Here is a 57,671-nt window from a genome sequence, read left to right as displayed (position 1 = left end):
ATGTGGGTTGTTAATCAAAAGTCATCATCATCCTTGATGCTTGACCGCTAAATAATCGATAAAATACCGACTACTTTAAATTTTACCTTCTGCAAACGCCAACACACTAGCAACTACGTCCTCAATCGACATAGATGTCGAATCGATAACAAGTGCATCATCTGCAGGCTTTAATGGTGCGACCAAGCGGTTGCGATCTTGATGATCACGTTTCTCGATCTCTCCCAGAAGGGTTGACATGCTAACATCGAAGCCTTTGTCTTGCAACTGATTAAAGCGACGAATGGCTCTTTCTTCAGTCGATGCATCTAAAAATATTTTTACGTTGGCATCAGTAAATACAACCGTACCCATATCACGGCCGTCTGCAATTAAACCCGGTGCAACACGGAAATCTCGTTGACGTTGTAACAATGCCTCTCGTACCGCAGGATAAACGGCTGTTCGAGAAGCTGCAAAGCCCGCTTCTTCTGTCCGAATTTCACGTGATACGTTCTCGCCTTCAAGGATCACTTGTAAGCCATTATCAGTGACCTCAAAACGTACATCCAAGTTTGCAGCAAGTATAGTTAAAGCCAGTTCGTTATCTAACTCGACATTATGGTGCAGCGCAGCTAATGCTAATACACGATAAATGGCGCCACTATCAAGTATATGCCAACCTAGCTTAGCCGCAAGTAATTGGCATAATGTGCCTTTACCTGAACCACTAGGTCCGTCAACCGTAATAATCGGTGCTATTGCTGTCATAAATTCTCCAAACTCAATATCTAACATACAACTTTAAATGGTGCTGTATGGATCTGGTCGCGATTATAACGGATCTTCATAAAGATAGTATGGAATAATAACCGTAAACAAAAAAACGAGGTTTCACCTCATCAGTAATACCTCGCTATTCAAGATTGATACTGTCGTCACTACATCAAATATAATGTATTTCGACTTATGCTTGAACTAAACCGATAAAGCGTTCGAAATAATCGGGGAAGGTTTTTGAGGTACAACCCGGATCATTAATCGTTACCGGTGTATCACTTAATGCAACTAATGAGAAACACATTGCCATACGGTGATCGTTATAAGTATCAATGGTAGCGTGAACTAACTGTGCAGGAGGGGTGATTTTAATGTAATCATGACCCTCTTCTACTTCAGCGCCGACTTTACGTAATTCAGTCGCCATCGCCGTTAAACGGTCAGTTTCTTTCACGCGCCAGTTATAAACATTACGAATAACCGTTGTACCTTTTGCAAACAATGCAGTTGTCGCGATTGTCATCGCCGCATCCGGAATATGGTTCATATCCATATCAACGGCAGTTAATTCACCCACTTCAGCTTCGATATAACTATCGCCCCAAGTGATTTTACCGCCCATTGCTTCAATTACATCTGCAAACTGGATATCACCTTGGATTGATTTTTTACCAATACCCGTTACCCGGATCTTACCCCCTTTAATGGCCGCTGCAGCAAGGAAATAGGACGCAGAAGAAGCATCACCTTCAACTAAAAAGTCACCGGCAGCTTGATAGGTTTGCTTACCTTTAATGGTAAAGGTCTGATAATTATCATGCGTTACCGTCACACCAAACTGCTGCATAATGTGAAGCGTGATCTCAATATACGGTTTAGATACAAGCTCACCAACAATCTCAATCGTCGTATCATTGTCAGCCAGTGGTGCAGCCATTAAGAATGCCGTCAAGAACTGGCTAGATACACTGCCGTCAATTTTAATATTACCGCCTTTCAAGCCCGTACCTTTAATTAGTACAGGTGGGTAATCTTCATTCTTCAAATAAGTAACATCAGCACCAGCTTGGCGTAGGCTATCAACCAAGCTACCAATTGGACGCTCTTCCATGCGCGGTTCGCCGGTCAGTTCAAACTCACCTTCGCTTAGGCATAATGCCGCGCATAAAGGACGCATTGCCGTACCAGCATTACCTAAAAATAATTCCAGTTTTTCATTTACCGAAAATGCACGACCTAAACCAGTGACGGTACAAATGGTTTTACATGCAGACAGATCATACTGTACACCTAATTTTGTCAGTGCGTTTAACATATGACGAATATCATCACTGTCTAATAAATTCGTTAAACGTGTCGTGCCTTTAGCAAGTGCAGCAAGTAATAATGCACGATTTGAAACACTTTTAGAGCCTGGTAAGTTAATAGTGCCTGATACTTTACCAATTGGTTGTAAGGTTAATTTTTCCATAAATTTATTCACTTAATTTTTAATATGTGATTCTCTATACTCTGCCGTAACAAATATAAAACAATGTCAGAACTATATTGCAGTCTATATTACTGTGCGGCTAACTCAGCCAACACGGTAAGTAAGGCCTGCATAAACGTTGAATTTTCCAGCTCAGTTCCGATGCTCACACGTAGGTGTTTGGTTAAACCATAACCAGCAACAGGACGTACAATCACGCCCTTATGCAATAAAGCTTGATACACAACGGCCGGATCTTGAGCTAGTTCCATGGTAATGAAATTACCTTTAGATGGAATATAACCTATACCTTGGTCACTGAAAAATGTTTCTAATACTGTGCGCTGCTGATTATTTAACGCCACACTAGCGGTTAAGAAATCATGGTCAGACAATGCGGCTTGAGCCGCTACTAACGCAAAGCTGTTACAGTTAAACGGCTGACGAACACGGTTTAATATATCGGCGATATCTGGACCTGATATGCTATAGCCAACACGTAAACCAGCTAGGCCATAGGCTTTAGAGAACGTCCGGGTAATAATTAAGTTTGAAAACTCAGTTAACCACGTAATCGACGGCGCTTGTAACTCTTTATCTACATATTCAAAATACGCTTCATCTAATACCACGATCACGTTTTCTGGCACTTTAGTTAAAAATTCATATAACGCTTCTGCGGTTAAAAACGTACCGGTCGGATTATTTGGATTGGCAATAAAGATAAGACGCGTACGTTCTGTAATTGCGGCCAGCATTGCAGCTAAATCATGTCCCCAGTCTTTGGCTGGAACCGCGATACCTGTCGCGCCAATCGCTTGTGTCACTAATGGATAAACCACAAACGCGTGCTCAGCAAAAATAACGTCATGTTCTGGCGTCACAAAACTGCGAGCGATGAGTTCCAGTACGTCATTTGAACCATTACCTAAGGTAAATTGTGCTGGTGCAAGATCGTATTTATCTGCTAGCGCTTGCTTTAGGTAGAAGCCATTCGCATCTGGATAACGGGTGATACTCGATAGTTCTTTTTCTAGTGCTGCTTTAACTAATTCACCAACACCCAATGGATTTTCATTCGATGCTAATTTAACAATATTTGTTAATCCTAGTTCACGCTCTAATTCATCAGTCGGTTTTCCCGCTTGATAAGGGTGTAAACCTTGTACCCCTGTATTTGCTAAAGCAAAAAAATCACAACTCATATTAAATCCTTATAGTCCGCGCTGTTGACGTTCAAATTTTTCCATAAAACCAATCAGTGCTTTAACACCTTCGATTGGCATCGCATTATAAATACTTGCACGCATACCACCAACAATACGGTGACCTTTTAATGCCATTAAATTCGCATCTTGAGCTTGCTGTAAGAACGCCGCATCCAGATCACTGGATGCTAATGTAAACGGTACATTCATTTTTGAACGATTAACCGTCGCGACATTATTGCCATAGAAATCACTGCTATCAATATAACCATAAAGTAGCTTGGCTTTTTCTGCGTTAATTTCTTCGATAGCAGATAGGCCACCTTGTGCTTTTAACCACTTGAACACAAGCCCTGCTAAATACCAAGAATAGGTCGGCGGAGTATTAAACATTGAGCCATTTTCAGCCATCAACTTATAGTTAAAGATTGATGGGGTTTCTTGTTTAGCTTTATCGAGCAGATCATCTCGTACAATCACCACAGCCAAACCTGATGGGCCGATGTTCTTTTGCGCCCCGGCATAAATGATACCGAATTTACTAATATCTAATGGTTTAGAAAGGATGTTTGATGACATATCAGCCACAAGCGGGATATCACCGGTATCAGGGATATCATTAATCTCAATGCCTTCGATAGTTTCATTCGGGCAGTAGTGTACGTAAGCCGTGTTTTTGCTTGATATTTGCCATTGTGATGCAGGTTTAACGGCAACAATACCATCGGTACTTGGCATTAGAATGTTTGATTCATTAACCTGACAGTATTTCTTACCTTCAACTACCGCTAATTTTGACCATTGACCTGTTAATAGGTAATCGGCTTGGGTTTTATCACCCAGAATATTCAGTGGTACTGCAGCAAACTGACCACGACCGCCGCCTTGAGAAAAAATAACTTTGTAATTATCTGGAATCGCTAATAGATCACGTAAGTCTTGTTCTGCAGCAGTTGCAACCGCTATGTAGTCTTTACTACGATGGCTTAGTTCCATCACCGAAACACCGGTATTATTCCAATTAATAAATTCTTTTTGGGCTTGTTCCATCACTGCATGTGGCAACATTGCGGGACCAGCGCAAAAATTATAAGTCTGACTCATATCCATAATCCTTGTTAACAAAGCAGCTTAAACGCTTTAAACCCTTTTTGAGTGACTATCTAATGTAAGCGATTAATGTTGTTTTTTAAAGTTTTTATTTTAATGCAAATAAATCGCTGTTGATGCAAGGCTTGCTTGGTATGCAAGCCAAGCAGATTGACTAAGTAGCTAGTGTCTAGGGGGGGTGTTGAGTTACGTCAATACTTAACGAAACTCAATATTTTAGGAAGCGTTAGTAGATATAATATGATGTGGTTACTTTACCGTCTTCTTAGGTAACGCTGAATTTTCGAAAAAAAGGATGATAGTGCCAATGGCCATTGATAACATCGCCAATCCAAACTTAGCGTCATTTCCCATACCGGTGATGAGTAAAAACACACCGATGACAATAAGTGATGAACCAGTGAACATTGCAGCTCGCGGATGGGTACTGACAAAACCAATCTGTTTAGCCGATTTTTTTGAACCTTGATGTTTATGTGTATGCTTTACGGCTTTACGATTTTTCTTTCTTACTGACATGACCTGCTCCAAACGCTGATAAATTTCGATGCTATCCATTACTTAAATTAATGATTAGTTAAGATAGCGATTATTTAAAATAGTAATGGTCTTTACAGTACTTTGACCCCCTCGATAACATCCATCGGTGTTAAAGAGTAATTGTTTTTTGGATAGTTTGTTGCTGACATACAGTGCGCTAAACTTGCTGTAATCGTCGCATTAACAGCACTGTACCCTTGTGCTAACAGTGCTGCAATCAATCCCGTTAACACATCTCCAGTTCCACCTTTACTTAAAGCATTGCTTCCCAAGGGATTGATGTAGATAATATTATTATAGGTGATAAGTGAGTTCGCGCCTTTTAACAACAGCACAGTTTGGGGATAATTTACGGCAAAGAGTCTTACATACTTGAATCTATTATTTTGCAGTTCTACTACGGTTATTTCTGCTAGTTTGGTGCGTTTCAACAGAGAACAAAACTCTTTAGGGTGTGGCGTTAACACCACATTCTCACTATTTAGGACAGTAAGAATAACATCGTTATGAAACAAATCTGCATCAACAACTTTTGCTATATCCCTGTTTAAGATCTGTTTAACTTGCGCTTTTCTATCATGACCAAGCCCCATACCGATGGCGACCGCAGTACAGTTTTCTGGCAGGATAGACGTTTGCATAATATGATACGGTACATTGACCTCTTGCTCCGTAATCACAGTGACCAAACCAGCACCAAAGGCAAAGGCGGCCTCCGCGGCAATGATACCCGCTCCTGTTTTATTACCGACAATAACGCTTAAATGACCAAATGACCCTTTGTGCGAGTTTTGTTTTATTCGTAATGGTAGTTTTATATCAGCGGAGTCTAAAAGAAAGGTATTGGTTGCCGTTTCATAAATACTGCGATGCACGCCTAAGTCACTGACGATAATATTTCCCGTATAATCTTTCGCGACATCACTGTAAAGTTGCGTTTTTAACGCGCCCATAGTGATGGTTATGTCAGCACAAAAACCGACGGTCGTTACTTGGCCCTGCTTGTTTATTCCCGACGGAATATCACAAGCAATTTTATGTCCACACCGAGAATTTAGTCGAGTGAGCAGACGTTGTGACTCGTCATCCAGATCTCTGTTTAATCCAGAGCCAAAAAGGCAATCAACAATGACATCGGGCCCGTGTTCAAGTGATAACACAGATAAGGTATCGATAATATTGACGCCTAGAAGGTTAGCTCTTTTATATTGCAGTTTGGCCATCGCCGATTTCACGTGATACGGCACAAGTATGCTGACATCGTATTGTGAATATAAAAGTCTGGCAAGCGCGATGCCATCGGCGCCATTATTACCTGCGCCACAGACGATTAGTATCTTTTCATTATTGGAAAACTTACCACGTATATATTGCATCATCGACGCAGCGGCATGCTCCATCAGCAACTCTTCACTTAACCCAAACTTATCAACACATCGCTTATCTAAAGCATGCACGTCATCAAATACCTTTTGCATTCTGTTACTCCTTAATAGCTCCATCTATTTTAAGCGACCAGTTGATGTGTCGTCATAATATGACGGTATCCCGATTATCTAGTTAATACACATTGACCGAAAGTATCTGGGTTATGGAAGTTAGGTTTTGCCGTTTTCGGATCGACCCAAGTCATCCAACCCATATCAATGTTACCAGCTTCAAGTGGTGTAAACTCTGCACGCATCAAGGCACACAATAATTGAGATTGATCTTTGTCTTGCCATAGGCCTAACTCAGCGATTTTGGCACGCGGCAGTTTCACTTCTACAGTATAACCTTGCTGATCATAGCTTGCTGCATATTCTAAACTTCCCCATGAAAAACTATCATCTAATGAGGTCCGTTTTTTAAGTGCCATATCATAAGTAGCTTCGGCACTGTATATCTGTGCTGCTGGATCAATCTCCATCGTATAATAAGTCGATAATTGCGCATCTTTAGCTAAGAATACTTCAACACGATCAGAATCTAATGCTCCGCGCACAGGATCAGAGCCAATAGCTAATGCAGAATCGGCAACCTGATATCGGAAATAAACAGCTTCAGCATCCCACAAGGCTTTGAATTCCGTTTTTGGTGTAGGATCAGCTCGCCAAGGGAAAGTGAAATTGGTTAAAGCATGTGCCGATTCCCAGACTACATCACTGCCATTCCCATCAATGACAGGTGCCGTATCTGTATGTTTGATGTTATAAACATGCTCTGTTGCATTGACCTGCGTTACCGTTAAACAAGTAAAGATAAACGGTACTAATTTTAGTATTTTTTTCATACGTTGCTCATTCCATTAATGTTGATTCAATTTCTTCCAAATCATACTTCTTCATAACCTTTCGAATTATTACGATTACAGCTGTAATATCAATATGCTCTGTAAATATACCAAACTACTTACTTGGATCTTAATGGCCTAAAATTAAGGCTACCAAATACATTAATTAACGCACCAAAAATAATTAAACTACCGCCTATCCAGGTCCACAGTGATGGCACTTCGTTAAACAATAACCAACCGAATATAATTGAGAACACCACTTGCACATAAGAATAAGCAGTCGCTTTACTCGCCACTTCCGTTTGCATCGCTTTGGTTAATCCCACCTGCCCTATTTGAGTGAAAATACCAATAAAGATCAACAATACAAACGCTTCTACATTAGGCACAACAAAATCATCGCCGAGTAAGATTAATGATAGCGGTAATGCCACAAGTGGAAAATAAAATATAATCACAGAACTATCTTCGGTACCACTAAGACGCTTAACAATCACATAAGCAATCGCACTCCCCAACGCGCCCAACAGTGCAACTACAACACTAAATAAAGGTAACTCTGTCGACCCAGAAAATGTCAAGCTTGGGCTAACAATAAATAATAGTCCAATGATGCAAAACAGAATGCAGATAATCGTCGAGCGTTGAATACGTTCTTTAAGAAAAATTAAGGCCAGTATTGCCGTAAATACCGGATGTAAATATTGTAAAATAGTGGCTTCGGCTAAAGGCAGAGTCGTCACCGCAAAATACACACAGATGAGAGCTAATGAACCAACAGCACCGCGCGCCATCAGTAATTTTCTATTATTTCCCCAAACGGATATACGTTTACGACGCACGTCAACGTAGCTAATAATTAATGACACCATCGCTCTTGCAGCGACAATTTCAAACACTGGAATACCATAAGTACTGACTAATTTAACCAAGCTCGTCATGATCGCAAAAGCCAATGCTGACATCAGCATAAACCTTACACTGACAGGGATATTATTTATAAATTGAATAGGCATAGAGAGTGATTAACTTCAGATGATTAGAGCCGTAATTCTATAAAAATAATCATCTAAATGAAAGTAGTTTTAAATATTCACTACTACAGTTTAGCGTTATGTTTGCGTATACTGCAGCAATTAAATTAATACCAACACTAATACAAAGATGGTGCAACACAATGATTATTTTTACCACGAACTTAGGTGACATCGAAATTGAACTGAATATGGAGAAAGCGCCTGTCACGTCAAAGAACTTTCTACGCTATTGCAAAGACGGTTTTTATGAAGGTACTATTTTTCATCGTGTGATTAAAGACTTCATGATCCAAGGTGGTGGTTTTACTGAAAATATGCAAGAAAAGAATACTCGCCCAGCCATTGCTAATGAAGCTAACCGAGGCCTTAAAAATGTGATTGGCTCAATCGCGATGGCACGTACAGATTCGCCACACTCTGCAACAGCGCAATTCTTTATTAACTTAGATGACAATGAGTTTCTTGATCATACAGCGACGACAAACGCTGGCTGGGGCTACACGGCCTTTGGTACTGTTACCGCGGGCATAGATGTAGTTAACATGATTGCATGTTCTAGAACCGCCACAGTAAAAGGCCATGAAGATGTACCAAGTGAAACCATTATAATTAAAAAAGTAGTCATCAAATAATGTATGCGGATGCCATAACTTAGCTATGACATCCTTTCGTTATTACTTAGAGCGACTACAGCCCTTTTGTTTTAATACGCGCGTTGTCGATGCTGGATTAGTTTTTAACGCCTCTGCCGGACGTATCGGTCGTTGCACTAAGTTCCCACTGCAATTCGGACATACATAATTCAATGTGTTTTCAGCACACAGTAAACAAAACGTACACTCAAATGTACAAATAAACGCATCTTGTGCAGACGCAGGTAAATCTTTATCACAGCATTCGCAATTCGGTCTCAGAGCTAACATATCAACATCCCTATCTAAATTAAATATTAATCAAACTCTTGCACTTTATTATACAAACAATTTCCTTTGTTGATCATCATTCTTCCTTAACTCATAAATCACACAATTCACTGAGATGCTGGATTTGTTGATAATCTCCACTCACCTCTGCCAGTGAGGCATCGGGGGTATACCAAATCGCATTCAATCCGGCCTCAACAGCAGGCTCTATATCGCGATATAATATATCACCGACCATGGTAACTTCGCTTGCGTCAACACCAAGCGCTTCGACCACCGCTTGATAATAAGCTGCAGTTCCCTTGCCAATGCCTAAGTTTGATTGGCAAAAGAATTCCAATATGTACCCTGCAAGTCCAACTCGTTCAAATGCAGCTTTAATATCGTCTTCACTTGAGTCTGCAGCGCCAGTCGCCACATAAAGTTTACAACCCTGTTGTACCAATAAAGCCAAGGTATCATGCGCCCCGTTTATCACTTCAACATGTTTCCAATCACACATTTTACCTTTCATGTCTGGTGGATTAACCATTAAGGTTCCACCCCAATCAAACAGATAAATCTTAGCCATTAGGCACTCCTTGACACGACAATTAACGATACGGCCGTTAAACTAAGATTAGCCACATTTGCGGCTGTTCAGGCAGTAATAAAAACATTATTTTTTAGATATCTAGCGGCTATTTTTGGGTAAGCACAAGCGTGCTGAAATATATCATCGCAGTACCTGATAATCTTTGAACCCAATTACCCATTTTGGTGTTTTTAGCCGATGATTTGATTTTATCTATTGCCAAGGTTACGCCGACAAACCACATAAATATGATGCTGGCATGAATTGATACTAACGAAAATGCATTGAAATACGAGAAGTTGTCAGGCGATATGAATTGAGGAAAAGCCGCTAAATAGAACATCGACACTTTAGGATTTAGGATTTGCGTGATGAACCCTTCATTAAAATAGCCAATTCCGTTCTTTTTCGCGTTAATTTTTTTATTCGTGTCAGTATCACTACTGGTTGTTTTATAAGAGCTAATAATTGCTTTTACACCAATATAAAACAAGTACCCTGCACCGAGTATTTTAATGATGAAAAACAACTCTGCAGATTGCATCAATAATGCAGAAAAACCAAAAATGGAAAGCGCACCATGAAAAAAAGTGGCAGTGGTTAATCCAAAAATATTCAACACAGAAGCACGCGTCCCCTGCGATGAGGCTGTTTTGAGAATTAACACACCATTAGGTCCAGGTGATATCACTAAAAGTAACGCAATTAAGCTAAATGCTAATATGTCATTCACTATCATTCACTCCTTTTTAATTCAGATAAAACACACTTTAAAGTTCGGAGTCAATTCACGTGATGATATTAAATCGCGCCATGTGATAAACATTCACATATTGGCCATTTCTAAACGCAAACGCTTTCGACTCACCTTCAATGACAAAACCAAATTTTTCATACAGCGCAATTGCAGAGTGATTATCGATATAAACGGTTAGTTCAATACGCATAATATTAAGCCAGTTATCAGCCAATTCGATAATATTCGTGAGTAAGGCACTGCCAACGCCGTTGCCTTGGTAGTGATCTTTAACGCCCATACCGAATGAACCAACGTGACGCCTGCGCATATTACTGCAGACTTCAAACCCTAGATTACCGACAATCTCGCCATTAATTTCGGCGACAAATGAATAGACGTTAGCAGGTACGTTAGCCATGCGTTCTACCCATCCATGAGCAGATGGGCTTGGTAACTGTAGCGTGCCGCTATACGCATTTTTACAGGCATAAATGTCTCGAATAGCCAAGGCATCCTCTGGCTCTGAGTGTCTTACTTTAATGTCTCCCATATCACACGACTCCGCTACAACTTAATTCAGACTGACATCATTAATCTTCTATATACTGACTTACTAAATCAGCTATTTCCAGCGATTCAAAACCGCCTTGTTCCACCAGCCCAGAAACAACCCCTAATTGATTTTCATGAGGTTGATTTTGACTGACTTTCCATTGACCCGTTATTGATACAATTTCAAGTTCTAAACCAACAATGGCAGGTAACATTCTTTGAATATATTCAGGAGGTGCATCGTTGACCGACCAAGGATTTGACTGACCCGCTTCATGTTGATCGCTGAGTTGAGTGATGTGGTTTAAAATCCAACTATCATCATGAATACACGTCATCGAGCCTTTCACATGTACGGCAACATAATTCCATGTTGGTACTGCTCTGCCCGTTTTTTGCTTCGTTGGATAATGGTTTGGAGAGATATAGCCATTGGGGCCATGAAAAATGAGTAACACGTCCGCGTTATCGTTTAACATTTTCCATACAGGATTGGCTTTTGCAACATGCCCATGCAGTACATCCGCACCCTGAGAGGTGGTGAATATAAATGGGATATGATTAGCTTCTAAACCAGCTTCCGAATAACTGATTAACGTCGCCAATGGATATTTAACAATAAGGTCTTTTAATGTATCACTATCTGTTTGTTTAAACTTCCTTGGGATATGCATTATCTCTCCTTGAAATAAGTTCTATACAAACATAACGAGTCAGGGTCTTGCTTACATTCTCAACACCTTACCACGAACTATTCCATCAAATACAGAGCAAAGAACAAGTACCTAGATTCACTCCGAGGTAACAGCTTGACTTGGGAACGATATTTCCAAAACCAAACATTCTTGTTCGCAAATAAACGGCCCATGAACTTCTCCAGGAGGACGACTTGCATAATCCCCTGCTTCTAGCCAAATACCAAAAGCCACATCAAAAAGCCGACCAGATACTATGAATATTTCTTCCGGATAATCATGAGACTTACCACCAAACATTGAAGTATCAGCACCCGCTTTGAATCGAGTTAAACGTGTGTAATCACCCGTGACGTCATCCATCGATAACGTTAATTGTTCAAGCTCACCGTTTGTATCCGCAATGACACTCCACTGGCTTTTATTCGCTGCAGCTAACGTATTCCAATACTGAATTGTATTTTTAGTCATGACTATCCTTGTGCGATTCGTAACTCGGGTCTGAAAACTCATTCAAACATACAGAACAAAACCTCAATAAACCATTGTTACAGATAAATTTTATCGAACCATAAAACTAATAAGACACTTACAAAGAGAAGAATAATTAAAGAAGGACGTAAGCGGTTGGTTAAGGCTCTATATTTAATATCCATATTGTCCTCTATTAACTGATTTTTCTAGCAAGTAATAAACCATGATTACTTGACCCTAACAGAGACGGTTCATCACATGTTTTTAGATGGTAGCTTAACCACGTTTTATATTATTCTGGCGTAAAGTGATTAACCCCTGACGAGATATATCGATTAAAACCATCAGTCGCTACATGGCGTAATTTAGTAAAACCATGTGCACTTACCAGCTCTTCCACTTCAACTGGGGTAGCAAAGTAGCCCACGTTAAAAAAACTATCAGCAAACGGACTTGGAACCAAACCTGATTCTAATAGTGTGGAGAGAACCTCTGGAGTAACCAGCTGAGGGAATTGCTGAGCAAACATACCAGCCACAAAATAACGTGAGATATAGGCAACCGCTAACACCCCATTGGGTTTTAGTATTCGGGAGGCCTCTGCGATTGCTTGGTCACGCTGTTCTTGGCTCTGCAAATGGTAGAGAGGCCCAAGAATAACGCAAAGATCATGTGAATTACTTTCAATAAACGGAACTGAACAAGCATTACCTTCGTGAATTGAAAGTGTTAAACCTTGCTCTTTGACTTTGTTCTTGAGAATACTAACTTGATCAGGTACTAGCTCGACCGCCGTTGTATCACAACCCATTTTCGCAAAGTTGAGAGAATAACGTCCGGTTGCAGCGCCGAGTTCAATGACTTTTACTGTGGGAACAAGATACGCTTTTAAGGCATCCATTGTGGTATCAAATTCCATTTGAGCAATGTACTGTCGAGTAAGACGGCTATCTTCATCGACACCTGTATATTGATCGATTAATTCTTGCATGATACTTCCTTTTACAAGATTCGTTGACAATCATCCCAATTGAAATTGGGCTATAATTTCTCACCATTTATCACAGACCAATGGTGAGGCATTAACTCTCGAAGTGACTTAAAGATTAACATGTTGTCTGATATGCTAATTGCAGCCTGAACATCCCCCCCAATGAACTAAACATTCTTGGCAAATACCATAAGGAGATAAAATAAGGAATTCGTCCAATTCGTTTTCACGACATATACATAGCGAGTTAGTCACTGCTTCATTTAATTTATGTGCTTCTAAATAAGCGCCGACTTCCATGCAGAGAGACAAACCGTCATTTTTCACACCATCTGCCAGTTATGCCTTTAGTACGCGACACCTATGTTATCTGTGATGTTCGTTTTCCAAGCCTTAAACGTTTAAATAATTGATCCCGCTTAATCGCTAAACTTAGTACGCCTTTACTTCGACTTACTTCTTTAAAACCAATCGAGAAATACTGCTCTTTCGCCGCATTATTTTCGAAGACACTGCATAACACTTGTGTGTCTTTGCCAGAGAAGTTCTGTTCTGTTGTAAGCATTGCTTTCAGCAAGCGAAAACCACACAGACCATTTTGATATTCTCTAGATATTTGGAGTGAATGGATAACGTGATTGTGTACTGACATGTCATAAGCAATAAACCCAATAACATAACCTCCCAACTTACCAACTAATACCGACTTAGACATGTAATGTTGAATGATCGACTCTCTATTCCAATCGAGTCCCAACTCTTGTTGCATTAAGAACATGTTATCTTCTATTAATTGGTAGATATGGTCCCAATCTGCACTAACGGCTTGTCTTATCCTCATAAGCTAAACCGCTTGTTCTTTAGTAATGGGAGATAAAAAACGCGTAAATACCAAACCTCCGACCAACTCACCGTCTTTTAATGCAATGATTGGATTTGGGATTGCTTTCCCATTTTTAATTGGTGCTAAAGGTTCAACATCATCCCATTCACTTTCAATCCATTGATATAACATAATTAAGTGAGGAGAATTTGTTTCAACCTCTTGAATTAAAAACATCATTACTCCATTAACAGTGATTTCAGTGAAAACATATAACATCCACTTAAGCAGAACTAGCAACTTGGGTAGCGTTATTGACTACACCGAATTCCGTATAACCTGAATGCCATCTTAATTTAATTAAGATCAACAGTACCAAATATACTATTAATTACAAATAGATAATGATGAAAATAAAATTTAACTCGAATAGTATTTGGATACACATAAGAATGTTCGGTATAGATATGTTGATAAGAAGCAAGACGGTATTAAAGCTATGCTTAACCTGTAAAAGTTTCAAGTCAGGCAAAAATAAGGGTATCCAATATAATTGGATACCCTTATTTTAGTTTGCCGCGATAAATTGGGAACACTGACGTTATTTACCTTTCCCCTTATTACTTTTATGTTTATACCAGTCTTTTTTACTCTTACCACGACTGGAAGCCCAATCTAAGATTTCAGGATAATCCTGAGATAAATCCACATTCTCTTTTGGGTGTTCCCATAGTTGCGGAATGATCATCGCCCAAGGTAAATTATCCTTGGTCTGGTAATATTTATCCGTGCTTTTATCGGTATCATCATGACCAGTTCCAAATTGTCTTTTCGATGCAAACTTTGTTGGTCGATAGCCGGGAAAATGAACCTCAATAACTTCACCATTCCCCAGTTTTCGTGAAATAAACGTATTATAAGGTGCTGAACCAAATATATTTTCATCCACTGGACTTTTAAAATTGATGGTAACAATAAACATTGCACCTGTGACTTTAGGGCTATTCAATTCGGTATTAGCAAATTTAAAACCTTTGGGGGCCGGTAAAGCATCTTCAATATCATCGATAATAACAAACATCGTCTGGTTACCATCTGCAATCGGCGTTAATGGTACCGCATTCGAAAGGGGGCCCATGGTTGCGGATGCAATATTGGTAATGGGGGTATTAATACTTATCTGCAGTGAATTTTTATATGACGCGCCCCTCGCAACAGGTTGTAGTTTAAGGATGATTTTACTTATCTGCCCGTCAACTTTGGTCTCTACCGCATTATAATTAATCACCACATCATTAAAATCATAATCACCTTTACTAGGCCAATAATCTTCAAAAGCCATTGTACCCATCTGATTCTCCGCAGGTGAGTAAGCAGTACTATTGACTAACGGTACAGGTACATCTGCAGCTTCTAACGGCGATGTATCATAAAGATTAACCTCAAGACCATCACTAAAGTTATCGTTATCACTATCAGCATCTAATGGGTCGGTAAGATGAAGATTAATTTCCTCATTATCAGTCAAACCATCACCATCGGTATCCGCCAGTGTTGGGTCTGTTCCTAACTCATTCACTTCAACTGCATCAAGTAATCCATCACCATCGGTATCCATTAAACCCGGATCTGTCTTAAGGACATTCACTTCATATTCATCTGAAAACCCATCCCCATCCGTATCTATTAAAGTAGGGTCTGAATTGTAAAATATAATTTCGTCTAAATCACTCAGCGTATCTCCGTCTGTATCACTTGATCGCGGATCGGTCCCGTAAATAGTCACCTCTTCGAAATCAGTTAACCCATCATTATCAGTATCTGGATCTGTCGGTGATGTATTTAAAATATAAATTTCATCGCTATTAGATAACCCATCACCATCAAGATCATCTGGATTTACAGTCGCTTCTGCAGTGGGATTATTCAAGGTTGCTAAGGTATTTTCTAAATCTATTTCAGCTTGCGTTTGCTGTGTTTGTACATTCAATGCGTAAACATAAACATCACCAGATAAACTTTTTTTAATCTTTTTATTATGTGCTCCAACGGTAACATAGCTTTCAGAAACACCCACAGCATGCCCAAAATTATCCTGTGACGCACCGTCTGCGGCTATAAATGAAAATTGTTCCTGCCAAACATCATCAACAAGCTTGAACAGAACAACTGTTCCTGATGATGAATTCATATTTTCAGCGCCAATCACTATATTTTCGCCAATAATCGCTACCGAATTACCAAATTGATCGCCAGAAAGTCCAGCATTAGCGGTCAACTTGGCTTGGTTCATCCATACATTATCTTTCCGTTTATATACGTAAACAGCCCCCTTTTTAGTATCATTATTTCCATGTGGATCATTCTCCATCCTCGCCCCAATAACCGCATAATCTTTAGATATAGCGACTGAAAATGCATAATTGGCCGCACGAGTAACTAAACCTCCTTTTAGTGTTGCTTGTTTAGTCCAAGTATCATCATAATCATCATATTTATAAATATAAGCAGAACCTTCTTTCGTCTTACCAGACTCACCATCGCCAATAATCAAGTACCCTTCAGAGATACTGACCGCGGCGCCAAATTGTTTACTCTTGAACTCTGAATCAGGAGTGATAGTGGTATTTAATATCCAATGAGAGCCCGTTCGTTTGTAAACATAAACAGCACCATCATCATTCGCGCTTCCTGGCGAAGCAATGACCGCAAGATCGCCTGAAATACTTAACGACTGGCCGAAGAAATCATTACTCGTTGTTCCCGGTTTCGTCATTTCGCTCTGCTGAATCCAGTTACCATTTTCGTATTTAAAAATATAAACAGCACCCGTTAGTCCGCCTTGAAGCTTGGCACTGATAATGACACTCTGCTCTGAAATTGCCACAACACGACCAAACTGTTTAATTGCTGTTATCGTATCTGAAATAGGGTCTAGACAACTCATCATTGTCCAAGTGGATTGATTGCGTAAAAAAATACACGCTTCCCCCTGGTCACTTTGTTTTCCCGGCGTGCCCACAACGATAAAAGACTCGGTGACCGCCACTGAAGTGCCAAAATTAGCAAATGATTTAGTATCATCATTTGCTAGCTGATTCAGCAATATAGGCTCAGCATTAACAGCAACAGACGATAAGCTAGTCATTAACAATAGTATTGATAAAACCACATCTGAATATTTTTTTATATTAAGCATAGCGATTACTCAACTAGATAATGAATATGGTTAGTTTCATCTATAGGTAAATCAAGCTCGGCATAACTATCGCCATTAATAACGACTACCATAGATTCGGTATAACTGGGGACAGGTAACGAAGTCGAAAATTTTATCGCATTGTAGATCTGAGCTTTTTCTAACAAATTGATTGGCATATTTGTATTCGGATCGAACGCTGTAAAAATTGAAATCTCCGTGAATTCTTGCTTCTGACTAAAATAAATGTCAATTTTCACCGTTCTTTGCATAGCAAACGTAAAACCATCTTCGATTATAAGTTCGTCAAAAGATTCCGCTAATTTAAGCGCTGGAACAACAGTCGGATTTGGCTCTATATCTGGGGAAGGTTCACTCACTGAGCCTGATGGTGGTGAACCGCCTTGCTCTGAACACCCCATCGAAATTATCATCAACGAGGCAGCACAACCCTGTATTATCAATCGACTTAGATTACCCATTGTTCTATATCCTTTTGCCCAAATTAAATGGACGCAAGGTAAGTACCACATTTATAGCGTCACGAAAACCAACCTTTCAGTCCAACCATTAATCTTTAATCTTTAATCTTTAATCTTTAATCTCAATGTTCACTTACGTGTCTTACACAGTTGCAATGTTAACGCCAATTAAAAAATATAAATAAATTAGATGTTAAAACGGAGCCAACGAAGATGTTAAACCACTGTTTAATAATAGGAAGAAACGAGATTGGTGAATAATACATACTAATGAATTCGCTTAGACATACTGTCAATAAACGATAAAGCAGTGTGATTTGAAATGTCTGATTTGCAATTTGCAATGCATATAGCGAAACACACATTCCAATATGCATAATGCTAATACGATTATTTCAACAAAATTTAGGATTTGGATTAGAAGTAGGATTAGAAACAGAAATAAATACAGGGCTATCGAAGAGATATTTGATAGCCCTGTTTAACAGCATAAAAGCTAGCTTAAATCTGAAACGGTCGGTTCGGGCAGTACCGGTGCAGAGCTGTCCATGTACGTTAAGTACTGTGACCAAAGTTCATGAGTACGCTGCTGAGTAAGCTTCGTTCGACAGCTTAACGTCATCACAACGCGCAACGAACCATCTCTGAACATAGTAAATACCGAATCACACTGTGATTTACTATACGATTGCCACGCCGATTGTGCGATATTGATTGACTCTACAACATTGGTGTCTGCTGTATATTGCGCAATGCTTTTGCTAAGATATCGCTGCATTTCAGCTTCAGCTTTGTCTAATTCAACTTTAGCGCAGTAATTTATTTCTAATGTGTTAAACGCTTTATCGCAGTCTACCGATGCCGCCATCGTCCCAAAACTGCAAATACTCATAAGTAAGAATGTAATTACCTTTACCATTATAAAATCAGCCTATAAAATGAACAGGCTGACAATATAACGGTATCTGACTATTAATCCAATTATTCTAGCAACTGGTTTGCTTAATTTGATGTTATTAGCTAAACGTTACTAATACTGTACTAATTAACCATTATCCGCAGGAATACGTACCCAGCCTTCCATTAAAATACGTGCACTGCGGCTCATACTTGCTTTGGTGACAGTCCACTCACCATTAACTTCGCTTGCTTGCGCACCAACCCGTAATGTCCCCGACGGATGGCCGAAGTTCACCGAGTCACGCGTACCGCCACCCGCAGCCAAATTAACGAGTGTGCCTGGTACCGCAGCGGCAGCACCGATGGCAACAGCGGCAGTACCCATCATCGCATGATGAAGCTTACCCATAGACAATGCCCGCACTAATAAATCAATGTCACCTGCTGCAACGTGCTTATTACTGGAAGACACATAATCGGCCGACTTAGCAACAAATGCGACCTTAGGGGTATGCTGACGTAGCGCGGCTTCTGAGATGTCTGATATCAACCCCATCTGTACAGCGCCGTAAGCTCGGATCGTTTCAAACATAGCGAGCGCTTCAACATCACCATTAATGGCATCTTGTAGCTCGGTGCCGGTATAACCAATATCGTCAGCATTAACAAAAATAGTCGGGATACCCGCATTAATCATCGTTACCTTTAACTGTCCACCCGCCACAACAGACTCAGGAACCAGTAAATCATCAATCAGATTACCAGTAGGAAACATCGAACCATTTCCATCGGCAGGATCCATAAATTCAACGGGTATTTCTGCCGCAGGAAAAGTAACACCATCAAGTTCAAAATCACCCGTTTCTTGCACTAGGCCGTTGCTAATTGGCACATGAGCGATAATCGTTTTAGCAATATTAGCCTGCCAAATACGTACCACTGCGATGCCATTTTCTGGAATTCGGCTAGCATCAACCAAACCACTGGTTATGGCAAAAGAGCCGACTGCTGCAGATAAATTGCCACAGTTACCACTCCAATCTACAAACGGTTTATCGATAGATACCTGACCAAACAGGTAATCAACATCATGGTCGGGTTTATCCGTTGCCGACACAATCACCGTTTTACTGGTACTCGATGTTGCTCCGCCCATACCATCTGTTTGCTTTCCGTAGGGATCAGGACTACCACTTACCCGCAGCAACAACGCATCACGCGCAGCTCCCGGTATTTGCGCCGCTTCCGGCAAGTCTTGAAGACTAAAAAAAACGCCCTTGCTGGTGCCGCCACGCATGTAAGTAGCAGGGATCCTAAGCTGTGGTAAAGAGTGAGGTGAATACGCCATACTATTAAGCCTCACTTGATTCCAGAAAGTCCTGCGCGAAACGTTGTAACACGCCACCGGCACCGTAGATAGACACTTCTTCCGCGGTATCTAAACGACAAGTCACAGGCACTTCAACCGTGTCACCATTTTTACGGTTAATAATGAGGGTTAACGCTGAACCAGGTGTCGGTTCACCGATAACATCAAAGGTTTCACTGCCATCAATCGCATAAGTTTTACGGTTTTCACCGGCTTTAAATTCAAGTGGTAACACGCCCATACCGACTAAGTTGGTACGGTGAATACGTTCGAACCCTTCTGCAACAATCGCTTCGACACCCGCCAGACGAACCCCTTTCGCCGCCCAATCACGTGACGAGCCTTGGCCATAATCGGCACCTGCAACAATAATCAGTGGTTGCTTACGCTCCATGTAGGTTTCAATCGCTTCCCACATGCGCATTACGTTCCCTTCTGGCTCAACACGCGCTAATGATCCCTGCTTAACTTGGCCGTTTTCTAACACCATTTCATTATTTAGTTTCGGGTTAGCAAAGGTCGCACGTTGTGCTGTAAGGTGATCACCACGGTGCGTCGCATATGAGTTAAAATCAACTTCAGGTAAACCCATCTTATCTAAATAAGCCCCTGCTGCACTATCCAGCATAATTGCGTTAGAAGGTGATAAATGATCGGTCGTAATATTGTCACCCAATACGGCTAATGGACGCATGCCTTTCAAACTGCGCTTGCCTGCTAATACACCGTCCCAATAAGGTGGACGGCGAATATAAGTACTCTTCTCACGCCAGTCATATAACGGATCAATTTGCTCGCCATAATCGACACTGCACTCTATATCACGGCTAAACATCGCGTTGTAAACTTGTCGGAATTGCTCTGGTTTTACACTGGCTTTTACCACTGCATCGATTTCTTCATCGGTTGGCCAAATGTCTTTCAATGTGATTGCATTACCGGCCTGATCAAAACCAAGGGCATCACGTTCAATATCAAAACGGATAGTACCTGCAATCGCATACGCAACTACTAATGGTGGCGAGGCAATAAAGGCTTCATTAGCATGTGGATGAATTCGGCCATCGAAATTACGGTTGCCGGATAATACCGCGGTAGTATACAGATCACGATCCAACACTTCTTTCTGAATAACCGGATCTAAAGCACCACTCATGCCGTTACACGAGGTACAAGCAAACGCGACTATACCAAAACCGAGTTGCTCTAATTCAGGTAATAACTCGGCGTCTTGTAGATACAGTTGCACCGTTTTAGAACCTGGTGCCAATGAGGTTTTAACCCAAGGTTTACGGGTTAATCCAAGTTTATTAGCGTTACGGGCAATCAAACCTGCAGCAATCATATTGCGGGGATTACTGGTATTGGTACAACTGGTGATCGCGGCAATGATCACTGCACCGTCAGGCATTTTCCCCGGTACATTTTCAACTTTACCGCTGATACCACGCTTAGCTAATTCAGACGTAGGTACACGGTTATGTGGATTTGATGGTCCGGCAATATTACGGCACACAGTCGACAAGTCGAACTTAAGCACCCGATCATATTCAACGTTGGCTAAATCATCGGCCCACAAACCGGTTTGTTTGGCATAGGTTTCCACCAGCTTAACTTGCTCGTCTTCACGACCGGTTAATTTAAGGTAATCAATGGTCTGTTCATCAATTGAGAACAATGCAGCGGTCGCACCATATTCCGGTGTCATGTTAGAAATAGTAGCGCGATCAGCTAAGGTCAGATGCGGCACACCGTCACCATAAAATTCCAGATAACTTGATACCACTTTCTGTGCACGTAAGAACTCAGTCAATGCTAAAACTGTATCGGTTGCTGTCATACCTGCTGGTGGTTTACCGGTCAGTTCAACACCAATGATCTCTGGTAGACGCATGTATGACGCACGGCCTAACATCACGCTTTCGGCTTCGAGCCCACCGACACCAATGGCAATCACCCCCAAGGCATCAACCATCGGCGTATGGCTGTCTGTACCCACTAAGGTATCAGGAAACGCCACACCGTGCAGGGATTGGATCACCGGTGACATACGCTCTAAATTAATCTGATGCAGAATACCGTTACCTGGCGGGATCACATCGATATTCTTAAAGGCTGTTTTCGTCCAGTTAATAAAATGGAAACGGTCATCGTTACGGCGATCTTCAATGACACGGTTTTTTTCAAACGCATCGGGGTCGAAACCTGCATATTCAACCGCCAATGAATGGTCCACAATCAATTGGGTTGGTACCACAGGATTAACCTTGGATGGATCGCCACCTTTCGCCGCAATCGCATCGCGTAAACCGGCTAAATCAACTAATGCGGTTTGGCCTAAAATATCATGACAAACAACCCGCGCAGGAAACCAAGGAAAATCAAGATCGCGCTTACGTTCAATAAGCTGTTTTAAAGACGCTTCTAATACATTAGGGTCGCAGCGACGGACTAAGTTTTCCGCAAATACGCGTGATGTATACGGCAAAGTTGCATACGCACCCGCTTTAATGTCATCAACCGCTGCACGGGTATCAAAATAATCCAGTTCACTGCCAGGTAAAGGTTTACGATAGTTAGTATTCATAGTCTATTATCTCTCTGAAATTGGTGTTACAACTCTTGGCTCTGCACCAATATAATCGGCACTTGGGCGAATAATACGGTTGTTACTCCGCTGTTCCATCACGTGCGCAGCCCAACCGGTTAAACGTGAGCAAACAAAAATAGGGGTAAATAATTTAGTTGGAATACCCATAAAATGATAAGCAGAGGCGTGGAAAAAATCCGCGTTACAAAACAGTTTCTTGCTATCCCACATAAACTCTTCACACGCCACCGAGATATCGTATAACGCGGTATCACCGTGTTCGTGAGCCAGTTTTTCTGACCATTTTTTAATGATCACATTACGCGGATCGGAAGTACGGTAGATAGCATGACCAAAGCCCATGATTTTTTCTTTACGTTCAAGCATACCTGCCATCTGCGTTTTCGCGTCTGCAGGTGAAGTAAACGTCAGGATCATATCCATCGCTGCTTCGTTTGCACCACCGTGCAGAGGCCCACGTAAGGTACCAATAGCCGCAGTTACACATGAGAACATATCTGATAAGGTTGACGCACACACACGCGCAGTAAAGGTTGAAGCATTAAATTCATGTTCGGAATAAAGGATCAGGGATACATCCATCACCCGACGATGTTGTTTTGACGGTGTTTGACCACGCAATAATTTAAGGAAGTGACCAGCTAGCGATGCTTCATCAGTCGTACAGTCAATTTCCACACCATCATGAGCATAACGATACCAGTAACACATGATTGCAGGGAACGCAGCCAGTAGACGATTCGCCGCTTTGTTTTGCGCTGAAAAATCCGTTTCAGGTTCAATGTTACCTAAAAAAGAACAGCCGGTACGCATGACATCCATTGGATGCGTGTCTGCTGGGATATGCTGTAACACTTCTTTTAACGATTGCGGTAAATCACGCAGGGTATGCAATTCAGCTTTGTATGTTTCAAGCTGGTCAAGTGTCGGTAATTCACCGTTAAACAATAAATAAGCGACTTCTTCAAACGTTGAATTTTCGGCAAGATCAGCAATATCATAACCGCAATACGTTAAGCCGCTGCCTGATTTACCCACCGTACATAATTTTGTTTCACCTGCACTTTGACCACGTAAACCGGCACCTGATAGTTTTTTATCTGTCATAATTATTCCCTTAATTAATTTCAATCTGTTAATAGCAAATCGATACCCAAGTTACTTCCATATGCATCCTAAAACCTATAATCCTGAACATCCTGCTTGCTATTATTCATCCAATTTATTGAATCTTTGTTTCACATTACTTTAATCATAGCGGTTATTTATTCTTGCCTTCCGAGAACAATACATCCAGTTTTTGCTCGTAATCGTGATAACCGAGATAATCGTATAAATCCATACGCGTTTGCATATTATCAACCACGGCTTTTTGGTCGCCATCGCTCAATAAGGTTTTATAAACTAATTCAGCGGCTTTATTCATCGCGCGGAATGCAGATAATGGGTACAGCACCATGGCACAACCCCACTCTCCAAGTTGCTGTTTATTCCATAGTTCGGTTTGCCCAAACTCCGTAATATTTGCCAAAATAGGCACATCTAACGCTGCCGAGAATGCACGGTAATGGGCTTCTGTTTTCACCGCTTCAGCAAAAATACCGTCAGCACCCGCGTCAACATAGGCTTGTGCTCTGGCTATCGCAGCTTCCAAACCCTCTTGTGCGAATGAATCGGTACGCGCCATAATGAAAAAGTCAGCATCAGTACGCGCATCAACAGCAGCGCGAATACGATCAACCATCTCTGCTGTCGACACAATTTCTTTATTGGGACGATGACCACAACGCTTTTGTGCGACTTGGTCTTCTAAATGCACCGCTGCGGCGCCGGCTTTTTCCATATCGCGAATGGTTTTAGCGATGTTAAAAGCCCCGCCCCAACCGGTATCGATATCAACCAGTAAAGGTAAGCTCGATGCGGCGGTAATACGCTGCACATCAGCGATCACATCATTCAATGACGTCATGCCTAAATCCGGTAAACCGTAAGACGCATTCGCCACACCGCCACCAGATAAATAGATCGCCTGATGGCCTAATTGTTCAGCCATCATCGCGCAATAGGCATTAATCGTACCGACAACTTGTAAGGGTTTATTATTAGCCAGGGCTAAACGGAATTTAGCGCCGGGGGATAAACGTTGAGACGATGATTCTGTAGACATATTATTGCTCTCCTTGAACGGGTGTAGTGCCCGTCTTTAATTCTGCGGCTAGTTGACGTGCAATTTTAGTTTCAATGTTTTTACGTGACGCGGCGATATGACGACGCATCAGCATTTCGGCTAATTCTCCATCTCGATCACTGATGGCTTCGATAATCTGGGCGTGTTCTGAAAAAGCGCGGCTGGCTCTGGGGCTATGCATACCAAACTGACAGCGGTACATACGCACTAAATGATAGAGCTGACCACATATTAATTGAATGAGTTGGGCATTATGACTGCCCAAGATGACTTTATAATGAAAATCTAAATCACCTTCTTCTTGATAATAAGCAACGCCATCTTTTAGTGCTTGTGACGTCGCGTGTTGATTAAGCATGGCCTTCATGTCGACAATTTCAGCATCACTCATGTTCTCTGCCGCTTGCCTGCATGCCATGCCTTCTAACGCTTCGCGCACAAAATACAGGTCGAGTAATCCTTGCGTTGTGCATTGCACCACCCGTGAGCCAACATTGGCTTTACGTTCAATTAAATGACATTTCTCTAATCGGTTTAATGCTTCGCGAAGGGTAGAACGGCTGACTTGATATTGCTTTGCGAGTTCTGGCTCACTGATCTTACTGCCAGCAAGGATCTCACCTTCAACAATGGCACGCTGCATTTGTTCAAAGACTTTATCGGCTGTAGTCACAGCGACTATTTTTGTTGGATCATCTAAAGGCATAAGATTGTCGACAATGTTTAAGTTTCACTTAATACTATTTAATTTTTACAACTTGTCAACATTTACGCAACCAAACTCTCTATTTAGAATGGTAATTAAAGCTAGTCTATACTGAACATTGAGACGCGCTTTTCACACCTCAGCTACCTGCTATACGGATACATTTTACGATAACAAACAGATACACGATATCGGACAGGACTGTTCTAACTGAGGACTAATAAGGATTAATACAGTACTGACAACACTGATTATACGGTCGGACAAGATAACGTCCAAAATGGGGTTTTGATGTACACAAACCAGTGTTTGGTATCAGTACATCGTTAATTGGCCTTTTCTTTATATACGATAAATCAATCGCCTAACGTTATTCTAATATAAGTAACTGGCTATTGCGCTTTTAGCAAAACTTGTTACTATTGCCACTTATATAGTCGGGGGGCCTAATAAGCTGAGATCGCACATTAATTGCGAGACCCGTTGAACCTGATTCAGTTAACACTGACGTAGGGAACTATCCATCTCGCTTCTCAAGATTTGACCTCCTACGTCTCTCAATCTTTGGCTTGATAAAGTTCCTATACGTCTGTACTAGGGATATTTATGCTAAAGGTTACACCCACTGACGTTTTATCAAAACACAGTATCTCAAAAAATGACACATCAACACCAGCTTCATTAAAACAAAAACCATCAATACCTATCGTATTAACGATCGCAGGTTCTGATAGTGGTGGAGGTGCAGGTATTCAAGCTGATATCAAAGCCATATCGGCAACCGGTAGCTACGCTTGTTCTGTCATAACAGCTATTACCGCGCAGAATACCCTTGGCGTATCCGCTATTTTCCCCATTCCACTGGAACATGTCGAAAAGCAACTTGATGCCGTCTTTAGCGATTTAAACATCGTTGCCGTTAAAGTTGGGATGCTGGCAGACTGCGATATTATCAAAGTCGTTGCCGCTAAAATAAAACAATACAAGCCCGCCTTTTTAGTCGTTGATCCGGTTATGGTCGCCACCAGCGGCGATTTATTGCTAAAAGAATCTGCGATCAGCACGCTTAAATCAGAACTGCTACCATTAGCCGACTTGATCACCCCGAACCTGCCTGAAGGCGCGGCTTTAATTGGTTCAGACGTTCCGACCAATGAAGATGCGATGGGTGACATGATCTGCGAATTACGTCAGCTTAATGTCAATGCGGTATTATTAAAAGGCGGTCATTTAGAACAAGATGAAAACAGTAATGACCTGCTCATCTTCCAAGACCATTTTCAGCAGTTAACCGCAAAACGTATTCATACCCACAATACTCATGGCACTGGCTGCACCCTGTCTTCTGCCATCGCATCCTATTTAGCTCAAGGCCATGATCTACTACAAGCCGTTAAATTGGGTAAGCAATACATCTCCAATGCCATTGCCCATGCGGATGAATTAGATATTGGTAGCGGCCATGGTCCAGTAAATCACTTCTTTGCTGGCCATGCCGATGTCTAGCTCATCACAGGTAATGTTAGTACCTGAAAATAGCAAAAATAGCCTTGCCGTAAACATGACCATTACCAACGGTTATTTACGTTATAACGACAGTATTGACCCCGTATTAAGCAACCTTAATATGGTTATGCCGGCTCGGCAGTGGACCTGTATTTTAGGTCGTAGCGGCTGTGGTAAAACCTCGATGCTACGTTATCTTGCGGGCTTATTAGATCAGCAAGTGACGTGGTCAGGTGCACTGTCAATTAGCGCTAATAATCGAGAACTACCTGATTTAAGTAATCAAATTGCTTACATGGCCCAGCAAGACTTGCTACTGCCTTGGTTATCCGTGCTCGATAATGTCACGTTAAGCAGTAAATTCGGTGCCAAGACATCTAAGGCAGGCAAAGATAAAGCGCTGACCCTGCTCGCTAAAGTTGGTCTTGCTGATAACGCCCATCATTTTCCGCAACAACTGTCTGGCGGTATGCGTCAACGAGCGGCATTGGCGAGAACATTAATGCAAGACAAACCTGTGGTATTAATGGATGAACCCTTTTCTGCTTTGGACGCCGTCACCCGTTATCGATTACAAGATCTCGCCTGTGAATTGCTAAAGAATAAAACCGTGGTGTTAATTACCCACGAACCGCAAGAAGCGATCCGCCTCGCCGATCAAATTTATATTATGCAAGGCAATCCTGCTGCCGCAGAACGTTTGCAAGTACCATCAACAGCGACACCCCGCCCATTCGATGCTGAATGTGCACAGTTACAGCAACAAATCATGACTTGTTTAGCACAGGAATATGGCACTGAACATGAATAACATCGTTAATTCAAACCTTAACCATCAGCAAAATAGCCACGGCAAGCAGCAACAAGTCCCGATTAGCCCGGTACTGCGCATGATCATTAGTGCACTGGTTATCATCGGATTATGGCAAAGTATTGTGGTAATTTTTGACATGCCTTCTTTCATTCTTCCCGCGCCACTCGCTGTTTTTGAACGTTTAATCGAGCGTCATGACGTCTTGTTAAAACACACATTCGTCACCGCGCAAGAAATTGTATTTGGCTTGTTACTCGGTTTATTTATGGGGCTATTTTTTGCGCTGCAGATGCTGTTGTTTAAACCCATTAAGCATTGGTTATTACCTATATTAATTGCCAGTCAAGCGATCCCAGTATTCGCCATTGCACCAGTATTGATGCTGTGGCTGGGTTATGGCATGGCATCCAAGATTGTCATGGCCGCCTTAATTATCTTCTTCCCCGTCACGACCTGTTGTTATGACGGTTTACGTAATACCCCAACCGGTTATTTAGATCTGGCTAAAACCATGGGCGCGACTAAATGGCAGCTGTTACGCCATATTCAACTGCCTGCGTCACTGCCGACATTAGCATCGGGTATCCGTGTTGCTGTCGTTATTGCACCGATTGGCGCCGTAGCAGGTGAATGGGTCGGTTCGAGTGCTGGCTTGGGTTATCTCATGCTCCAGGCTAATGCACGCATGATGATTGATGAAATGTTTGCCGCATTGCTGATCCTATCCGCCCTGTCAGTCTTGCTTTATTTTGTCACTGACAAAGCATTGAAAAAACTCATTCCTTGGGAAAAATAATCAAGCAGCTGTGACTAACACAGTGTTTATTAAAAATAACGAATGCACTCATATTAAATACAACAATATAAATATAAAAAGGACATTTAATGAAAAACAACACTTTACTCAAGGCTGCGGCATTTACCGCGGCTATATTGTCGGCAAATGTACAGGCAGAAACAAAGACCCTAACCCTGATGTTAGATTGGTTTGTTAATCCGAACCACGGCCCTATTATTATTGCTAAAGAGCGCGGCTACTTTGCAGAGCAAGGCATCAATGTCGTGATCCAAGAACCCTCAGATCCAAGCATGCCACCAAAACTTGTCGCCGCGAACAAAATTGATCTGGCGATCACCTATCAACCTAATTTAACCATTGATGTCGCGGCTGGCTTACCGCTTATCCGTTCTGCAACCTTGATCGCAACACCCCTTAATACCTTAATGGTGCTCGACAACAACAAAATTAACGACATGTCTGATTTTAAAGGTAAAAAAATTGGTATCGCCATTGCGGGTAATGAAGAAGCAACAATCGGCACTATGTTAAAGACTGGCGGCGTTAATTATGATGACGTACAAATAATTAATGTTGGTTGGGCGCTATCATCATCACTTGCATCAGGTAAAGTGGATGCAATCTGGGGTGGCTTACGTAACTTTGAAATCCATCAACTGGAACTTGAAGGCTTTAAAGCCAAAGCATTCTTCCCAGAAGAACACGGTGTACCAGCTTATGACGAATTAATATTTGTCGCTAACGCCAATACCTATGACAAAACCGCTATCCAAGCCTTTAATAAAGCCTTGGAGAAGGCAACAATCTACATAGTTAATCACCCACAAGCATCGTGGAAAGAGTTTGTTGCTTATGCACCTGACACATTAAATAACGAGTTAAATAAACGCGCTTGGAACGATACCCTTACTCGTTTCGCGCTGCGTCCTTCAGCGGTTGATTTAAAACGTTATGACGATTATGCCGCATTCATGTATTCGCAAAAGATCATCAAAACATTACCCAAAGCACAAGATTATGTGCCGACGCTGTAATTCGCCATTGTTGTAGACAATCATCGAGAAAATTATGAATCATCAAGATCTAATCAATGCCTGTCGTGAAGATTGGCAGGCGTATACTCAACATACGTTTGTACAACAATTAGCACAAGGAACATTAGCACAGCCGAGTTACTTACATTACCTTAAGCAAGATTTCTTATTTCTAAAACAATATGCCCGTGCTTACGCGTTAGCCATTTACAAAGCCCGTACCCTCGCGGATATGCGTAAAGCACTGCCGAGTGTCCATGCATTACTGGATTCTGAAATTGGTCACCACATTACTTACTGTGGCAAGTGGGGATTAACAGAATCAGATTTAGAAGCAGAACCAGAAGACTTTGGCACCGTTGCTTACACCCGTTATGTGCTCGATGCCGGTATGGCGGGGGATATTGTCGATCTCTACGCTGCGCTAGCGCCCTGTTCTATTGGTTACGCCGAAATTGGCCGTAATCTCGCTGCAGATGCAAACACCAAGCTAATTGATAACCCGTTTGCCAGTTGGATTGAACTCTATAGTGGAGATGAATTCCAACAAGGGGTCGCACAAGGCACTGCACATCTTGATGAGTTACTCGCTGAGATTGACGTCAACAGTCAACGTGGCCGCAATCTAATTCATGTGTTTAGAACGGCGACGCGTATGGAAATTGCATTTTGGCAGCAAGGACTTGATGTATCTTAAGGAAAGCCAAATAACTAACACCAAATAACCAGATCCATAAAAATAGCCCGTTATATCATAAAATATTAACGGGCTATTTTGTTCAAACCAAACTTACTTCAATCTTTAGCTATAACCACAGTTGTTTAATCGGCGTATCAGGTGAAAAGTGATAATGGATCTGCGCTTGTAATAACTCGGCTGTCGCAATGGCATCCGTTAATGCATCATGTGGCGGATAGGCGGGTAAATTATAACGTGCACGGCTATTAGCAAGACGAATCGACTCTTGGCGTTTCTTGGGTTTAAACAGGCTAAAAAAACCCTTATTTTGCGATTCCTGAACATCTGCTTCAATCTGCATAGTATCGATAACCGGAAACACAATGCCTTCATTAATAAAACTGCGGAGATGATTATCAAAAAAATCACGTTCAATACGGCGGTAATGAACCACTACAACCTTGCCAGCTAACGCATCTAATACGGGTTCTAGAATACGCAATAAGTCAGGTGCACCTTTCAAGTCAGTATGAGTAATACCATGAATAATAATGGAATTTTCTTTCAGCTTATCTTCAGGCTCAATATACCAGTGCTGCGCTTGACGACAAAAAATACGTTTTAAATTAAACGGTACCAGACCAATGCTAATAATACTGTTTTGTTCAGAGTCTAGCCCCGTCGTTTCAAAATCTAATGCAACAAAATCAATATCACCTAATTTCGTTTCATCGTGATACGTACCCGCGCGATAAAAAGACTTTAAACGTTTATCCTTGCTCTGCTCTATTTTCAGTTTATAGAACGCGCCCCAGTTTAAAATCTCTTTATTAATAAAATTGTGCATTCATAATCCCTGCATTTTATTCGCAGTATAACGATACTTTAAAAAGTTCTGGGCGTTACTTAACACCAAAAATGCATCTTTAAGATTACGGCGCTCAAATTCCGACATATTCTCTGGTTCGATATTATTATCCGGTTCAATTTCCGATTCTACGTCTAACGCTTGGTGGCGTAAACGTACTAAGGAAATCAATTCCATCGCATGGTGTAGATCCTGCGCTTTTGACGGCGGTAAGATCCCCGCTTCAATAATATCTTCCAAGCGTTCAAATGAATTTTGCGATTGCGAGCCAATCGCCAATCCGTGCACCCGGATCAAATCGGCCAGCGGCGCTGTACCACGACGTTTTAAGTTAATGGAATTGTTATGACGACCATCTTTCTCCATCACAAAGTTTTTGAAAAAACCCAATGGCGGGGTACGGTTTAAAGCATTACGTGCTAAACAGGCTAAGAATCGGTTGTTTTTCTTGGCACGACGTAAGATAAAGGCATTTAATTGCTCAGCCCATTTTACCCGTCCATAAACGCCGTTTAAATCAAAGAAGATAGAGCAGTTTAATAACGCTTGTGGACTCGGGTTGTCTATCCAGTCTGCAAAGCATTCCTCCCACTGCGCTTGGGTTTTACGGAACTCTGGATTGGTTGCCATAATATCGCCTGTACAATAGGTATAGCCGCAAGCCGCTAATCCATCACACACAAATTTGGATAAATTTTCAAAATATGCGCCATGCTGCTCATGATCATAACTATTGTCTAAAATAATGCCATTATCTTGGTCGGTCACAATTAATTGCTCATCACGCGCCATAGATCCCAACGCTAAGAAACAATAAGGTACAGGCGGCTGACCAAACGCCTCTTCAGCAAGTTCGAGTAAACGCTGCTTAAAGCTGCGACCGATCTCGGACATCGCACTACCTATCATATGAGAGTTGGCGTCTTCATTCACCATTCGTACAAAACAATCTTTAAGTTGCTTAGACAGCAACACCAGATCATCAATATTCTGTTGTTGAAAAATACTACTCGAAAATAACAAGCTATTTTGTGATTCATAACGAATAATATCAGCCACTTCAATCAGGCCGATAGGCTGCTTGTTCTTCAGGATGGGTAAATGATGGACATTGTAACGTAACATCATCAGCATCGCTTCCGAGACATAGGCATTATGATCGAGTGACATCAATTCTGTCGACATGACATCTGAAACAGGGTTATCAACACTCAGACCCGTCGCAATAACTTTTGCACACAGATCATGCTGAGTAATAATACCGACAAAATTGCTGCCATCTTCATTGGTAATAGTCGGATCATTAATCAACGCGGCAGAGACACTCTCTTCTACCATCACCTTAGCAACATCTTGAATTGACGTAGTATTTTTCACCATCACTAAGTCTCGGCTTAATAATGTTTTCACTTTCGAAGTGGTTAATGAGTTGGCATCATCACTATTATCTTCAACCGCTTGTTTTAAACGGATAGTACCTTCAACTTCAGAGAAATCAGAAAAGGTTTCATAGCGTTCACAAAAATCATGGAAGATTGCTTCTGGAATACAATAAAGCAGCGTATCTTTTATCGCTTTAGCAGGAAGTCGAACTTTATTATTGGCCAATAGGCCCATTTGGCCAAATATTTCGCCTTGATCCAAGCGATTGTATAATTCACCTTTACGGCGGTATATTTCCACTACACCACTGCGAATAAAATACAGATCATGGATCTTGTGACCATATTCAATAATCATCGAATCTGCACGGAAGTATGTGATCTCAATGCTCTTAACCACCTCTAACAATGCTTCTTCTGGTAGTTGGTCAAAAGGTTGGTACTGGCTTATAAAATTTTTAATTTCTAATAGTTCGATTTCCATTCTTTACTCGATTGATAATTTATTGATATGCTGAGGCGCGTTCAATTAAAGACTCCGCTTGTCGACGTAACAGCCAATCAGCACCCAATGTTATCGCCTTTTCGGCCAATGAACGAGCTTGTTTATAATTACCTTGATAAAAATAGCGTTCGCCAAGACGGTAATAAGTTTCTGGATAACGTGGCGCAATGCGTATAGCACGCTCTAACGAGGCAATCGCACCGTTATTATCGCCATTACTCAACTGTTTATTAGCGCGTTTCATTAACGATAATACCACAGCAGGTGCTTGAGCCGTATCATCGACAGGCGCAGGTTTACTTTGTTTACCCAACACAGGGACAGTATTATTAGTCTCTTGAACCTGAGTCCCATTCGCGTTATACGTAGGTATTGTGCCACAAGCGGTCAACAACCAGGGTAAAGACAATAAACACACGCGTTTTAATATTTTCATTTTATTTCCACTATTAATTTGCAATGACAAATAGCATTATTCAACAAGTTCTCGAAACCATTCAATAACACGCTTAACACCTTGATTGCAGCGTAATTCAATTTCGGGTTCATAACCACTCACAAAGGGGAGTGGAATAGAGTTAAGACAACTACCTTGACTACCTTGCCCGGTATCTTTATCCACCCACACCACGGTAATATCTTGTGGTGGCAGATTCTGAATCGGTAACTCAGAACGTTGACGGAAAATTTCAGCCCACACACGTAACGCACCACTTGAGCCTGTTAAACCAATCGAGGCATTATCATCACGTCCCATCCACACGACGGCCATCATGTCACCAGAAAACCCAGCAAACCAACTGTCTCTTAGATTATTGGTCGTGCCCGTTTTACCAGCAACTTCAAAATCAGGTAACAGCCATTGTAATGCTCTTGCCGAACCTTCATGGGTAACAGCCTGCATGGCATGACGCAGCATATAAATCGAGCTTGAATCAAAACGTTTATCCACCACTAACGGATAACTTTTCAACACAGTGCCACCGGGATCGACGACGGCACTGATCGCTAATAAAGGGGTATAGAATCCATCTGCAGATAATGTCTGATACATCTGCGCCACAGCAATCGGTGACATATCCACAGCACCTAAAGTAATAGCAGGTAACTCAGGAATCGTTTGCTCAACACCCAAACGACGCAGTGTATCTGCGATCTTATCTAACCCCAATTCATTACCTAAACGGGCTGTTGATTGATTATAAGACTTAGCTAACGCGGTATATAACAACACCTGACCGTGATCTTTCTTATCATAATTTTTAGGGGACCAAATATCGCCATTGGGCAGATTAAGGTTATATTCATCATCACTAATTAAAGTCGCCAGGTTATACTGTTGTGGTTGTTCTAAGGCGGTTAAATACACCGCTGGCTTTATTAACGAACCAACTTGACGTCTTGCATCAATAGCACGGTTAAAACCCGCAAAACGCGTATTAACACCACCGACAATAGCAATCACCGCGCCTGTATTTGGCCGGGTTATCACAACAGCACCTTCAAGCTTAGCACTCAACCCATCACGCTTATGTCGAGCAATGGCTTTTGTTAAACTCGATTCCGCACTGCTTTGCACCAGCGGATCAAAATGGGTAAAAATAGATAGCCCATTTTCACTTAAATCTTCGACTTTATAATCGCGCTGTAATTGCCGGCGCACCAAATCAAGGTAAGCCGGGAATCGTTTCGTGCTACTTGCGGTTTGTTCTCCCATGCCGAGTGGCAAGGCTTTTGCTGCAGCCGCTAAATCAGCATCCAAACGACCTTCACGTACTGCGATATTCAGCACTAAGTCTCGGCGTTTAAGCGCTCGTTCAGGATTCCGCCATGGGTTGTAATAACTTGCGCCTCGCACGAGTGCGACCAATAACGCTTGTTTATCAAGTGACAGCTCTGCAAGTGGTGTTTTGAAATAATACTGGCTGGCTAAACCGAAACCATGAATGGCTCGAGGCCCGTCTTGACCAAGGTAAATTTCGTTAATATAGCCTTCTAAGATATCAACCTTGGAAAAATGAAATTCGAGTAGGATCGCCATCAACGCTTCTTGCACTTTACGGCTTAAAGTACGTTCAGAACTAAGATAATAGTTCTTAACGAGTTGCTGAGTCAGTGTAGACGCGCCTTGCGCAATACCACCTTGCTTAATATTCGCCACTAACGCACGGGCGATACCACGCAACGAAATACCAAAATGATCATAAAAACCATCATCTTCAACCGCCACTAACATTGCTTGTAACGATTCCGGCACTTCGGATAGCTGAACTAACAAACGGTCTTCATTATGCGCTGGATAGATACCACCAATAACGACTGGCTCTAAACGTAACAGGCCAACCCCATCGTCAGTATCAAGTTTAGTCACTAAACCATCTTGCAATGTCAGTAAAATATTGCGCGGCGGTTCTAAATCATCACTAAATTGGAAGCCTGGCGTATAAATACCAACCTGATCACCTCGTATATTTGCTTGACCAGGCTTTGTCGGTCGTGAGACGAATTTGTAACCTAATAAGCCAAGCTCGGTTTTTAAATCAGCAACGGTTAATGCTGCACCTTCATATAATTCAAGTGGCCGCGCATAAACCGTCGATGGTACCGCCCATTTATTTTCATCAAAGGTTGAGCGAATAATAATATCTAAATAAACCATTACTGCGAACCCAATAAACACAGGGATCAGTAACAATTTCCACCATAAACCGCTGCGTTGTTTGTTCTTGTTGTCTTTTGTATTCTTACTCACAAGCACCTCTCGTTGCCATTCCGCCGTAAAACGACAACGGATTTAATCTATAATTCAATGCGGATCATACCACAGTAAATAAATGCCAAACGATATTAGCGTGCAGCCCATTATAATATCTGTACATAGAAAATTAGACTTAAAAACAGTATTTAAAAGATGTATTTATAAAATCATTCAGCCTCAATAAATCATTCGATAAATACGATTAACCCCCACTTCCACCACTTTAAAATGAAAACATAAGAGGTTATGTTGTAAAACAAACATTCTTCATTACGAGATCTGCTTATATGCGCTGAAATCAGCAAATTAATATAACCAAAATAGCCTCATTACTTAGATAGTAGACTGAGAATTAGTTCATATTATAGCCAAATTAGCTGTTAAGACTATGATTAAAAACACACGTCTTAATTCACATAAACAAGGATCCACGATGAAAATATTAATCCCTCTGGTTTTATCACTCGGTTCAATTGTCACAACCCCCGCCCTAGCTACCGACAAAACATCCGGTGATGTCGACTTTTACCTTGGTGCTAAAACGGGTTATCTATATACCGCATTTGACGAGCTTGACCCAAAAGTTCCTGCTACTTTTATGATTGGCATTCAACAAAGTGGCTTCGGCTTAGAATTTGAAGGTACCTTTGTTGATATGGATGAAAACAATATTGATTTTGAATACGAATCTTACGCTATTTACGGCACCTATCGTACGTCTGGTGAATTTTACGCCAAAATAAGAGCTGGTTATTTAGAAGAGACGCTGAAATCAGACACAAAAAAATGGGAAGAGGATGGTTTTTCTGGTGGTATTGCGTTTGGTCTTGAGGTCAGCGATGCTTTCACTATCGAAGCGGGCTATACCGTTATTCAAGCCGATTTGAAATATTTTAGTATCGGCGGTAATGTGCATTTCTGACAAAAAGGGATAGTCAATTGCTTGAGCTATCCCTTTGACACAAATTGTTAAGCGCTAGTGATTAAGCTTTAGCGGCTTTTAATTTGCCTTCTTCTTTCGCTAAGACAGCTGCTTTATCAACAGGCTTAGTAAAGAATGCAATCACAGTAACAGCCAGTAATAATGCCGCGAAAGCAAAATAAGTATTGTTAGTTGAACCTGCAACAGTCGCTAAGAAACCACCGAAGAAACCTGATACACCCCATGAAGAATAAAGGATACCGAAGTTAGTGCCGTAATTTTTTAGACCATAGTTATCAGCAGTAATCGTTGGGAATACACTTAATAGTGCACCGTATGACATCGCGCCAATTGCAATCGCAACCATAAGCGGCATTTGCGTGGTAATGGTTGTGAAGAACGCCATGTTACCCGCTTGCATTAAGAATACTAAAGCAAGTGTATTAACACGGCCAATCCTATCAGAAATTAAACCACCTACAACACGACCACCAGTATTAAAAATAGCAAGTAAAACAACACTGAATGCAATTTGCTCTGATGTCAGACCAATTGATTTACTGATGTTACCAATACTACCAATAAGCATGATGCCTGCAGCAGCTGAAACTAGGAACATTACCCATAACTGGTAAAATTGACGAGTTTTCAGCATTTGCTGCCAAGTCAGGTTAATATCATCACTTGACGCTGCCGCTTTTGCTTCAGATGCGTCAGCAACATAACCAGCAGGAGGCGCAACTAACAAAGATGCTAATGGGATTGCGATAGCTAATAGACCCACACCTAAGATTTTGAATGTGTCGTAGATACCGTAGTTTTCAATCAGGCTTGTAGACAATGGCGCTAGGTATACAGAAGCAAGTCCGAAACCACCAGCAGTTAGTCCACTGACTAAACCTTTCTTACCTTTAGGCCACCATTTCATCGCGCTTGGGCTAATACATGCGTATGAGAAACCGATACCGGCACCAACGATACCACCAAAGGTAAATTCAAGTTCGGTTAAAGTAGTAGTGTAACCTGAAGCAATAAGACCTAGACCAACGAGCGTTACACCAAGCATGGCCACTTTTTTAGGACCAATCTTGTCTTGTAAGATACCAGCAATAAGTAAACAAGTAGCGAATGTGAAAACAGCAATTTTATACGGTGATTTTACATCTGCAGCATCAACGTTTAACGCTTCTGCTAGAGGTACAGTAAAAACACCCCATGCGTATAGGATACCGATTGTTAAATTTATGCCTATACCAGCTAATAGGATCTGAAGTGGTTTATTACTCATTGTTGCCTCAAAATTACAAAGATTGCGGCAATTTACACGTTTTGTGATCTAGGTACAACTTTTAATTTAAAATATCGTATTTTTGTTGATATAAAACACAAACAGAACGGAGCGTCACATATTGATGACTTACTCATTCTAATTCAAGACTAAATCCCAGAAACAAAAATGAGTGCCGAAGCACCCATTTCATTATTTTCTATATAATCGGTTAGTCTTTAATCATTGAGTAACGATTAAAGTACCGCAGCAATCGCTTTACATAGCGGTTGCATATTGTTTTTAGTCATACCAGCAACGCTGATACGGCCCGAACCAACGATATAAACAGCGTGTTCATCTTTCAATGTAGCCACTTGTTCTTTAGTAAGACCTGAGAATGAGAACATACCATTTTGGCGAGTAATAAAGCTATAGTCGCCAGTCACCCCCATTTCAGCGAGTGTTACTACAAATAACTCACGCATTTCGTGAATACGTACACGCATTTCAGCTACTTCTGCAATCCATTGTTTACGTAATACTTCATCATCAAGAATAATTGCAACAATTGCCGCGCCATGTGCAGGTGGGTTTGAATAGTTGGCACGAATACCTGATTTAATTTGGCTAAATGCCGCAGCAGCAACATCTTTATTTTTCGCTACTAGCGTTAGACCGCCAACACGTTCGTTGTATAAACCAAAGTTTTTAGAGAATGAGTTAGCAACTAATAATTCTTCACAATGCTCTGTGAATACACGTAGACCAGCCGCATCTTCTTCAACACCTATTGCAAAACCTTGGTATGCAAAATCAAACAGTGGTAATAACTTTTTGTTCGCACATAGCTGCGCAAGTGTAGTCCACTGTTCAAGCGTTGGATCAATACCGGTTGGATTATGGCAGCAGCCATGGAAAAGAACAACATCACCCGCTTCAGCTTCAGCTAAAGAAGCTAACATCGCATTAAAATCTAAATCGCGTGTTTCTGCGTTATAATAAGCATACTGCTTAACTTCTAGGCCCGCCGTATTAAACACATTACCGTGATTTGCCCATGTTGGGTTACTTACCCAAATACGATCACTGGTTAAATGACTTTTAATAAAATCTGCAGCTGTACGTAGTGCACCAGTACCACCCGGTGCTTGTGCTGTAATTGCACGTTGGCTCGTTACAACCTCGCTATCGGCACCAAATAATAGTTTTTGTACTGCCGACGCATAGGCTTTATGGCCTTCAATACTCAAATAACTTTTACTTTTTTCTTCATCAATTAGCTTTTGCTCTGCTAATTTAACTGATTTTAGGATAGGAGTTTGGCCAGTTTCATCTTTATAAATACCCACACCTAAATTGATTTTTTCGGCACGTGGATCTTTAACAAATGCTTCTGTTAAACCTAAGATTGGATCTGCTGCTGCTGTAACGATTTTCTCAAACATGGTATTCCCTATCTGTTTGTAATTAAACTACGTATTAAACCTAAGATTTGACTTATTTATACCATCACAACCCCTAAATTCATAGCGATGTAACGAAAAAATAACAGAGATATAAGAAATAAATATAGAGATGAATTATCCCTTATTTGAAAATAAAAAAAGGAGCCTTGCGGCTCCTTCAGGCTTCAAAAAATCTTGTATAATTTTACCAATACTGACAAAACAATTACATTGCTTTGAAGATTTCTTCTACGCTTTCTTTAGCATCGCCAAATAGCATAGTTGTGTTCTCTTTGAAGAATAATGGGTTTTGAACACCAGCATAACCAGTCGCCATACTACGTTTGAACACAACAACATTTTTTGCATTCCATACTTCGAGTACCGGCATACCAGAGATTGGCGAGTTTTCTTCTTTCGCTGCTGGGTTAACCGTATCATTCGCACCGATTACAAGTACGGTATCAGTGTCGTTGAAATCTTTATTGATCTCATCCATTTCTAATACGATATCGTAAGGTACTTTTGCTTCAGCAAGTAATACGTTCATGTGACCAGGTAAACGACCCGCTACAGGGTGAATACCAAAGCGTACATCAATACCCGCATCACGCAACTTCTTGGTGATAGCGAATACCGGATACTGTGCTTGCGCAACAGCCATACCATAACCAGGAGTAATGATTACACGCTTAGAGCTCATTAGCATTTCAGCTACTTCAGCTGCAGATGTTTCAACGTGAACACCTTGCTCTTCATCACCTGTTGGTACAACAACCTTGTTACCGAAGCCGCCTGCAATAACAGAGATAAACGAACGGTTCATCGCTTTACACATTACATAACTTAAGATAGCACCCGAAGAACCGACTAACGCACCAGTTACAATTAACAGATCATTACCTAAGATAAGACCTGTAGCTGCACCAGCCCAACCTGAATAAGAGTTAAGCATAGAGACAACAACTGGCATATCTGCGCCACCAATTGATAATACTAAATGCGCACCAAATGCAATTGCAATGATACTCATGATGACTAACGCCGCAGTGTCGCCTTCAAAACCAGCACCAACGAATGAGAACATTAGATAAACAGTAACAAGTAATGCTGCTAAGTTCATTTTATGGCGGTGTGGTAACATTAACGCGCTCGATTTAACACGACCGTTTAACTTACCCCAAGCGATTAATGAACCAACAAATGTCACGATACCGATAAACACACCTAAAAAGATCAGAGTTAAGTGGATGCTTAACATAACTGGATCTGTAATGCCGTGTTCGATATAACTGTTGTAACCGATAAGTACCGCGGCTAAACCACCGAAGCTGTTTAGGATCGCAACCATTTCTGGCATTTCAGTCATGCCGATTTTGTTCGCCCAGCGTACACCAAATGCACCACCAGCAAGCATAGCGGCTATGATATAACCGATATTTGTTACGTCACTACTAAATAATGTTGCAACAACCGCTACAACCATACCCAGAATACCGACATAAATACCTCTCTGTGCCGTTTCTTGCTTTGACAACGCAGCAAGAGCAAGTACAAACAGTACCGCGGCAACGATATAGGCCGCTTCTAAAATACTGTTACCACTCGTTGCGACTGCAACTTCCTGTACCACATCAACAGCAACAGATGCTTGTTCTGCAACTGCAATCTGTGCCAATTGTGCGGCTTGTGTTGCTGCATCTACCGCTGCTTGCGCTGCATTGATAGCATTTTGTGCAGCTTCAATTGATTCTTGAGACATTATAAAAAATCCTTATTTACGGAACATTTTCAACATACGCTCAGTAACGGCAAAACCACCGGCGATGTTGATAGTGGCAATAAATGTGCCGAGGAATGCGAGTAAGGTTACAAGACCACTCTCAGCGCCCATTTGGAAGAAAGCACCAAGAATAACAATACCTGAAATAGCATTCGTTACACTCATCAGCGGCGTATGTAATGACGCTGCCACATCCCAAATCAGGTAATAACCAATCACACAAGCTAGTGCGAATACCATTAAGTGATTTAAGAATTCAGCAGGAACATAACTTGCTAACGCTGAATATGCCCAGATACCGCCACCGGCTAATAATGCCTTGTAGATACCCGTTTTTTTCTTTTCAGGTTTCGCAGGCGCTTCTTTCACTTCTTCTTTTTTTGCAGCTTGAGGCGCAGCTGAAACTTGAATCGGTGGCGCAGGCCAAGTAATTTTACCGTCTTTAATTACCGTCACACCACGTTGAACAACATCATCAAAGTTGATGATCATTTCACCATCTTTTTCTGGTGTGAGTAATTTAAGCAAGTTAACTAAGTTGGTACCGTAAAGCTGTGATGCTTGTGCTGGTAGACGACGTGCCATTTCGTTATAACCGATAACTTTAACGCCACCGTCTGTGGTAATAACTTTATCAACGACACTTGGTTCAACGTTACCGCCGTTCACTGCCGCTAAATCGACAATCACACTACCCGCCTTCATGCCATCAACCATTTCTTGACTAATGAGGCGAGGTGCAGGACGACCAGGAATTAATGCCGTGGTAATGATGATATCGGCATCAGCAACTTGCTCAGCAAGCATCTTCTGCTCTTGAGCTTTATAGTCTTCACTCATTACTTTCGCGTAACCATCACCAGATCCCGAAGACTCGTCAAAGTCTACTGTTAAAAATTCAGCACCCAAACTGGTGATCTGTTCTTTAACTTCAGGACGCGTATCGTACGCACGAACAATCGCACCTAAGCTACCCGCCGCGCCTATGGCAGAAAGGCCAGCAACACCAGCACCAATAATCAGTACTTTTGCAGGTGGTACTTTACCCGCAGCGGTAATTTGACCGGTAAAGAAACGGCCAAATTCATTGGCGGCTTCGATTACCGCACGGTAACCCGCGATATTAGCCATTGAGCTTAATGCATCAAGTGACTGTGAACGTGAAATACGAGGCACTGAATCCATTGCCAAAACGTTAATTTCACGTTTGGCAAGCTTCTCTAGAAGTTCTTCATTTTGAGCTGGCCAAATGAAGCTGATTAATGAAGTGCCTTTTTGTAATAACTTAATTTCTTTGTCATTTGCTGGCGCATTAACTTTTAGTACAATATCAGAAGCCCAAACTTGTTTGGTATCTCCCGAAATTGTTGCTCCAGCCGCTTCAAAAGTAGCGTCATTAAAATTAGCTAGTTGACCTGCGTTGCTTTCAACCAACACAGAAAAGCCTAATTTCTGTAACTGCTCAACAGTTGCTGGTGTGGCAGCAACTCGAGTTTCACCTTTGAGGCTCTCTCTTGGTATACCTATTTGCATCATCTGTTCCTGTCTGTTTCAACATCAAAGATAAAATACTACGTTCCATGTGTATCCCATATAGCATGAGGTACGGAGAAGCATAAGTACAAAGTATCGGATTAAACCATTCATAATAAAAATGAAATGGGTTATTTGTCACTAACGATTGTTCACAAAAATGTGACTTAACGCAACAACAATTTATTTGACCTTACCGCATTTCAAATGGAATTTGGAATCTAAAATGTGGATTAAAAGTAAAATAGATATTATCTACCTCGAATTAAAGCATCTTTGAAGTGTGGTTGACAAGATTAAATTGGTTTAATCTTCAATGATTTACATGGCAAAGAAAAGAAGGTTTCGTTTGAAATGGTAAACGATGTCGAAAGACTATAAAATGAAATAGTGAAACCGTGAAATAAAAAAACATATGTTGTTACTTTTTATTATAAAGTGTCATTTTTTACATTTTATCGTTTTGGTTGGTAATGGATGGCTAATTTTACAGCTGCATAGGTTAATTTTTAGTTCCAAAAAAATGGGGATTCCACAATAAAACGGTCGTTTAAATGATGATTAATCAGCTATGGCTATCAAATCAAATGGTTTTACATATCAAACCGTAAAAACGGACTCTGTAATCCGCCACTATTCCTACACCATTAACGTTATATTTGCCGATCCTGCTAACTGTTTATCCTTAAACAGCAATAATGAATGAATATTACTGTCATAACTGGCCACCGAGAATAATTCGATATGATGATGTGGTGACTCTATATTCATCCGTAAAAAACCATTATGGATATGCCACTCGCCATGGAATTGCTCACTCATAAACAAAGGGCATAAGACCGCATCACGAGTTTGTAAACAGTCTAATTTAGCCGCTTGACCACAGTACGTTGTTTCTAGCCAATGAGAGTTCGCAACTTCAGAGTAGTCAAAATCACGCTTACCCGCCTCCCACAAAATATACTCGCCAGAAGTACGTATAAAACGCGCTTCTTCGTCAGAAATATCAAGCACGGATTCAGACACTAGTTCGCCTTGAGTTTCAAATTGATACAACAAGATTAATTTATCAATTTCAGTTATCTGACCAAGCATGCTGTTACACTCTATTTGCGGGGGTTATAATGTAACGGTAGCCAATATAAATAAAAATGCATGAATAAACTCACAGATGTATAATATCAATACAAGCAGTTGCCAAAAAACCAACATAGATCGCAGTTAATAAGGCTAATACGCCCTGTTTTTTGCAGTTGCAACTATCTATACACATAGTTACCAAGATGACGTAATAGATACAAGGACACATATGGATACACATGTATTGGTGGTCGAAGACCAGCAAGATATCGCTAATTTAATTCGCATTAATCTAGAAATGATTGGCAAAAAAGTGACTTGTTGCCATAACGCTAAAGATGCATTTCAGCAACTGCGCGACAATGTGTTTCAACTTATCTTGTTAGACTTAAATCTACCTGATATGGATGGACTCGATATATGTAAAAAAATAAGAATCAATGATGCCATCGTGCCCATCATGATATTAACCGCCCGCACAGAAGAGCTCGATCGTGTTCAAGGCTTAGAAGCCGGTGCTGATGATTACCTTGCTAAACCATTTAGTGTATTAGAGTTACAGGCTCGGGTTAAAGCCCTGCTGCGTCGTAGTAATGTGCAAGCAACAAATAATATCGAACCTGAACAAATTAGGATTGCAGATTTAATCATAGATCAAGCAACGCATAGTGTGTATCGAAATAAAAAGTTAATCACACTAACCAGTACTGAGTTTTCATTATTAGCCTTTTTAGCTAAATCGCCAGGCCGAGTATATAGCAGAGAGCAATTACTTGCCGAAGTATGGGATTATCATAACGACTGTTATGAGCATACCGTCAACTCACACATGAATAGATTAAGAAACAAAATTGAGCCAAATCCAGCAAAACCCACTTACATCAAAACTGTGTGGGGCGTTGGTTATAAACTGGAGGTCAACGATGTCACATAGATCCTTATTAGGGCAGATCACATTCCCGTTGATTATTTTGTTTGTCACTATGACTGCAGGTTTGTTTTTTATTTATTGTGCAATTACCGATACCAACTCTGCCCGCGTAGAACAAACCCTACACAAAAATTTAGCTCAACAAATCATCCACTATTCTGAGGGTTTACAACAAGGTGATATTAGTCGAACAGCACTAAAACCCGCCTTTCATAGCTTAATGCTGCTTGGTCCTAGTTATGAAATATACATCACCGATAACCAAGGTAAATTATTAGTATATGCCGCCGAATCAAGTAAGATCAAACGGGATACGATTAATATAAAACCATTAGATAGCTTTATTAAAGGGGTTAACTATCCTATTTATGCTGATAACCCAAGAAGTCTCGATCAGCAAAAGCTCTTTTCAACAGCCCCTATATTTAAAGACCATCAACAAATTGGTTATGTTTTTGTTATTCTCGGCGGAGATAAATACGACAGTATTGTGAATAACTTAGCATTCGACAGTGATATGTATAAGCTCCTTGCAGCCCTAGTCATCTTCTTCGCCTTAGCCTTCGCGTTGTTAGTCTTCATATTTGCACGACTCGTCAGGCCAATTATTCAACTAGATCAAGATATTACTAATTTTGTCAAAAATGACTTCACCACGGTTTCAACATCAACACCGCATCAATACGCCGCTAATGAGATAATTAATTTACATAATAATTTTTCATCATTAGAAAATAAGATACACAAGCAGTTAACGCAAATTAAATCCACAGAACAACTGCGTCGAGAAATGCTTTCACATATCTCTCACGATCTCAAAACCCCACTAGCCTCATTAAAAGGGTATCTTGAAACTTGGCTAATACAACATCCAGAGGCTGCTGGCAGTGACTTTATTCAAGTCGCGCAAAAGAATGCGAACCAATTACAGCGTCTTGTCGAGCAGATCATCGAACTCGCTCAGCTAGACAGTAATACCGTGAGCCTATATCAAGAACCTGTGGCCGTTGCCGAACTTGCGCAGGACGTCTTGAATAAGTTCCAACTACAAGCACAACAAAAAGACATCACTTTGTCAGTTGAACCTAAAGATCCGAGCCTACAAGCAATTGCCGATATTGCTAAATTAGAGCGGGTATTAACCAATCTGGTGGATAACGCCTTAAGGCACTGCCGACCCGGTGATAGTATTAAGATCCAGTTACAACCGAAAGATAATCAGTTGATCATCAGTATTGCCGATTCCGGTATGGGTATACCAAAAGAAGATGTAGCACATATTTTTGATGCCCATTTCAGAGCCAAAAATACCGTCAATGGTCCACAAGGAAACTCTGGATTAGGACTCGCTATCGTAGCGAAATTACTGTCATTACATCATACCAAGATCTCAGTATCGAGTGTATTGAGCCAAGGTACAACGTTCAGTTTTAGCTTACCGACAAGTGGAGCATATAATGGGAGCATGTAAATAGTACGGCAGCTTAGTCTTTATTGGCTAAGCTGCCGGTTTTATTCTAAACAATTCTGTCAAAAAAAAGCACCACATTCAATCTCTCTCTTATTTTATTCGTCCTAGCGCATAGATTAAAATAATTATCACGAGTTAACCTCATTCAGCCTGCAAATACCTTAATTCATGCTAATTTTATATAAAAAACTAAGTTACGACGACTTTCAATACACTCGTTTAGGATGGATCTATATGCGAATATTTAAACTCACTCATACTGTTTTATTCGTCACGCTTGTCACAGGTTGTGCTAGCTTTGACAAGCAATCATCAACAAGACTTAGTGAGTACACGCAAACTAGTGAATAGATTTGATCCAAACAACCAGGGCTTCTTTGGTGGCCCATCAGAGAATGCAGTATTGGCGAGTATTGCAGAAGTGAGTATACAATTAATCCAAGCGCAAAAAATCAAGCACCAAGTCACGACAATTTTAGCTCAGCCGTTAGCTGATATTGAATACCTGACCCCAAAAGTCGGTAAGGAATGGCAAAGGGAGCTCAACAATATTAACCAAAACATCATTCAATTCATTAATAATATTGAAAAAAATAGAGCCGTATCAAGACAAAAAATTGATCGTGATAGAATACAGAAAAAAGTTCATGATCTCGAAATCAACATAGTGATCGCAGAATATTATTCCCCATTAGAAAAGCAATTCCATCAGTTAAATAAGCGATTAATTCCTCAGAGTTACAATACGGTTTTACAGGGTTTACAGCAGCTTGATAACGTTATCACGACTGCACCACGTGACACAACGGCGCTCACAGACGCGGCAAACCAGATTAAAAAAGAGATACAAAGTGCTGAACATATCGCAACCGATGTTAACTGGATCAATAACCTAGATAAAAACCAGCGTGAAGAAATTGTTTTACACTATCGTGCTACATTAGAAGGTCTAGGGCTTAAATTTTTAAACCAAGATCTGTCTAACCTGTCATACAAAGCACAAGTAAGTACCTTTGAGCGTGAGTTGTCAGCTCAGTTAGCTGAGTTTGTAACAGAAGAGAGTGATGTCGCCATTACTGACGATGCCGAAACTAAGATCGAAAACAACCTCATCGAAACCTCAACTGAAGATGTAACGGTTGAAACGACACAAGTAACGACAAACTCAATAGTGAACAACGAGTACTGAACAATTAATAATGCCGGGACACAGTATTTTCAAGTTGTGTCCCCCTTAACCTTAACCTTAACCTTAACCTTAACTACATCAAGGTCTAGTTAATATCGAGTGATTTACGACAACTCACTAATAGCCATACTGACAATACAAAGAAGATCCTGGTCATTTTATTTTATCCCCACGATTATGCTAATAATCTAATAGAAATAACTTAAACTATTTTAAAAATCAATGCATTGACAACTATCAAATGCCAGCCATTACAAATGAGTAATCAAGGTCACGCTGCATCGCGGTAGAGCGACACTAGCTTAGTCGGTCTCGATAATTTATAGTGTCTATAAAGTCATATTTGCCATGATGTTGGCTACTTAGTCGTAATATAAACTTATATAAAAAGGGATCATATGAGTCTTGAAATTCGTGACCTGTCTATTTTATTAATTGAGCCTTCCACTACACAAAGCAGGTTTATCACTACACAATTGCAGGATGCCGGTGTTGATAACATCGAATGTGTATCCTCAATCGCACAAGCAAAGCAAAGTTTGACTGGATTCATTCCTGATTTGATCATTAGTGCCATGTATTTTGAAGATGGTTCAGGGGCTGAACTTGCTGAATTCGTTAAATCAAATATTCTCACTGAAGATATTGCCTTTATGCTCATTTCGAGTGAACAACGATTTTCTGTGTTAGATAAAGTGAAACAAGCTGGCGCTATCGCAATTTTACCCAAGCCGTTTAAATTTATTGATTTACAACGCGCCCTCAATGCCACGCTTAGCTTCATTGAACCAGAAGAAATGGAACTGGATTTATACGATGTAACCACATTAAAAATACTTGTTGTCGATGATAGTTTAACGGCAAGAAAGCATATCTGTCGTGTATTCTACAGTATGGGTATTGTGGGGGTGACAACCGCTGAAAATGGCGTTGAAGCATTAGAATATTTGGCACAAAACACCTTCGATTTGATTGTGACCGATTACAACATGCCAGAAATGGATGGCAAAGAGTTAGTTGAGAAGATCAGAACAAACCCAGAATTATCCTACCTACCAATCTTGATGGTCACATCTGAAGAAGGCAGTGCGCAGTTAAGCGCGGTAAAACAAGCTGGTGTCTCTGCACTTTGTGATAAACCTTTTGATATTGATACGGTTAGAATGCTTGTGAAACAATTGTTGAATGAACAATAACTTACGCTTCTTTCGGCTTTAATTAATATCCCAAGTAATAACACGGGGGCGCTCATATTAACGAGCGCCCTCTGAATCTCAAGGCTAACAACTTGTTAATTCACTATTTTTATCCCTTTCAACTGCTGAAATGAACTGGCTTTAGCATCTTTTAAAAACTCAACCATGTAAGGCATTTCTAATTGTTCAATTCGAATAGCCGCGTATAGCGTTGTCCAACAACTGTCTTCACCAAGCGGTTTAGCTAAAATATAATCTTTCTCTAAATACTCTGTTAACGCCCAATTTGGCAATGCCGCAACACCGCGTCCACTCGCCACCAGTTGCAACATCATGATGGTTAATTCCGCATGTCGAATGGCATGAGGGGAAACCCCTGCAGGATCTAAAAATAAATTAAAGATATCTAACCGTTCCTGCTCTACAGGATACGTGATCAACGTTTCATCACTCAGATCCTCTGGCTCGATATACGCTTTATCCGCTAAAGCATGATGGTGACTGACCGCAAGCATCGGCTGATAGCTAAACAGCGGTTCGTAATGAATACCGGATAATACTTGGGGATCGGACGTCACTACTAAATCTACGTCACCCCGCTTTAATGCTGGCAAAGGGGCAAAGCTAAAGCCCGAGGTCAAATCAAGCTCGATTTCTGGCCAGTGGTCACGGAACACATCAATTGCCGGCATTAACCACTGAAAGCAACTGTGGCATTCGATAGCCATATGTAGACGCCCAGCATTACCGGATAACAAACGGCTGATATCACGTTCAGTGTTGGTGAACATAGGTAACACTGATTTGGCCAGTTTAAGTACCCGCTCCCCTGCAACGGTAAAGCGTAATGGCCTGGTTTTACGGATAAATAACGCGGTATTTAAACGGTCTTCAAGATCTTTTATCTGATGTGATAACGCTGATTGCGTCATATAAAGACTTTCAGATGCTTCGACTAATGAGCCAGTATTTTCTAATGCAATAATCGTTTTCAAATGCTTAACTTCGAGCATCGTTAATTCCCTTTTAAACGAATGACTAAATTTAGCATAATGCCAACATCAATTAATTTCAACTTAATCAGTAAAAATATGAATTTGATTCATGTGAAATAATATTCAATACTTTAGCCATCTAAACGGCTTTTAATTATGCATAAGACATAAGACAGAGCATACAAATACATCTAATAAAAGGGAGTTACAGATGGCTAAATCACACATATTAGGTTTCCCACGTATCGGTGCTGACCGCGAATTAAAAAAAGCAATTGAATCATATTGGAAAAATGACATCACCAAAGTTGAGTTAGAAACTGTTGGTAAACAACTACGCGCTAAACATTGGCAGCAGCAAATTGATGCTGGGCTAGACTTCATCACTGTGGGTGACTTTGCTTGGTACGACCAAGTATTGGCATTGTCAGCGACCTTAGGTGTGATCCCAGAGCGCCATCAAGAAGAAACAATCACCCTTGATACGCTGTTTAATATGGCGCGTGGTTCTAGCCCTTGTTGCGGTCAACAAGTGGCGGCATGTGAAATGACAAAATGGTTTGATACTAATTATCACTATCTTGTTCCAGAATTAAACGCAGACCAAAAGTTCGCGTTAAGCTACAACCAACTTATTGAAGAGCTACAAGAAGCAAAAGCACTTGGTTTCCCAATTAAAGCCAATCTGCTAGGTCCGGTAAGCTACCTGTGGTTAAGTAAAACCAACAGTGATTTTGATAAACTTACATTACTACCTCAACTTGTAGCAACCTATAAGCAACTACTTGCTAACATCGCCGCTGAAGGTGTTGAATGGCTACAAATTGAAGAACCTATTCTCGTTCAAGATCTAACCAGTGAATGGCAACAGGCATTGACAACCAGTTATGCTGAATTAGCTAAAGGTAGCAACAAACTGTTACTCACCAGTTACTTTGGTGCGTTAGGCGATAATGCAAAATTAGCATTCTCATTGCCTGTTGCGGGCTTCCATATTGATTTATCACGTGCGCCGGAGCAGTTAGACACCGCATTAGCGTTACTGCCTGCTCACGCTATTTTATCCGCAGGTATCGTCAATGGCCGCAATATTTGGCGTAACGATTTAGCAACATCAGTAAGTTCATTACAACAAGCGAAAGCAACGTTAGGTGAACGTTTATGGGTGGCTTCATCATGTTCATTACAACATAGCCCAGTTGATCTGGATAACGAAACCAAACTCGATACCGAGCTTAAATCTTGGTTAGCTTATGCGACACAGAAATTAACCGAGGTTAGCACCATCAATGCGTTGCTAAACGGTGATAATTCGGAGCAATTAACCACAAGAGTAACGGAATCAACAGCTGTTGTTGCATCTCGAGCAACGTCTTCGCGAATTCACAACGCAGCGGTTAAAGAACGTGTGGCTGCAATTACCGATAAAGATGCACAACGGCATAGTCCATTTACCCAGCGTATTGCAAGCCAGCAGCAAGAATTGAATTTACCACTATTCCCAACAACAACCATTGGCTCATTCCCACAGACCAGTGATATTCGTCAAACGCGTAATCAATTTAAACAAAATATCATCAGCCAAGATCAATACATCACCAAGATGCAAGCAGAGATCAAAGATGTCGTCAAACGCCAAGAAGCACTCGGGCTAGATGTACTGGTACACGGTGAACCTGAGCGTAATGACATGGTTGAATACTTTGGGGAACTACTCGATGGTTTCGCATTTTCTAACTATGGTTGGGTACAAAGTTATGGTACGCGTTGCGTTAAGCCGCCCATCATCTTTGGTGATATTTCTCGCCCGGCCCCGATGACAGTAGCTTGGAGTAAATATGCTCAAGCGCAAACCAACAAGCTAATGAAAGGTATGCTAACAGGCCCCGTCACAATCTTATGTTGGTCATTTGCCCGCGATGATATCAGCCGTGAAGAACAAACCAATCAAATCGCACTGGCCATTCGTGATGAAGTGGTTGATTTAGAACATGCAGGGATTAAAGTGATTCAAATTGACGAACCAGCGCTGCGTGAAGGACTACCACTACGTAAAAGCGAGCAACAAGCATACTTAGATTGGTCAACCAAAGCCTTCCGTATCAGTGCGTCAGGTGTAAGGGATAATACCCAGATCCATACTCACATGTGTTACTGCGAATTTAATGACATTATGCCGTCAATTGCCGCATTAGATGCAGATGTGATCACGATCGAAACCTCACGATCTAACATGGAACTGTTATCTGCCTTTACCGATTTTAGTTACCCAAATGATATTGGTCCGGGTGTTTATGATATTCACTCGCCAAATGTACCAAGTGTAGAGTGGATGACGCAGTTAATCACCAATGCCAGTGAATACATCGATGTGGCACGTTTATGGGTTAACCCTGATTGCGGTCTAAAAACACGAGACTGGAAAGAAACAGAAGCAGCATTGAAGAACATGGTGACGGCTGCACATCACTTACGCGATACATTTTCTAACTAAGCGTTATCAATCCAATATCCCGGACTATAAAGGAGAGCGCGCGCTCTCCTTTATCAATCTATATTTTTATAAATAGGTATTAATAATCTACAGCTGCACGCTGGCTAGTAATACTTTTCATCATTGGCAACACAGCTTGATGCGCAGGGTGATCTTGATATAGAGCTAACGTTTCACGAGAATCTAAATCAGCAATTAATACTAAATCGTAAGAACCCGCACCTTGCAGACAATCAATACCCACTTCCAAACGTTGTAACCCGGGAATCTGACCATTAAGCGCTTCAAGTGCCTCTTTAGCTAATTTAGCATTGGTGCTTTTATCATTACCATTAGCAGTGTCGAGTAAAGTCCACATCACAATATGTTTGAACGCCATGATTGTTCCATCCTTAATTAACAAACGAATAATTCACCCAAGCAACAATTTACCTAAGCAACCTGGGCATTTGAAGAATGCGAAAGTATAACTTTAAATCCCCTATTTAGCTGGATGAATATCAATATTTCACAAAATTGTCATATAAGAATCACAAATGTGCATTATAGTTTAGGAATACACATTCATCACCATTATCATTATATAAGTGCATAAAATGAAAAAGACGCCCATATGCCTTTATTGGTCTAGAGCGTACATCCGATTTTATGATATTACCGAAGTAAACTTTAATACCCCTAAGGTAATGCATTTTTTATTTACAATTTGTCATCTTTTATTCGCTCTGGAATGTGATTTCTAAATAAAACCAATATGATTAACTCAGTTGAAAAAAACCTTAACCTAAATACTTTCACTAGGAGTGATCATCATGGCTAACTTACTAAACCAAGTAGAAACTATCTACAATGTCGCAAAAGAAACAGCAAAAACATCTATCACTGCAGGTTTTGGTGTTTATGGCACAATCATTGATGAAGCAGCAAAGTCATCAGATAAAGCAACTCAATTTTTTGAATCTCTAGTTGAGCGCGGTACGCAAGTTGAGCCTAAAGTAAAAGAACAGGTTTCTGCATTTTTAGGTAAAAGAATCTCTTTAGAATCAATTGAAACTAAAGCGCAAAGCATTACTAGCCGTTTTACTGGTGTTCAAGGTCAAAAATTGAATGAAGTAGAAAACAAAATTGACTTACTTGCTATTATGATCAGTGAACTAAAAACTGAACCAGCAAAAGTACAAAAAGTGATTAAAGCACCCGCAAAAGCAACCGCTGAAGCATAATAATACTTTGACTGCATAATTGATTAAAGGGGGCTAGTCCCCCTATTCCCTATCCATTTCCCGTTCATTCCCCTTAGTGCATATCTATCAAATCTGCATTATAATCACCTGAAAACTGTTTTTTATTTGCGTTTGCACTTTACAATGTAAAAACTACTATTAAGTAATATCAAAAAACGTATACCATCCAGTAAGGACTAAGAATGAGCCAAGTAAGCTTAACTTATAACCCTGTTGAAGATCGCATGTTACTCATCGTGTCTAATAATATAAATCATCCTCAATGGTGGCTCACTCGGCACATGTGCAAAAAACTATTAGAAATGCTCAACGCAGAGTTAACCCTGCAATTTGAGTTAGATAAAATTCAATCGTTATACAAAGAAAATAAAACTAACCAAGAAGCGTCATTTGCGGATAAACACCAGCAAGCATTGCATGATGCAGCAGGTAGAACTGAAATACAGAAAAAATCAACACCAGCCAAACCTGATGCGCTGCTAACGACACGGATATCTTTAGATAAAAAACCTGAGAATCTGGTCGCCTTATATATTTATTCTCGGGAAAATCACGGTATCTGCCTTGATCTCGATAATAATGGTTTACATATTTTTTTAGATATGATGCTAAAAGTAGCAATCAAGGGGGAATGGGGACTAAAACAAGTAAGGTCTATTGATAATAAATTGATCGAGTAGGTTCGAATAACATGGTGATAGCTATCGCTACCACCCTGTTAAAATATCGAATTATATCTTATTCATGCTCTTCGCCAGAGATACTTCGGCGGATAAGTTGTTCACGTAAGTTTGGCGGAATACCAACTATTGTTAGCGTATCCGTTTGTGCATCATAGCTAATACGTTCACTCATCAATTTCTGATCAAAGCTAATACTGAGACCACCGCCCTGTCCTACATATTTAGTCAATTTACGTACCGCACCACGATCGGCTGGGAAGCTATCTTCAAGTTCATAAGCTTCAGAAGCATATTGATAGAAATCACGTGATGATACATCCGCTAAATGATCGGATAAATCTTTGATTTCAATTTCATTACCTTCTTTAATTTGCTCGTTGCAGTACTGTGCAACTTGCTCACGTGCTTGTATTGATTCTTCGGCGTCAAGTTCTGCAACGTGGCAGAACTCATCCACAGCGCGCATTAAACCCGCATTTTGTAATTTGGCATCCATACCTTCTGTACAACCAAGAAAATCCAAGAAGAAATCAGATACTTTACGTCCCACACGGCCTTTAATAAATGATACATAACGTTTTGAGTCGCTATTTTGTCGCCACTCCGTCAAATCAATTTTAGCGGCAAGCTGCACTTTAGACAGTTCAAGATAATGCGTATTACTGAGGTCAAGTTGTTCAGTCACCATTACACTGTCTTTATTTTCCAATAACGCAACGATAAGGTAATCAGATGCCATCCAGTTATAATGCACAAAAGACAGAATACCTTGTGTCCCGAAGTCATATTTTAGTAACTCAGCCACCAACAAATTTGATGCTACGCTTGAAAAATCAACGAAATTACTTTCATCATCGATGAATTTACGCAGTTCAACTTCAAAAGGTAGACGGCTACTGTCTTCTTCAGTACATTTAAAATAACCAAAACCTTTTGCTGGTTTGGCGTTATAAATACGATGCAATTCACTTGCAAGTTCTTCAACAGGTTGTGAATTAGCCAGTTCTTCACTGCGTGGGTAACATTTCAGCTCACCTTCTGTATTAAAGGCCAATGAATGTAGAATAATGTTATTTAATTTTAGCTGCATATATTTAAAGTATTAGAGTTAATGAATTCTGTGAGGTATTATAAGCATCTTTGCCCATTCATACATTAAAAGATTACATTATGCCTATAGTTTCTAAATACAAAAGTGATAAAGTTGAAAAAGTTATTGATGAAGTTATTGATGTACTAGAAAAACACGAAGCACCCTTAGACCTTGGCTTAATGGTTCTTGGTAATGCAGCTGCGAACATCATCAACGCATCTTTATCACCAAAACAGCGCCAAGCGGTTGCTGAAAAATTTGCTAAAGCGCTTGTTGCGTCAGTAAAGTCTAACGATACATCACATTAATTAAAATGATAGGCAAGGATGCCTTGTCATTTATTTTTACTCATTACACAATATAAGCACTATGAGACTGCAGTTTAACTTATGCTAGAAACAGGACATCATTATCGCGATCAAGTCTCCAAGATTATTAGTTGGGGTCATTGGTTTAGCTTAGCCAACATTTTATTGGCTATCTTACTTGCATCACGTTACCTTTTCATCGCCGAATGGCCTGAAACTATGCTTGGTCAAGTCTATTCTCTTATTAGTCTGCTTGGTCATTTCAGTTTTATTATCTTTATACTGTATCTGGTGGTAATCTTCCCGATCAGTTTTCTGATACCTTTCCCACGCACATTACGCTTTCTAACGGTCATATTTGCCACCGTGGGACTATCTCTGTTAATTATTGACACTGAGATTTTTAAACTTTACAATTTACACATTAACCCCATTATCTTTGAGATACTGCTGGGCGAAAGTGAACAAACGCTCAATTCAGATTGGCAATCCCTCTTTGTTTTCGTGCCTTTCTTATTCTTACTTGAGTTACTTATTTCAAGCTTTCTATGGCATAAATTAAGGCCGTTAAGCCGTTTTAAACTTGGCCCTATTATTGCCATCTTCTTTTTCTGCTGCTTCTTAACTGGACACCTACTGCATATGTGGGCTGATGCCGCAGTTTACCGACCTATTACGGCACAGAAAGCCAACTTCCCACTCGCTTACCCAATGACAGCAAGAACCTTCCTGGCTAAATACGGTTGGTTAGACAAAGAAGCGTTTGATAAACGTATCAGTGATACCAGAAAGAAATCTGATTCTCGCCTTGATTACCCTAAGAATCCACTGCTGATTAATAACGACAATAAAAAACTGAATGTGTTATTAATCAACATCAGCGCACTTAGAGCAGATATGCTTAATGACAGTGTGATGCCTGAAATGTCTAAATTGGCGCGTAAAGGCCAACAATTTAATAATCATTTTAGTACCAGCAATAATGATTTATTAGGTAACTTCGGGATCATGTATGGTCTCGCCCCACAATATTGGGATGATATCGAGACATCAGCAAAACCACCGTTCATGCTCGATTACTTCGTTCAGGCGGGCTATAACCTCGGTATCTTTAACACTGAAGCGTTAACTAAACACAAACAAAAACAAACCACATTCATTAATTTGGCAGGCCCCAAAACGACAATAGTAGCGGGTACAAAAAGAGATAATGAAACAGTGCGGGAAACACGTCGCTGGATAAAACAGCAGGATAAGTCAACGCCTTGGTTTGCCTACGTTAGTTTACAATCAGTACAAAATATGGAAACGCCTAATGGTTTCCCTGCGTTGTTCTACCCTAATATTCAAGACTTAAATAGCCAAGCAATTAACCGTCAAATCGCATTGTTTAACAGTTATCGAAATAGTGTGAGTTATATTGATAAAGCCGTCGCTAAAATCGTTTATGAATTAAAACAATCGAAACAATATGATAATACGGTCATTATTTTCACCGCTAATCACGGTAATGAATTTAATGATTCAGAAGATCACTCGTGGGGATATGGCAGTAATTATTCCACGTATCAAACTCAAGTACCCCTCTTTATTGTGTGGCCAGGTAAAACACCAAGCGTGATAGAACAGGATACTAATCATACCGATTTAGTCCCGACTATTTTGAGTAACCTTGCAGCAGTCAAGAACCCAATCTCAGATTACAGCAATGGTATTGACCTTTTTTCTGGTCACTTTAAAACATGGCAACTGCTCGGCGATAAAAATAACTTTGTAATACTGCAAAAAGACACGATCACATTATTCTCTTATCAAGGTCTATTCAGCCGTCAAGGTAATCATGATGTTCGAAATCGTACTGATTACAAATCTATTCCGCGAACAGCTATCCATGAAACTCAATTTAAACAGATTCTTGCTGAGCTAAACTACTTTTACAAAGCAGCGCCAGCGCAAATACAGAATGACGAGTTAAAATAAATAAATAAATAACTAAGCTATCACCATATAGGCTTGTTGTGCGGACAGGATCGTTAATCGTCTTGTCCGCATTAACGTATCAA

General features: G+C 40.7%; 54 protein-coding genes and 1 riboswitch (1 of these 55 cut by a window edge). Of the genes, 16 read left to right on the top strand and 38 right to left on the bottom strand.

Translation table 11 applies throughout. The annotated features are described in order from the left end of the window. Nucleotides 1–75: 75 nt before the first annotated feature. From cmk to MORIYA_RS01810, 8 genes are all read right to left on the bottom strand, one after another. A complete protein-coding gene (gene cmk / locus MORIYA_RS01845; protein WP_112712216.1) occupies nucleotides 76–750 on the bottom strand; it encodes a (d)CMP kinase in 675 nt (224 codons plus the stop codon). Nucleotides 751–946: 196 nt separating this feature from the next. Continuing rightward, nucleotides 947–2,230: a 3-phosphoshikimate 1-carboxyvinyltransferase gene (gene aroA / locus MORIYA_RS01840; protein ID WP_112712214.1), complete on the bottom strand. Its 1,284-nt coding sequence runs from the start codon at nucleotides 2,228–2,230 to the stop codon at nucleotides 947–949. A gap of 89 nt (nucleotides 2,231–2,319) precedes the next feature. Further along, nucleotides 2,320–3,435: a histidinol-phosphate transaminase gene (hisC, locus tag MORIYA_RS01835; protein WP_112712212.1), complete on the bottom strand. Its 1,116-nt coding sequence runs from the start codon at nucleotides 3,433–3,435 to the stop codon at nucleotides 2,320–2,322. Between the two features lie 9 nt (nucleotides 3,436–3,444). Next, the gene (gene serC / locus MORIYA_RS01830; protein WP_112712210.1) at nucleotides 3,445–4,542 is read right to left on the bottom strand and encodes a 3-phosphoserine/phosphohydroxythreonine transaminase; all 1,098 of its coding nucleotides are present in this window, start codon (nucleotides 4,540–4,542) and stop codon (nucleotides 3,445–3,447) included. A 255-nt stretch (nucleotides 4,543–4,797) separates the two neighbouring features. After that, nucleotides 4,798–5,067 (bottom strand): hypothetical protein, encoded by a 270-nt coding sequence (locus MORIYA_RS01825; protein ID WP_112712208.1) that lies wholly within the window; start codon nucleotides 5,065–5,067, stop codon nucleotides 4,798–4,800. A gap of 92 nt (nucleotides 5,068–5,159) precedes the next feature. Next, nucleotides 5,160–6,566: an NAD(P)H-hydrate dehydratase gene (locus MORIYA_RS01820; protein ID WP_112712206.1), complete on the bottom strand. Its 1,407-nt coding sequence runs from the start codon at nucleotides 6,564–6,566 to the stop codon at nucleotides 5,160–5,162. Between the two features lie 74 nt (nucleotides 6,567–6,640). Then, nucleotides 6,641–7,360 (bottom strand): carbohydrate-binding family 9-like protein, encoded by a 720-nt coding sequence (locus tag MORIYA_RS01815; protein ID WP_112712204.1) that lies wholly within the window; start codon nucleotides 7,358–7,360, stop codon nucleotides 6,641–6,643. A gap of 119 nt (nucleotides 7,361–7,479) precedes the next feature. Further along, the gene (locus MORIYA_RS01810) at nucleotides 7,480–8,334 is read right to left on the bottom strand and encodes a DMT family transporter (protein ID WP_197713340.1); all 855 of its coding nucleotides are present in this window, start codon (nucleotides 8,332–8,334) and stop codon (nucleotides 7,480–7,482) included. 206 nt (nucleotides 8,335–8,540) lie between these two features. On the opposite strand from MORIYA_RS01810, the gene MORIYA_RS01805 reads away from it, so the two are divergent. Further along, the gene (locus MORIYA_RS01805) at nucleotides 8,541–9,032 is read left to right on the top strand and encodes a peptidylprolyl isomerase (RefSeq protein ID WP_112712200.1); all 492 of its coding nucleotides are present in this window, start codon (nucleotides 8,541–8,543) and stop codon (nucleotides 9,030–9,032) included. Between the two features lie 42 nt (nucleotides 9,033–9,074). Here the strand turns inward: MORIYA_RS01805 and MORIYA_RS01800 are convergent, their stop codons facing one another. The 17 genes from MORIYA_RS01800 to MORIYA_RS01715 all read right to left on the bottom strand — a co-directional run bounded on the left by MORIYA_RS01800 (nucleotide 9,075) and on the right by MORIYA_RS01715 (nucleotide 25,626). Then, a complete protein-coding gene (locus tag MORIYA_RS01800; RefSeq protein ID WP_112712198.1) occupies nucleotides 9,075–9,323 on the bottom strand; it encodes a DUF1272 domain-containing protein in 249 nt (82 codons plus the stop codon). Between the two features lie 91 nt (nucleotides 9,324–9,414). Further along, nucleotides 9,415–9,894 carry an HAD family hydrolase gene (locus tag MORIYA_RS01795; protein ID WP_112712196.1) on the bottom strand — a complete coding sequence of 160 codons (480 nt, stop codon included), beginning with the start codon at nucleotides 9,892–9,894 and terminating at the stop codon, nucleotides 9,415–9,417. Between the two features lie 109 nt (nucleotides 9,895–10,003). Beyond that, on the bottom strand, nucleotides 10,004–10,636 hold the full coding sequence (locus MORIYA_RS01790) for a LysE family translocator (RefSeq protein ID WP_112712194.1): 633 nt from the start codon (nucleotides 10,634–10,636) through the stop codon (nucleotides 10,004–10,006). Between the two features lie 49 nt (nucleotides 10,637–10,685). Continuing rightward, nucleotides 10,686–11,186 carry a GNAT family N-acetyltransferase gene (locus MORIYA_RS01785; protein WP_112712192.1) on the bottom strand — a complete coding sequence of 167 codons (501 nt, stop codon included), beginning with the start codon at nucleotides 11,184–11,186 and terminating at the stop codon, nucleotides 10,686–10,688. A 40-nt stretch (nucleotides 11,187–11,226) separates the two neighbouring features. After that, entirely contained in the window at nucleotides 11,227–11,862 is a 636-nt protein-coding gene (locus MORIYA_RS01780) for an FMN-binding negative transcriptional regulator (protein WP_112712190.1), read from the bottom strand. 117 nt (nucleotides 11,863–11,979) lie between these two features. Continuing rightward, nucleotides 11,980–12,354: a cupin domain-containing protein gene (locus tag MORIYA_RS01775; RefSeq protein WP_112712188.1), complete on the bottom strand. Its 375-nt coding sequence runs from the start codon at nucleotides 12,352–12,354 to the stop codon at nucleotides 11,980–11,982. 295 nt (nucleotides 12,355–12,649) lie between these two features. Beyond that, nucleotides 12,650–13,348, bottom strand: a complete 699-nt coding sequence (locus tag MORIYA_RS01770; RefSeq protein ID WP_232011466.1) for a class I SAM-dependent methyltransferase — start codon at nucleotides 13,346–13,348, stop codon at nucleotides 12,650–12,652. 361 nt (nucleotides 13,349–13,709) lie between these two features. Then, the gene (locus MORIYA_RS01760; RefSeq protein WP_112712186.1) at nucleotides 13,710–14,189 is read right to left on the bottom strand and encodes a GNAT family N-acetyltransferase; all 480 of its coding nucleotides are present in this window, start codon (nucleotides 14,187–14,189) and stop codon (nucleotides 13,710–13,712) included. Between the two features lie 3 nt (nucleotides 14,190–14,192). Next, nucleotides 14,193–14,411 (bottom strand): hypothetical protein, encoded by a 219-nt coding sequence (locus MORIYA_RS01755; protein ID WP_197713339.1) that lies wholly within the window; start codon nucleotides 14,409–14,411, stop codon nucleotides 14,193–14,195. Between the two features lie 361 nt (nucleotides 14,412–14,772). Further along, on the bottom strand, nucleotides 14,773–17,370 hold the full coding sequence (locus tag MORIYA_RS01750; RefSeq protein ID WP_112712184.1) for an LruC domain-containing protein: 2,598 nt from the start codon (nucleotides 17,368–17,370) through the stop codon (nucleotides 14,773–14,775). Between the two features lie 5 nt (nucleotides 17,371–17,375). Then, complete coding sequence (locus MORIYA_RS01745; RefSeq protein ID WP_112712182.1) at nucleotides 17,376–17,852, bottom strand: hypothetical protein; 477 nt, start codon at nucleotides 17,850–17,852, stop codon at nucleotides 17,376–17,378. Between the two features lie 496 nt (nucleotides 17,853–18,348). Next, nucleotides 18,349–18,771 (bottom strand): lysozyme inhibitor LprI family protein, encoded by a 423-nt coding sequence (locus MORIYA_RS01740; protein ID WP_112712180.1) that lies wholly within the window; start codon nucleotides 18,769–18,771, stop codon nucleotides 18,349–18,351. Nucleotides 18,772–18,897: 126 nt separating this feature from the next. Next, nucleotides 18,898–20,100 (bottom strand): 2-methylaconitate cis-trans isomerase PrpF, encoded by a 1,203-nt coding sequence (prpF, locus tag MORIYA_RS01735; RefSeq protein WP_112712178.1) that lies wholly within the window; start codon nucleotides 20,098–20,100, stop codon nucleotides 18,898–18,900. A gap of 4 nt (nucleotides 20,101–20,104) precedes the next feature. After that, a complete protein-coding gene (gene acnD / locus MORIYA_RS01730; RefSeq protein ID WP_112712176.1) occupies nucleotides 20,105–22,708 on the bottom strand; it encodes a Fe/S-dependent 2-methylisocitrate dehydratase AcnD in 2,604 nt (867 codons plus the stop codon). 6 nt (nucleotides 22,709–22,714) lie between these two features. Further along, nucleotides 22,715–23,839, bottom strand: coding sequence for a bifunctional 2-methylcitrate synthase/citrate synthase (prpC, locus tag MORIYA_RS01725; RefSeq protein ID WP_112712174.1), 1,125 nt, complete (start codon nucleotides 23,837–23,839; stop codon nucleotides 22,715–22,717). Between the two features lie 154 nt (nucleotides 23,840–23,993). Next, nucleotides 23,994–24,899, bottom strand: a complete 906-nt coding sequence (gene prpB / locus MORIYA_RS01720) for a methylisocitrate lyase (protein WP_112712172.1) — start codon at nucleotides 24,897–24,899, stop codon at nucleotides 23,994–23,996. Nucleotide 24,900: 1 nt separating this feature from the next. After that, nucleotides 24,901–25,626, bottom strand: a complete 726-nt coding sequence (locus MORIYA_RS01715) for a GntR family transcriptional regulator (protein WP_112712170.1) — start codon at nucleotides 25,624–25,626, stop codon at nucleotides 24,901–24,903. A 428-nt stretch (nucleotides 25,627–26,054) separates the two neighbouring features. Continuing rightward, nucleotides 26,055–26,159: riboswitch (TPP riboswitch) on the top strand. A gap of 73 nt (nucleotides 26,160–26,232) precedes the next feature. Here MORIYA_RS01715 and thiD point away from each other — a divergent pair. The 5 genes from thiD (at nucleotide 26,233) to tenA (ending at nucleotide 30,476) form a co-directional block, all read left to right on the top strand. After that, the gene (gene thiD / locus MORIYA_RS01710; RefSeq protein WP_112712168.1) at nucleotides 26,233–27,132 is read left to right on the top strand and encodes a bifunctional hydroxymethylpyrimidine kinase/phosphomethylpyrimidine kinase; all 900 of its coding nucleotides are present in this window, start codon (nucleotides 26,233–26,235) and stop codon (nucleotides 27,130–27,132) included. Next, the gene (locus tag MORIYA_RS01705) at nucleotides 27,125–27,943 is read left to right on the top strand and encodes an ABC transporter ATP-binding protein (RefSeq protein WP_112712166.1); all 819 of its coding nucleotides are present in this window, start codon (nucleotides 27,125–27,127) and stop codon (nucleotides 27,941–27,943) included. The genes thiD and MORIYA_RS01705 overlap by 8 nt, the downstream gene beginning before the upstream one ends. After that, a complete protein-coding gene (locus MORIYA_RS01700) occupies nucleotides 27,936–28,742 on the top strand; it encodes an ABC transporter permease (RefSeq protein ID WP_112712164.1) in 807 nt (268 codons plus the stop codon). The genes MORIYA_RS01705 and MORIYA_RS01700 overlap by 8 nt, the downstream gene beginning before the upstream one ends. 89 nt (nucleotides 28,743–28,831) lie before the next feature. Continuing rightward, a complete protein-coding gene (locus MORIYA_RS01695) occupies nucleotides 28,832–29,779 on the top strand; it encodes an ABC transporter substrate-binding protein (RefSeq protein WP_112712162.1) in 948 nt (315 codons plus the stop codon). A gap of 34 nt (nucleotides 29,780–29,813) precedes the next feature. Next, the gene (tenA, locus tag MORIYA_RS01690; RefSeq protein ID WP_112712160.1) at nucleotides 29,814–30,476 is read left to right on the top strand and encodes a thiaminase II; all 663 of its coding nucleotides are present in this window, start codon (nucleotides 29,814–29,816) and stop codon (nucleotides 30,474–30,476) included. Nucleotides 30,477–30,585: 109 nt separating this feature from the next. On the opposite strand, the gene MORIYA_RS01685 is transcribed toward tenA, so the two are convergent. The 4 genes from MORIYA_RS01685 to mrcB are packed head-to-tail and all read right to left on the bottom strand — an operon-like array spanning nucleotide 30,586 to nucleotide 35,965. Beyond that, on the bottom strand, nucleotides 30,586–31,305 hold the full coding sequence (locus MORIYA_RS01685) for a 3'-5' exonuclease (RefSeq protein WP_112712158.1): 720 nt from the start codon (nucleotides 31,303–31,305) through the stop codon (nucleotides 30,586–30,588). Then, nucleotides 31,306–33,192, bottom strand: coding sequence for a DUF294 nucleotidyltransferase-like domain-containing protein (locus MORIYA_RS01680; RefSeq protein WP_112712156.1), 1,887 nt, complete (start codon nucleotides 33,190–33,192; stop codon nucleotides 31,306–31,308). Nucleotides 33,193–33,211: 19 nt separating this feature from the next. Next, entirely contained in the window at nucleotides 33,212–33,649 is a 438-nt protein-coding gene (locus MORIYA_RS01675; protein WP_112712154.1) for a tetratricopeptide repeat protein, read from the bottom strand. Between the two features lie 36 nt (nucleotides 33,650–33,685). Next, a complete protein-coding gene (gene mrcB, locus MORIYA_RS01670; protein ID WP_112718372.1) occupies nucleotides 33,686–35,965 on the bottom strand; it encodes a penicillin-binding protein 1B in 2,280 nt (759 codons plus the stop codon). 439 nt (nucleotides 35,966–36,404) lie between these two features. Here mrcB and MORIYA_RS01665 point away from each other — a divergent pair, with 439 nt between their 5' ends. After that, on the top strand, nucleotides 36,405–36,893 hold the full coding sequence (locus tag MORIYA_RS01665; RefSeq protein ID WP_112712152.1) for a porin family protein: 489 nt from the start codon (nucleotides 36,405–36,407) through the stop codon (nucleotides 36,891–36,893). Between the two features lie 61 nt (nucleotides 36,894–36,954). On the opposite strand, the gene MORIYA_RS01660 is transcribed toward MORIYA_RS01665, so the two are convergent. The 5 genes from MORIYA_RS01660 to MORIYA_RS01640 all read right to left on the bottom strand — a co-directional run bounded on the left by MORIYA_RS01660 (nucleotide 36,955) and on the right by MORIYA_RS01640 (nucleotide 44,019). Beyond that, nucleotides 36,955–38,181 carry an L-lactate MFS transporter gene (locus tag MORIYA_RS01660; RefSeq protein ID WP_112712150.1) on the bottom strand — a complete coding sequence of 409 codons (1,227 nt, stop codon included), beginning with the start codon at nucleotides 38,179–38,181 and terminating at the stop codon, nucleotides 36,955–36,957. 236 nt (nucleotides 38,182–38,417) lie between these two features. Further along, nucleotides 38,418–39,608 carry an amino acid aminotransferase gene (locus MORIYA_RS01655; protein ID WP_112712148.1) on the bottom strand — a complete coding sequence of 397 codons (1,191 nt, stop codon included), beginning with the start codon at nucleotides 39,606–39,608 and terminating at the stop codon, nucleotides 38,418–38,420. A 226-nt stretch (nucleotides 39,609–39,834) separates the two neighbouring features. Beyond that, entirely contained in the window at nucleotides 39,835–41,370 is a 1,536-nt protein-coding gene (pntB, locus tag MORIYA_RS01650) for a Re/Si-specific NAD(P)(+) transhydrogenase subunit beta (RefSeq protein ID WP_112712146.1), read from the bottom strand. A gap of 12 nt (nucleotides 41,371–41,382) precedes the next feature. Beyond that, on the bottom strand, nucleotides 41,383–42,924 hold the full coding sequence (locus MORIYA_RS01645; RefSeq protein ID WP_112712144.1) for a Re/Si-specific NAD(P)(+) transhydrogenase subunit alpha: 1,542 nt from the start codon (nucleotides 42,922–42,924) through the stop codon (nucleotides 41,383–41,385). Between the two features lie 639 nt (nucleotides 42,925–43,563). Beyond that, nucleotides 43,564–44,019: a hypothetical protein gene (locus MORIYA_RS01640; RefSeq protein WP_112712142.1), complete on the bottom strand. Its 456-nt coding sequence runs from the start codon at nucleotides 44,017–44,019 to the stop codon at nucleotides 43,564–43,566. A 214-nt stretch (nucleotides 44,020–44,233) separates the two neighbouring features. Here MORIYA_RS01640 and MORIYA_RS01635 point away from each other — a divergent pair, with 214 nt between their 5' ends. The 4 genes from MORIYA_RS01635 (at nucleotide 44,234) to MORIYA_RS01620 (ending at nucleotide 48,791) form a co-directional block, all read left to right on the top strand. Next, on the top strand, nucleotides 44,234–44,938 hold the full coding sequence (locus tag MORIYA_RS01635) for a response regulator transcription factor (protein WP_112712140.1): 705 nt from the start codon (nucleotides 44,234–44,236) through the stop codon (nucleotides 44,936–44,938). Then, a complete protein-coding gene (locus tag MORIYA_RS01630) occupies nucleotides 44,928–46,406 on the top strand; it encodes a sensor histidine kinase (protein WP_232011465.1) in 1,479 nt (492 codons plus the stop codon). Before MORIYA_RS01635 ends, MORIYA_RS01630 begins: the two co-directional genes overlap by 11 nt. Before the next feature lie 298 nt (nucleotides 46,407–46,704). Further along, nucleotides 46,705–47,595: a hypothetical protein gene (locus tag MORIYA_RS01625; protein ID WP_232011464.1), complete on the top strand. Its 891-nt coding sequence runs from the start codon at nucleotides 46,705–46,707 to the stop codon at nucleotides 47,593–47,595. A 398-nt stretch (nucleotides 47,596–47,993) separates the two neighbouring features. Beyond that, nucleotides 47,994–48,791 carry a response regulator transcription factor gene (locus MORIYA_RS01620; protein ID WP_112712138.1) on the top strand — a complete coding sequence of 266 codons (798 nt, stop codon included), beginning with the start codon at nucleotides 47,994–47,996 and terminating at the stop codon, nucleotides 48,789–48,791. Nucleotides 48,792–48,886: 95 nt separating this feature from the next. Here MORIYA_RS01620 and MORIYA_RS01615 read toward each other — a convergent pair whose 3' ends face one another. Further along, nucleotides 48,887–49,804, bottom strand: a complete 918-nt coding sequence (locus MORIYA_RS01615; protein WP_112712136.1) for a LysR family transcriptional regulator — start codon at nucleotides 49,802–49,804, stop codon at nucleotides 48,887–48,889. 193 nt (nucleotides 49,805–49,997) lie between these two features. Here MORIYA_RS01615 and metE point away from each other — a divergent pair, with 193 nt between their 5' ends. Continuing rightward, nucleotides 49,998–52,280, top strand: a complete 2,283-nt coding sequence (gene metE / locus MORIYA_RS01610) for a 5-methyltetrahydropteroyltriglutamate--homocysteine S-methyltransferase (protein ID WP_112712134.1) — start codon at nucleotides 49,998–50,000, stop codon at nucleotides 52,278–52,280. A 79-nt stretch (nucleotides 52,281–52,359) separates the two neighbouring features. Here metE and MORIYA_RS01605 read toward each other — a convergent pair whose 3' ends face one another. Then, a complete protein-coding gene (locus MORIYA_RS01605) occupies nucleotides 52,360–52,659 on the bottom strand; it encodes a Dabb family protein (RefSeq protein ID WP_112712132.1) in 300 nt (99 codons plus the stop codon). Between the two features lie 433 nt (nucleotides 52,660–53,092). On the opposite strand from MORIYA_RS01605, the gene MORIYA_RS01600 reads away from it, so the two are divergent. Together MORIYA_RS01600 and MORIYA_RS01595 are read left to right on the top strand one after the other, a co-directional pair. After that, nucleotides 53,093–53,503, top strand: a complete 411-nt coding sequence (locus MORIYA_RS01600) for a hypothetical protein (protein ID WP_112712130.1) — start codon at nucleotides 53,093–53,095, stop codon at nucleotides 53,501–53,503. Between the two features lie 203 nt (nucleotides 53,504–53,706). Continuing rightward, entirely contained in the window at nucleotides 53,707–54,204 is a 498-nt protein-coding gene (locus tag MORIYA_RS01595) for a hypothetical protein (protein ID WP_112712128.1), read from the top strand. A gap of 58 nt (nucleotides 54,205–54,262) precedes the next feature. Here MORIYA_RS01595 and yejK read toward each other — a convergent pair whose 3' ends face one another. Beyond that, entirely contained in the window at nucleotides 54,263–55,297 is a 1,035-nt protein-coding gene (yejK, locus tag MORIYA_RS01590) for a nucleoid-associated protein YejK (RefSeq protein WP_112712126.1), read from the bottom strand. Nucleotides 55,298–55,377: 80 nt separating this feature from the next. Between yejK and MORIYA_RS01585 the strand changes: the two genes are divergently transcribed. Further along, nucleotides 55,378–55,608 (top strand): YejL family protein, encoded by a 231-nt coding sequence (locus MORIYA_RS01585; protein ID WP_112712124.1) that lies wholly within the window; start codon nucleotides 55,378–55,380, stop codon nucleotides 55,606–55,608. Nucleotides 55,609–55,689: 81 nt separating this feature from the next. Then, nucleotides 55,690–57,588 carry a DUF3413 domain-containing protein gene (locus MORIYA_RS01580; protein WP_232011463.1) on the top strand — a complete coding sequence of 633 codons (1,899 nt, stop codon included), beginning with the start codon at nucleotides 55,690–55,692 and terminating at the stop codon, nucleotides 57,586–57,588. A gap of 12 nt (nucleotides 57,589–57,600) precedes the next feature. Here MORIYA_RS01580 and MORIYA_RS01575 read toward each other — a convergent pair whose 3' ends face one another. Further along, on the bottom strand, nucleotides 57,601–57,671 hold the final stretch of the coding sequence (locus MORIYA_RS01575; RefSeq protein WP_112712122.1) for a metallophosphoesterase. It continues 607 nt past the right edge of the window; only the last 71 of its 678 coding nucleotides appear in the window; its start codon lies off the right edge, out of view; its stop codon occupies nucleotides 57,601–57,603.

Origin of the sequence: Moritella yayanosii (genome assembly GCF_900465055.1) — a bacterium.
In the GTDB taxonomy this organism is placed as follows: domain Bacteria; phylum Pseudomonadota; class Gammaproteobacteria; order Enterobacterales; family Moritellaceae; genus Moritella; species Moritella yayanosii.
This window is presented reverse-complemented; position numbering and strand designations above follow the sequence as displayed.

Excerpts from the sequence above, each read along its gene's own strand:
- MORIYA_RS01760 (WP_112712186.1), bottom strand. The coding sequence starts at position 14,189 with ATGAGGATAAGACAAGCCGTTAGTGCAGATTGGGACCATATCTACCAA.
- MORIYA_RS01665 (WP_112712152.1), top strand. The coding sequence starts at position 36,405 with ATGAAAATATTAATCCCTCTGGTTTTATCACTCGGTTCAATTGTCACA.
- MORIYA_RS01775 (WP_112712188.1), bottom strand. The coding sequence starts at position 12,354 with ATGACTAAAAATACAATTCAGTATTGGAATACGTTAGCTGCAGCGAAT.
- MORIYA_RS01595 (WP_112712128.1), top strand. The coding sequence starts at position 53,707 with ATGAGCCAAGTAAGCTTAACTTATAACCCTGTTGAAGATCGCATGTTA.
- acnD (WP_112712176.1), bottom strand. The coding sequence starts at position 22,708 with ATGAATACTAACTATCGTAAACCTTTACCTGGCAGTGAACTGGATTAT.
- MORIYA_RS01585 (WP_112712124.1), top strand. The coding sequence starts at position 55,378 with ATGCCTATAGTTTCTAAATACAAAAGTGATAAAGTTGAAAAAGTTATT.
- thiD (WP_112712168.1), top strand. The coding sequence starts at position 26,233 with ATGCTAAAGGTTACACCCACTGACGTTTTATCAAAACACAGTATCTCA.
- MORIYA_RS01805 (WP_112712200.1), top strand. The coding sequence starts at position 8,541 with ATGATTATTTTTACCACGAACTTAGGTGACATCGAAATTGAACTGAAT.
- MORIYA_RS01790 (WP_112712194.1), bottom strand. The coding sequence starts at position 10,636 with ATGATAGTGAATGACATATTAGCATTTAGCTTAATTGCGTTACTTTTA.
- prpB (WP_112712172.1), bottom strand. The coding sequence starts at position 24,899 with ATGTCTACAGAATCATCGTCTCAACGTTTATCCCCCGGCGCTAAATTC.
- MORIYA_RS01660 (WP_112712150.1), bottom strand. The coding sequence starts at position 38,181 with ATGAGTAATAAACCACTTCAGATCCTATTAGCTGGTATAGGCATAAAT.
- MORIYA_RS01605 (WP_112712132.1), bottom strand. The coding sequence starts at position 52,659 with ATGGCGTTCAAACATATTGTGATGTGGACTTTACTCGACACTGCTAAT.
- MORIYA_RS01620 (WP_112712138.1), top strand. The coding sequence starts at position 47,994 with ATGAGTCTTGAAATTCGTGACCTGTCTATTTTATTAATTGAGCCTTCC.
- metE (WP_112712134.1), top strand. The coding sequence starts at position 49,998 with ATGGCTAAATCACACATATTAGGTTTCCCACGTATCGGTGCTGACCGC.
- serC (WP_112712210.1), bottom strand. The coding sequence starts at position 4,542 with ATGAGTCAGACTTATAATTTTTGCGCTGGTCCCGCAATGTTGCCACAT.
- MORIYA_RS01630 (WP_232011465.1), top strand. The coding sequence starts at position 44,928 with ATGTCACATAGATCCTTATTAGGGCAGATCACATTCCCGTTGATTATT.
- prpC (WP_112712174.1), bottom strand. The coding sequence starts at position 23,839 with ATGACAGATAAAAAACTATCAGGTGCCGGTTTACGTGGTCAAAGTGCA.
- MORIYA_RS01810 (WP_197713340.1), bottom strand. The coding sequence starts at position 8,334 with ATGCTGATGTCAGCATTGGCTTTTGCGATCATGACGAGCTTGGTTAAA.
- MORIYA_RS01705 (WP_112712166.1), top strand. The coding sequence starts at position 27,125 with ATGTCTAGCTCATCACAGGTAATGTTAGTACCTGAAAATAGCAAAAAT.
- MORIYA_RS01615 (WP_112712136.1), bottom strand. The coding sequence starts at position 49,804 with ATGCTCGAAGTTAAGCATTTGAAAACGATTATTGCATTAGAAAATACT.
- MORIYA_RS01750 (WP_112712184.1), bottom strand. The coding sequence starts at position 17,370 with ATGCTTAATATAAAAAAATATTCAGATGTGGTTTTATCAATACTATTG.
- prpF (WP_112712178.1), bottom strand. The coding sequence starts at position 20,100 with ATGGCGTATTCACCTCACTCTTTACCACAGCTTAGGATCCCTGCTACT.
- MORIYA_RS01655 (WP_112712148.1), bottom strand. The coding sequence starts at position 39,608 with ATGTTTGAGAAAATCGTTACAGCAGCAGCAGATCCAATCTTAGGTTTA.
- MORIYA_RS01685 (WP_112712158.1), bottom strand. The coding sequence starts at position 31,305 with ATGCACAATTTTATTAATAAAGAGATTTTAAACTGGGGCGCGTTCTAT.
- pntB (WP_112712146.1), bottom strand. The coding sequence starts at position 41,370 with ATGTCTCAAGAATCAATTGAAGCTGCACAAAATGCTATCAATGCAGCG.
- hisC (WP_112712212.1), bottom strand. The coding sequence starts at position 3,435 with ATGAGTTGTGATTTTTTTGCTTTAGCAAATACAGGGGTACAAGGTTTA.
- MORIYA_RS01780 (WP_112712190.1), bottom strand. The coding sequence starts at position 11,862 with ATGCATATCCCAAGGAAGTTTAAACAAACAGATAGTGATACATTAAAA.
- MORIYA_RS01580 (WP_232011463.1), top strand. The coding sequence starts at position 55,690 with ATGCTAGAAACAGGACATCATTATCGCGATCAAGTCTCCAAGATTATT.
- MORIYA_RS01815 (WP_112712204.1), bottom strand. The coding sequence starts at position 7,360 with ATGAAAAAAATACTAAAATTAGTACCGTTTATCTTTACTTGTTTAACG.
- cmk (WP_112712216.1), bottom strand. The coding sequence starts at position 750 with ATGACAGCAATAGCACCGATTATTACGGTTGACGGACCTAGTGGTTCA.
- tenA (WP_112712160.1), top strand. The coding sequence starts at position 29,814 with ATGAATCATCAAGATCTAATCAATGCCTGTCGTGAAGATTGGCAGGCG.
- MORIYA_RS01680 (WP_112712156.1), bottom strand. The coding sequence starts at position 33,192 with ATGGAAATCGAACTATTAGAAATTAAAAATTTTATAAGCCAGTACCAA.
- MORIYA_RS01795 (WP_112712196.1), bottom strand. The coding sequence starts at position 9,894 with ATGGCTAAGATTTATCTGTTTGATTGGGGTGGAACCTTAATGGTTAAT.
- MORIYA_RS01820 (WP_112712206.1), bottom strand. The coding sequence starts at position 6,566 with ATGCAAAAGGTATTTGATGACGTGCATGCTTTAGATAAGCGATGTGTT.
- MORIYA_RS01640 (WP_112712142.1), bottom strand. The coding sequence starts at position 44,019 with ATGCTTGGTCAGATAACTGAAATTGATAAATTAATCTTGTTGTATCAA.
- MORIYA_RS01600 (WP_112712130.1), top strand. The coding sequence starts at position 53,093 with ATGGCTAACTTACTAAACCAAGTAGAAACTATCTACAATGTCGCAAAA.
- MORIYA_RS01700 (WP_112712164.1), top strand. The coding sequence starts at position 27,936 with ATGAATAACATCGTTAATTCAAACCTTAACCATCAGCAAAATAGCCAC.
- aroA (WP_112712214.1), bottom strand. The coding sequence starts at position 2,230 with ATGGAAAAATTAACCTTACAACCAATTGGTAAAGTATCAGGCACTATT.
- MORIYA_RS01825 (WP_112712208.1), bottom strand. The coding sequence starts at position 5,067 with ATGTCAGTAAGAAAGAAAAATCGTAAAGCCGTAAAGCATACACATAAA.
- yejK (WP_112712126.1), bottom strand. The coding sequence starts at position 55,297 with ATGCAGCTAAAATTAAATAACATTATTCTACATTCATTGGCCTTTAAT.
- MORIYA_RS01785 (WP_112712192.1), bottom strand. The coding sequence starts at position 11,186 with ATGGGAGACATTAAAGTAAGACACTCAGAGCCAGAGGATGCCTTGGCT.
- MORIYA_RS01635 (WP_112712140.1), top strand. The coding sequence starts at position 44,234 with ATGGATACACATGTATTGGTGGTCGAAGACCAGCAAGATATCGCTAAT.
- MORIYA_RS01675 (WP_112712154.1), bottom strand. The coding sequence starts at position 33,649 with ATGAAAATATTAAAACGCGTGTGTTTATTGTCTTTACCCTGGTTGTTG.
- MORIYA_RS01645 (WP_112712144.1), bottom strand. The coding sequence starts at position 42,924 with ATGCAAATAGGTATACCAAGAGAGAGCCTCAAAGGTGAAACTCGAGTT.
- MORIYA_RS01740 (WP_112712180.1), bottom strand. The coding sequence starts at position 18,771 with ATGGTAAAGGTAATTACATTCTTACTTATGAGTATTTGCAGTTTTGGG.
- MORIYA_RS01715 (WP_112712170.1), bottom strand. The coding sequence starts at position 25,626 with ATGCCTTTAGATGATCCAACAAAAATAGTCGCTGTGACTACAGCCGAT.
- MORIYA_RS01755 (WP_197713339.1), bottom strand. The coding sequence starts at position 14,411 with ATGATGTTTTTAATTCAAGAGGTTGAAACAAATTCTCCTCACTTAATT.
- MORIYA_RS01770 (WP_232011466.1), bottom strand. The coding sequence starts at position 13,348 with ATGCAAGAATTAATCGATCAATATACAGGTGTCGATGAAGATAGCCGT.
- MORIYA_RS01745 (WP_112712182.1), bottom strand. The coding sequence starts at position 17,852 with ATGGGTAATCTAAGTCGATTGATAATACAGGGTTGTGCTGCCTCGTTG.
- MORIYA_RS01800 (WP_112712198.1), bottom strand. The coding sequence starts at position 9,323 with ATGTTAGCTCTGAGACCGAATTGCGAATGCTGTGATAAAGATTTACCT.
- MORIYA_RS01695 (WP_112712162.1), top strand. The coding sequence starts at position 28,832 with ATGAAAAACAACACTTTACTCAAGGCTGCGGCATTTACCGCGGCTATA.